This window comes from Streptomyces sp. NPDC007901 (genome assembly GCF_042959465.1).
In the GTDB taxonomy this organism is placed as follows: Bacteria; Actinomycetota; Actinomycetes; order Streptomycetales; family Streptomycetaceae; genus Streptomyces.
The window spans coordinates 1-57,108 of the sequence record NZ_JBIBKW010000017.1 but is presented as its reverse complement, the minus strand read 5'-3'; the positions used below and the strand labels follow the sequence as shown (position 1 = coordinate 57,108).

Here is a 57,108-nt window from a genome sequence, read left to right as displayed (position 1 = left end):
GACGCGCCCGGGTTTGTTCAAAGGATCTGCAACTCCGGGAGGGTTCTTGCCTTTTATTCAAACGGCGGCACCAGCAGCGAACTTGGGGAAAACAGTGAATGGCCGGGCTTCGACCTGGGGGTAACCGACGGTAAAAGCCCGGCTGCGGTGCGGTGGTCAGCCGAGCCCGAAGCGCTCGGTCCACTCGGCGATTTCCCGGTGTGTCACATTGCCCCCGCACACCACGAGCCCGATCCGCGCCCCGTCGCCGACCCGCTCCCGCACCTGCCGGGCGGCGGGCAGCAGACAGCCGGCGGCCGGTTCGGTCCACACCTTGGCGTGCTCGGCGAACTCCAGACTGCCCCGTACGGCCTCCCGGTCCGGGACCACCAGGACCTCCTCCACGAGGGCCGCCCCGAGGTCGTAGGTCAGCCGGGACACGGCCGGCGCACTGAGCGTCGTCACGATCGAGGACACCGCGACCGGCAGCGGCCCGCCCGCCGCGAGCGCCTCGGACATGGCCTGCGCGCCCTCCGTCTCCACGCCCCACACCCGCACCTCCGGGCGCTTCGCGCGCAGCGCCGCCGCGACGCCCGCGATCAGGCCCCCGCCGCCGATGCTGACGATCACGTCGGTGAGGTCGTCCGCGTCCTCGGCGAGCTCCAGGCCCACCGTGCCCTGACCGGCGATCACGATCGGGTCGTCGAACGGGTGGACCAGGGTGAGGCCCTCGTCGCGCAACACGGTGACCAGCTCGAACGCCGAACCCATGCCGTCGGTCAGCCGCACCGACGCCCCGGCCGCCTCCACCAGCGCGATCGACCGGGCTGGCGCGGTACGGGGCATGACCACGGTCGCCTTCACCTGGAGGGCCTCGGCCATCACCGCAAGGGCGATGCCGTGGTTGCCGCCGCTGACGGCCACCACGCCCGCCGCCCGCTCGGCCTCGCTCAGCGACAGCAGCTTGGCCGTGGCCCCGCGTGCCTTGAACGAGCCGGTGCGCTGGAGGAGTTCGAGCTTGGCGGTGACGGGGGCGCCGAGCAGCTCCGACAGACCGGGGCTGGGCACGGTGGGCGTGCGGACGACGTGCCCGGCGATCTGCTGTGCGGCGGCTTCGATGTCCGAGATGCCGATCAAGGTGGTTCACCCTTCCGGCGCGGAGGTCAAGGACCGCGCCTTTCGCACCCTGACCCGGCCGGACGCCCCAGGTCAACCCGGATTCACAGGTCCCGGAGCACCAGGAAGTCCAGCAGGTCGAGCAGGTCCGCAGAGGCGAGCGGGAGCCCGGCGAGCAGCGCCTCGGCGCGCTCGGTGTGCCGGTGCGCCTCGGCGAGCGCGGCCGTGCGCCCGCCCGCCTCCTCGATCAGCGCCGCCGCCTCCTCGGCGCGCCCGGGCGTGTCGAGGAGTCCGGCCAGCCGGGGCCCGGCGGGGGTGCCGAGCGCGGCCAGGACCGGATACGTCTTCTTCCGCTCCCGCAGATCGCCGTGCACGGGTTTGCCGGTGACGGCCGGGTCGCCCCAGATCCCCAGGACGTCGTCGACCAGCTGGAACGCCACGCCCAGCTGCCGGCCGGCCCGGTCCAGGTCGCCCACCACGGCCTCCGGCGCCCCGCCGAGCCGGGCCCCCAGCGCGACGGCACACCCGAGCAGCGCGCCCGTCTTGTGCTCGGCCATCACCCGGTACTCCCGCGCCGACACGCCGGTCCACGGCCGGGTCGCGAAGAGCAGGTCGTCCGCCTGCCCCCGCACCAGGTCCGCCAGCGCGCCCGACAGCAGCCGCACGGCGCCGGGCGAGTCGGCCAGCGTCCGCACGGCGAGCGCGAACAGGGCGTCGCCCGCCAGCACCGCCGGTCCGGTGCCGTAGGCGCGCCACACCGCCGGCCGGCGCCGGCGGGTGGTGTCGCCGTCCATGATGTCGTCGTGCAGCAGCGAGAAGGCGTGCACCAGTTCCACCGCCACCGCCGCCGGAACCCCGCTCGCCGCCGGTGCGCCGGCCGCCTCGGCGCCGAGCACCGCGAGCGCCTGCCGGACCCCCTTGCCGCCCGGGGCGTCGACGGGCGCCCCGCCGACCTCGCACCAGCCGAAGGAGTACGAGGCCATCTCGCCGACCCAGGGATGCAGCCCTCCCACCGCGGCCCGCAGCGCGGGCCGCACCAGGTCCCGGCAGCGGGCGAGGACCTGCGGGGGAGTGCTGACGGGCGCGGGCGCGGTCATCGGACGGTCTCCGCCGCGACGCCGAACTCCGCCTGGGCCCGGGTGACCATCTCCCGGGCGTGCCGCAGCCCGGCTCGCTCCAGCACCCCCGCCAGGTCGGCGAGTTCGGCCGCCGTCTCGGCCCGGTCCCGGCCCAGCCGGGCCAGCGCCTTGGCCAGCCCCAGCCGGGACAGCGCCTCGCCGCGCGGCTCGCCCATCGCCCGGAACTCCGCCAGCGCCGTCTCGTACATCGCCCTGGCCTCGGGGTAACGCCCCGCCCGGTACAGGACGTTGCCGCGCATCTTGTGGTTGTAGGCCAGCGCGCCGGACAGGTCCATCGCCCGGCACGACACCTCGGCCTCGGACAGCAGCGCCAGCGCCCGCCCGGTGTCGCCGTCGCGCACGGACACGATGTCGGCGAGCCCGCGCAGCGCCCAGGCGTGCCCGCGCCGGTCCTCCGCCCGCCCGGCTATCTCCGCCGCCTCCTCGAACAACGCGTACGCGGTGTCGTACGACCCGGTGTTGCGGTGCATCTGCGCGATGCCCTCCAGCGCCCACACCGTGTGCCGAGCCTCCCCGCGCCGCCGCGCCTCGGCCAGCAACTGCTCGTGCAGCCGTCCGACGGCCTCGTAGTCGCCCTGGATCCGGCCGGTCTCGGCGAGTCCGGCCAGCGAGTAGCCGCGTACGACGACGTCCCCGCCCCGCTCACCGAGTTCGGCCGCCAGCGCCAGCAGCCGGCGGGCCAGCGGGAACGCCCCGCGCTGCCGGGCCAGGGTGCCGCCGCTCCACAGCGCCCACGCCATCGCCGCCGTCTCCCCGGCCGCCCGGGCGGCGCGGTAGCTCGCCTTCCAGGCCCGGTCCGCGTCCGCCACCCGGCCCAGCCGCCGGTGTGCCTCCGCGACGGCCAGCCGGCAGCGTGCCTCCTCGTCGAGCCGTCCGGACCGCTCGGCCGCCCGCAGTTCCTCGATGCCCGCCGCCAGCACGTCGACCAGCGACGAGTTCACCGACAGGGAAGTCAACGCGCCCTGGTACTCCGGGGCGAATGCCTTGCCGTACATGCGTGCCTCTCTGCGCAAGGGCGTATACACGGCATCTATACATTGCATGTATACACACTGCGTATAGTGCGCCCGAATGATGCCCTGGCCGCGGGGGCCAGGGCTTCGCTGTTGTGCATCAGGACGTCGGCAGGGCCGCCGGGGTTGCCCGTGTGGCGGGGATCACCGCACGAGGTGTCAGTGCTGCTGTGCCTTCTGCGGGGTCAGCTCGCTCGGCCGGACCACCACATATCCCTCGCCCTGGAGCATCAGCTGCACGGCTTCGCCCGAACCGCCGCGCAGCATCGACCCGATGGACTGGGAGCGGTGCAGCGAGGTCTGCAGCTGCGCGGTCCAGCCCACCACGGCGTCGGTGTCGACGTACACCGGGGCCTGCGGCGAGACCGGTATCACCAGCGGGTTGCCGTCGCAGATCAGCCCCAGCTTGCCGTGCCCGGTGAACACGCTGTTGAACAGACCGCCGCCGGCGATCCCGGACCCCTTCACGGTCTTGATCTCGTACGACAGGGAGGCGTCGAAACAGAGGACGTTGCGGCCGTTGACCGTGAACTGGTCGCCGGGCTCGACCTCCACGATGAAACAGTTCTGTGCCTCGTGCGCGAACCAGGCCTCGCCCTGGCCCTGCACCGACATCAGCGGCAGCCCCTCGCCGGTGACCGCGCGCTTGAGCATGCCGCCCACGCCCTGGCCCTTGCGTTCGAACTTGAGACTGCCGCGGTGTGCGATCATCGCGCCCTGGCGGGCGTGCATCTCGCCGTTCACGGCGTACTTGAGGCACTTCGCGTTCTCGACCGACATGCCGGGCTCGACGGCCGGTGCCACCATGTGCTGACTGGAAAAGAGATCACCCTTCATGCCGGGCATGGTGGCCCGGAGGGACCCGTTCCGCCAAGATCACGGACGGTACCGGTTCAGGCACCCAACAGCTGGGTCCAGTAGGTGCCCGCCCGGCCGCCGCCGGCGAAGCCGATGCCGATGTGGGTGAACTCGGGTTTGAGGATGTTGGCCCGGTGGCCCGGGCTGTTCATCCAGCCGTCCACCACCTCGGCCGCCGAGCGCTGGCCGCAGGCGATGTTCTCGCCGATGGTGCGCCGCCGGGAGCCCGCGGCGGCGGCCCGGTCCCAGGGCTGGGTGCCCTCGGGGGAGGTGTGCGCATAGAAGTCCCGGGTCGCCATGTCCGTGCTGTACGCCTGCGCGGCCGTCGCCAGTTGCGGATCCACCGCGAGCGGCCGCAGCCCGGCCCGGGCGCGCTCCCGGTTGGTGAGGTCGACGACCTCGGCACGGGTGCGGGTCAGCTCGGCCCGGGTGAGCGGTCTGGCCCACAGGGCGGTCCAGTAGATGTCGCCGTCGCGCGGGTCGCGGACGTGGGCCAGCCCGGCGTGGGTGAAGGCGGGGTCGAGCAGGGTGCGCCGGGCGTCCTCGGTGCGCAGGCAGTAGTCGACGAACCCGGCCGGGGTGCGGGGGCCGGAGACGAGGTGTTCGCCGACCGTGACATACGCGAATCCGGTGTGGCTGATCCGCTGGTGGACGGAGACGCCGTCACGGCTCTCGGTGGCCAGCCGGCCGGCCTCGGCCATCGCGGTGGCGTGCGCGTGGGCGGCGGAGGCCAGCCGGGCGTCGGGGGCCACGGGCGGGCGGCCGGCCTCGGCGCGGGCGGAGTTGACCAGGCCCAGCAGGCCGTCCGGGTCGGGCAGCGAGGCTGTCGAGGGGCGGGCCGGGGCGGCCGCCGTGCGCTGCGCGGGGATGGTGGTGCGGAACGCGGGGGCGGCCGGAGCCGGTTGCCGGTCCTCGACGACGTCGACCCCGAAGTCCCGGGCCAGGCCCGCCAGCCCGTCCGCGTACCCCTGGCCGATCGCGCGCAGCTTCCAGCCGGTGCCCCGGCGGTATATCTCGGCGAGCAGCAACAGGGTCTCGGTCTGCGGGCGCGGCGGGGCGAAGCGGGCCAGGGTGCGGCCGAGCCGGTCGGTGACGTGCAGGGTGGACGCGGGCAGCCGGCCGAGCGCGGTCCCAAGCTCCTCGGCGGTGACGGCGAGGGTGACGCGCCGGGCGCCGGACCGCAGCCGGGCCGGCTCGACGGTCAGCGTGTCGCCGCGCAGCCGGACGCCGGGTGCGTCCGGCTGGTTGTAGAACACGAAGTCGACGTCACCGCCCACCTGGCCGCTCTCGCCGGTGATCAGGGCGGACACGTCGAACGGACCGGGTACCCGCAGCGTCAGCGCGCCGCCCGGAAGGGGCAGATTGCCCCCGGGGACCAGCTCGCTCATCGCGCCGCCTCTGTGCGGTCGGGGGCGGAACCTCGCGCCCGGTGGGGGGAGTCGCCGGTAGAACGTCCGGCCCGGGCGCGAGGTTCCCCCGGCGCGGCGCTAGAGCCGGCTCGGGTCGGCCGGTGCCACGTCCTCCTGCTCGACCGGCGTGGTCGCGCTCCGGGTGGCCGTCGCCTTCTTGCCGCAGAACGCCGACTCCAGCGTGCCCGCCAGCGCGTTGAGCACGGCCGAGTTGTTGGAGGCGTTGGCGACGGCGGTGAGGCTGCGCTTTCCGTCCTTGGTGGTGAAGGCGTACGTGTAGTAGCCCTGGACGGCGCCCGTGTGGCCGTACACCGAGACGCCGCACGACAGGTCGCGGCGGCGCAGGCCCAGGCCGTAGGAGGTGGTGGAGTTGACGCGGGTGAACCGCTCCATCTCCTTGAGCTGGGCGGCCGAGGTGAGCTTGCCCCGGACCAGCGCCGAGTAGAAGGTGTCGAGGTCCTGGGCGGTCGAGATGATCGCGCCCGCGCTCTGCGCCCAGGAGACCGTCTGGTTCGTGGCGTCGACGGGCTGGGCGCCCGCCTTGTCCGCGGTGAGGTAGCCGTTGGCGTGCTGTCCCGGGATCTTCGTGTCGGGGTGGACGTAGAAGGTGTCGCGCAGCTTCAGCGGCTTGAGGATGCGGTTCTGGTACTCGGTCTTCACGCTGTGCCCGGTGAGCTTCTCGATCAGCAGGCCGGCCACCACGAAGTTGGTGTTGGAGTACGAGTAGGCGGCGCCCGGCGCGTTGGTGCGCGGCTTCTTCAGGGAGAGGTTCACCAGCTGGCGGTAGGTGAAGACCTTGTTCCGGACCGCCTCGAAGCCGGAGACGCTGCTGGCGAACATGTCGTTGGTGTAGTCGTACAGACCGCTGCGGTGGCTCAGGACGTGCCGCACGGTGATGCGGTCGTCCGGCAGCAGCCCCGGCAGATAGCGGTTGACCGGGGCGTCCAGGGCGAGCTTGTGCTCGTCCACCAGCTGCAGCAGGACGACCGCCGAGAACGTCTTGGTGACACTGCCGACGCGGAAGCGGTCGCCGGTCGTGAGGGCGCGCCGGGTCGTCCGGTCGGCCACGCCCCGGGACGTCTTGTAGACCTTCGTGCCGTCGTCGATACGGGCCATCGCGCCGGGCGCGCCCTTGGACACCACCGAACCCAGTACCGCGGCCAGCCCCGCGGTGTCGGGCGCCGGCAGGGCGGCGGCGGCCGGCCGCGGCTCCGCTCCCGTCGTGCCGGTCGCCGCCTGGGCCGGGACCGCGACCAGTGACAGCGCCACCGCCCCGAGCACCGCGCTTCTGCTCACCTTTGCCGAGACCATCCGGACTCTGCTCCTCTCCGTGCTGTTTCTGATGCGAGATGGGTCACATGCGGTTCAGGGAACCTTCTCGCATCCCGTCACATCTCCACAGCAGACGCATAGTTGGTCACCCAGTGATCACCATGCGGTGCGGTTTCGCAAAGTATTGCCACGAAAAGCAAGAAAAGCGACGAACTGCGCTTTACATGGACATGACTCGTCCGGAAGGGTTGCGGGCCGGGGCCCGACCAGCCTCCTGGCGCCTGACGGCGCCATGCCGCACGGCGATCGACGACCTCGACCGCCGTCCGAACAAAGGAACCCTGATCAGTGCGTAGCGCGCACATACGCAGCGTGGCCGTAGCCGTCGCCGTGACGACCGCCGCCACGGGCCTGGCCGGTACGGCCTTCGCCGGTCCCACCACGGGGGTACAGCAGTCGGCGGCCTCCGCCGCGACATCCGCGCAGGTGGTGGAGGCGGCCCGGGCCGCCGCCTTCGCCCACGCCTCGTCGACCGGTGTCGGCGCGGGCGACGAACTCCGGGCGCAGGACGTGATGATCGACCCCGAAGGGGCACGCCATGTCCGCTTCGTCCGCACCCACCGGGGCATGCCGGTGCTCGGCGGCGACCTCGTCGTCCATCTTTCCCGTCGATTGGCCTACACCGGTGTCACCCGTGCGGCCGATCACGCCGTGAAACCCGCCGTCACCGAGGCGAAGCTGACGGCCCGCCAGGCAGAGGAGAAGGCCGCCTCGGCCGCCGACGGCGACGCCGGCACCGCCGAACTCGTGGTGGACGCCCGCGACGGTGCCTCGGCCCTCGCCTACCAGGTGTCGGTGGACGGCGCGAACGGCTCCAGTACGGTCGTCGTCGACGCCCTGACCGGCAAGGTGCGCAGCAACACGCCGGACAGCGACGAGTTCCTCTCGCCCAAGGTGCTGGAGACCCTCCGCAGGCGCGGTGAGACCGTCGACCCCGCCCTCGGCATCGGCACCCGGGCCCAGGCCCTCATCGGCTCGTCCGCCTCGGCCGCCGCCCACTACCCGGCGACCGCGCACGGCTCCGGCAGATCCCTCTTCGTGGGCAAGGTCCCGCTCACCACCACGCAGACCGCCCGCAAGAGCTTCCTGCTCAAGGACCCGACCCGCTACGGCACCGAGACCCGGGACGCCAAGGGCAGGGAGACCGAGAGCTTCGGCCAGGGCACCAAGTTCACCAGTACCACCGACAGCTGGGGCAACGGCACCACCAGCAGCCGGGGCAGCGCCGCCGCCGACGCCCAGTACGGCATCACCAAGACCCTGGACTTCTACAAGAAGGCCTTCGGCCGCAAGGGCATAGCCAACAACTCCAAGCCCGCCCGCGCCATGGTCCACTGGGGCAACAAGGTCGGCAACGCCTTCTGGGACCCGACCTGTGGCTGCATGCTGTACGGCGACGGCGACGGCCAGGAGATCAAGAAGCCGCTGGTCGTCCTCGACGTCACCGGGCACGAGCTGACCCACGGCGTGGTGGACGCGACCGCCAAGCTCGAACCGACCTACGTCGACAACGACGGCAACCAGTTCGGCGAGCCCGGCGCGCTCAACGAGTCGCTGGCGGACATCTTCGGCTCCAACGTCGAGTTCTCCGCCAACAACCCGAAGAACCCGCCGAACTACCTCCTCGGCGAGAAGCTGGGCCTCGCCCAGAAGTTCCTGCGCCGCCTCGACCACCCCTCGCTCGACCGCCTCGAAGGCACCGTCGACTACTGGTCGCCCGAGGTCGAGGACGCCGAGGTGCACGCCGGCTCCGGCGTCTCCTCGCACGCCTACTACCTGCTCGCCGAGGGCAGCGGCCGCAAGACGATCGGCGCCACCACCTACGACTCGCCGACCTACGACGGGTCCACGGTCACCGGCATCGGCCGGACCAAGGCCACGGCGATCTTCTACCGCGCCCTGACCCGGTACATGGTCTCCTCGACCGACTTCCACGACGCGCGGATCGCGACGCTGAAGGCGGCCAAGGACCTCTACGGCGCGAGCAGCACCGAGTACCGGACGGTCGACCGGGCCTGGGCCGCCGTCAACGTCACGGTCGCCGACACGCCGGCCGTCCGCCGCTGACGGGCGCGCCTTGCCGCTGATCCGGGTGCCCCGTCGGGGGGCCGGGCACCCGGATCGGTCCTCCTGGTGGAACACGGGTCAACGCCCCCGTCACACCCGCCATTTGAAGGCCACCGGAGCCTCACAGTCAACCTTCAGGTGATTCCTGTTTCTTTTATTGACAGCGGAAAATAAGCCACCTAAGTTCCCGGCCATGCGCTCCACCTCCCGTGCCGAGACGTTCCCGGCCCACACGCCGGCCGTCTCACAGATCTTCACCACGGTCCTGTCCCACGGCCCCCTCACCCGGCTGGAGGCGGCTCGCCGGGCCGGTCTGTCGCCGGCGGCCGTGACCAAGGCCGTCCGGCCGCTGCTGGCGGCCGGGTACCTGGCGGAGGACGCCGACGGCGAGGCCCGGCCCGCTCTGGGGCGCCCCGCCAACCTGGTGCGCGTGGACGGCGGGCGGGCGCTGTTCATCGGGGTCAAGGTGACCGGGGACGAGGTCATCGCCGTCCTCACCGACCTGTGCTGCCGGATCCGCCTGGCCCGCCGGCTGCCGGTCACCGACCGCGCCGCCAAGGCCGTCCTGACCTCCATCGCCGAGCTCACCCACGAACTGCGCACCGAGGCCGAGGACTTCGGCGCCCCCGTCCTGGGCCTCGGCATCGCCGTCTCCGGCGACGTGGACCGCGCCGAGGGCGTCGTGCGCTACTCGCCCTTCCTCGACTGGCGGGACGTGGCCCTCGCCGAACTCGCCGCCATGACAACCGGGTTGCCGGTCATCGTCGACAACGACGTGCGCGCCCTGACCGTCGCCGAGCAGTGGTTCGGCGCCGGGGTCGGGCTCTCCGACTTCGCCGTGGTCACCGTCGGCGCCGGCATCGGCTGCGGACTGGTGGTCCACGGACGGGTGGTGTCCGGCGCGCACGGCGTCGCGGGGGAGATCGGGCATGTGCCCATCGACCCGGCCGGACCGCTCTGCCACTGCGGCAACCGCGGCTGCGTGGAGGCGATCGCCGGGGACGCCGCGATCGTCGCCCGCATGCGCGAGGTGACGGGCTGTCAAGTTGCTGACTCCGCCGACGCCGTGGCCCTCGCCCACGAGGGCGTGCCCGGAGCCCGGGAGGTGTACGCGCACGCCGGTGCGGCCATCGGCCGCGGCATCGCCACCGTCGCCAACCTCTTCGGCCCCGAACGCGTGATCATCTCCGGCGAGGGACTCGCCGCCTACGACCTCTTCGCCGAGCAGATCCTCGACTCGTTCACCGCGGCCGCCTTCGGCTCCGCCGCGCAGTGCGACGTACAGACCCGCCCGCTCCCCTTCGAGGAGTGGGCGCGCGGGGCCGCGGCCGCCGCGATCCAGTCCTTCATCACCTCTTCTCCCACTCCGACGGGCCAGGGCTGAGCCGCCCGAGACCCCGAACCCTGGAGGGCCCATGCGGTCACCTTCGCATTCCGTCCTGCCCGTACGCGGGCTGAGAACCGTCCTGGTGCTGGCACTGACGGCCGCCTTCGCGTCCGCCGTGCCCGCGGCGCAGGCCGAGACACCCCCGCTGATAGCCGCCAAGCCCTACATGGGCTGGTCCAGTTGGAGCATGCAGTCGTCCAAGTACCCCGGTCTGAACGACCAGGGCGACTACAGCTACCTCACCGAGGCGAACGTCCTCAAGCAGACCGACGCCCTGGCGAGCAAGCTGAAGAAGTACGGCTACGAATACGTCAACATCGACGCCGGCTGGTGGATGGACTGGAACTGGAAGACCGGCTACGACCAGTACGGCCGTCAGAAGGCCGACCCCGAACGCTTCCCCAGCGGCATGAAGGCCGTCGCCGACCGCATCCACGCCAAGGGCCTCAAGGCCGGCATCTACCTCCCGGCCGGCCTGGAGAAGGGCGCCTACGGCGACGGGAAGACGCCGATCTGGAACGCCGACGGCTGCACCACCGCCGACATCGTCTACGACGACCTGCGCACCACCAACGGCTGGGACAGCTCGTACAAGATCGACTTCGACAAGCCGTGCGCGCAGAAGTACATCGACTCCCAGGCCCAGCTGATCGCCGGCTGGGGCTACGACTTCCTCAAGCTCGACGGTGTCGGCCCCGGCTCCGGCAAGAGCGGTGACCAGTACAACAACGTCGCCGACGTCGCCGCCTGGCACAAGGCGATCGCGGCCACCGGCCGCCCGATCCACCTGGAGGCCTCCTGGTCCCTGGACTTCGGGCACGCCGCCGACTGGCAGAAGTACACCAACGGCTGGCGCATCGACACCGATGTCGAGTGCTACTGCAACACCCTCGTCAGCTGGGAGAACTCCGTCGACGACCGCTGGGACGACACCCCGGCCTGGACCGACAAGGCGGGCCCCGGCGGCTGGAACGACCTCGACTCCCTCGACGTCGGCAACGGCGCCATGGACGGCCTCACCAAGGCCGAACGGCAGAGCTACGCCACGCTCTGGGCCATCGCCAAGTCGCCCCTGTTCACCGGTGACGACATCACCAAGCTGGACGACTACGGCGTCTCCCTGCTGACCAACCGCGAGGTCATCGGCATCGACCAGAGCAGCAACCCGCCGGCCCGCCCCGTCACCCCGTCCGACCCGCAGCAGGTCTGGGCCGCGAAGAACGCCGACGGCACGTACACGGTCGCCCTGTTCAACCTCGCGGACTCGCCCTCGGCGGTCACGGCCGACTGGACGGCGCTGGGCTTCAGCGGCAAGGCGTCGGTGCGGGACGTGTGGAACAAGGAGAACCTCGGCAGCTTCCAGAACAAGATCACCGAGGCGCTGCCGGCGCACGGCTCCCGGCTGTTCACCGTGACGCCGAAGGGCAGCGCGTCGGCCTCCACCGGCTACGAGGCCGAGGCGAGCGGCAACACGCTGAGCGGCAACGCGTCCGTCGCCGGGTGCGACGCGTGCTCCGGGCAGAAGAAGGTCGGAAACCTGTACCAGGGCGGCAAGCTGACCATCAACAACGTGGTGGTCGACAAGGCCGGCACGTACCTGGTGAAGGTCGCCTACATCAGCGGTGACTCCCGGTCCGCCACGATCTCGGCCAACGCCGGGGCCGGGGCCAGCCACAAGTTCCCGTCGACCGGGGACTGGGGGACCGTGGCGACGGTGAGCGTGCCGGTCACGCTGAAGGCCGGTGCCAACACGATCAGCGTCGACAGCGGGTCGGGGTACGCGCCGGACGTCGACCGGATCGACGTTCCCAAGTCGCCTCGGTAGTCGTCTCGGTCAAGTGCGTCGTTCGGGAACTGCCGGCCGGTGGGGGCCGGTCGCGCAGTTCCTCCCCCAGCCTTCCGCCGGGGGCGCCCCCAGCGCCCCTGAAGGGGCGCTCCCCTCACGGACGTCGGATTGGAACCCCATGGACAACCACCCCAGCAGACGCAGCTTTCTGGCGCTGGCCGCCGCCACCGGGGCCCTGGCCTCGCTTCCCTCGTTCACCGCCTCCGCCGCGCCGCTGCGGTCCTCCGAGCCGCTCGCCGCCTCCCGCCACCCGCTCTGGTGGCAGGCGCCCGCCGACGACGGGTCGATGATCACGCAGGGCCTGCCCGTCGGCAACGGCCGGCTCGGTGCCCTGGCGGGCAACGACTCCGGCCGTGAGCTCCTGCTCGTCACGGACGCCACCCTGTGGACCGGCGGGCTCAACGACACCCTCGACTCCGACGGCCAGTTCCCCTACGGCCGTGCCGACTTCGGCTCCCTCACCCTCCTCGCCCGGCTCACCGTCGAGATCCCCGACCACGACCTGGGGGCCGTCTCCGGCTACCGGCGCACCCTCGACCTCGACAACGGCGTGGTGTCGGCCTCGTACGTCCGCTCCGGAGTGACCTACCGGCGGCAGGTGTTCGCCAGCCGCCCCGACGACGTGATCGTGCTGCACCTCACCCAGGACGGCGGCGGGCGCTACACCGGCACCATCACCCTCGAGGGCACCCACGGCGAGACCGGCGGCACGGCCGAGTCGTTCGCCGGGTCCTTCGCCAACGGCCTGAAGTACGGGGCCGCCGTCAAGGCGTACAGCAGTGGCGGCAGCGTGCGGGTGAGCGGGTCGCACATCACCTTCGCCGACTGCCGGGAGCTGACCGTCGTACTGAGCGGCGGCACGAACTACGCCCCGGACGCCGCCGCCGGCTACCGCGCCCCCTCCGTGAACCCGGTGGCGCTGGCCCGCACCAAGGTGAAGGCGGCCGCCCAGCACTCGGCCGACTCGCTGCTGCGCACCCACGCGGCCGACCACCGGGCGCTGTTCGGGCAGTTCGATCTCACCCTCGGCACCTCGACGGCCGAGCAGCGCGAACTGGACACCTGGGCGCGCGTCCAGGCGCGCGCCGCCACCGGCGACCCCGACCCCGAACTGGAGGCCGCCTACGCCCAGTTCGGCCGGTACCTGATGGTCGCCGGATCGCGCGACAGCCTCCCGATGGGCCTGCAGGGCCTCTGGCTGGACGGCAATGACCCGGACTGGATGGGCGACTACCACACCGACATCAACGTCCAGATGAACTACTGGCTGTCCGACCGGCTGGGCCTCTCCCCGTGCTTCGACGCCTTCACCGACTACTGCGTCGACCAGCTCCCGTCCTGGCAGGACACCACCCGGCGGCTGTTCCAGGACTCCCGCAACCGCTACCGCAACTCCCGGGGCGAGGTGGCGGGCTGGACCGTCGCCATCTCCACCAACCCCTATGGCGGAGGCGGCTGGTGGTGGCACCCGGCCGGCAACGCCTGGCTCTGCCAGAGCCTGTGGGAGCACTACGAGTTCACCCAGTCCCGCGCCCACCTGGAGAAGATCTACCCGCTCCTCAAGGGCGCCGTCGAGTTCTGGGAGGCGCGGCTGCTCAGCACTACCCTGGACGACGGCAAGGAGGTGCTGATCGCCGACAGCGACTGGTCGCCGGAGCAGGGGCCGCTGGACGCCAAGGGCATCACCTATGCCCAGGAACTCATCTGGACCCTGTTCGGGAACTTCCGTACTGCGGCGGCCGAGCTCAAGAGGGATGCTGGATACGCGGGCACCATCGGCGGACTCCGCGAGCGCCTCTACCTGCCGGTGGTGAGCCCCAAGACCGGCTGGCTGGAGGAGTGGATGTCCCCGGACAACCTCGGCGAGACCACCCACCGCCACCTCTCGCCGCTCATCAACCTCTTCCCCGGCGACCGGATCCGCCCGGACGACTCCACGCCGAAGGACATCCTCGCCGGCGCGACGGCCCTGCTGACCGCCCGCGGCATGGACAGCTACGGCTGGTCCAACGCCTGGCGCAGCCTGTGCTGGGCCCGGTTGAAGAACGCGGAGAAGGCCTACCAGCTCGTCGTCAACAACCTGAAGCCGTCGGTGAACGGCAGCAACGGCAGCGCGGCGAACCTCTTCGACATCATGGACATGGGAGGGGGCCGGGGCATCTTCCAGATCGACGCCAACTTCGGCACCCCGGCCGCGATCGCGGAGATGCTGCTGTACTCCCGCCCCGGCCACCTGGAACTGCTGCCGGCCCTGCCCGACGCCTGGGCCGCCGCCGGTTCGGTCACCGGCGCCGGCGCGCGCGGCGGCTTCGTCGTCGACCTGCGCTGGCGCGACGGAAAGCCCACCGAGGCCCGGATCCGCAGCGTCGGCGGCCGCACCACCACGGTCGCGTTCGGCAGTACGACACGGACGGTCACGCTCAAACCCGGCCAGTCCGTCACCCTGAAGGACTTCACGCGGTGACCGGCCGGTTCGCGCGACTGCTGAGCCTCGCCGCCGTGTTACTGACGACGGTCGCCTGCCAGACCGGGCCCGCCCAGGCGGCACCCACCTGGGAGCCCTCCTCCGGAGCCGCCGCCTCCGCCCGGCACGACGTGGTCACCTGGGGCGCCAGCGCCGACCGGATGGGACAGGGCACCGCCGACCGCGGCTACCGGCTGGTCGTGCACACCAGCGAGGCCGGCAGCGGCCTGCGGGTACGCCTGTCCAACGCCTTCGGCGACCGGCCGCTGACCCTGGACAGCGTCTACGCCGGCCTGCAGAGCCAGGGCGCCGCCCTCAGGCCGGGCACCAACAAGCGGCTCACCTTCGACGGCGCCCGCACGGTCACCGTGCCGGCGGGCGCCACCGCCTGGAGCGACCCGCTGCCCGGCAGCCTGCCCGCCGGCAGCAACCTGGTCGTCAGCCTGCACAGCCCCGACGCGGCCGGCCCCGCGACCGGACACGGCATGGCGATGCAGACGTCGTACGTCACCCAGGGCGACCACACCGCCGAGGAGAGCGCCGCCAACTGGACCGACACCACCGGCTCCTGGTGGTACCTGGACTCGGTCTCGGTACGGCCGTCGGACCCGGCCACCGGGGCGGTGGTCGCGCTCGGCGACTCCATCACCGACGGCTGGGCGTCCACCACCGACCTCGACCGCCGCTGGCCCGACTACCTCGCCCGCCGTCTCCAGAAGGCGGACACCGAGGTGAAGGGCGTCGCCGACGAGGGGATCTCCGGCAACCAGGTCCTCGCCGACGGCGCCGGGCAGGCCGCTCTGAACCGGCTGGACCGCGACGTCCTGAGCCAGCCGGGTGTCCGTACCGTCTTCCTCTTCGAGGGGGTCAACGACATCAAGGCCCACACCGGGGTCACCGCGGCCGACCTGATCGGCGGGTACCGAGAGATCGCGCGGCGGGCGCACGCGGCCGGGAAGTGCGTGGTCGCCTCGACCGTCGGGCCGTTCGAGGGCTGGCCGGAGTGGGACCCGGCGGGCGAGGCCGTCCGGCAGGAGGTCAACCACTACATCCGCACCAGCGGGGAGTTCGACGGGACCGCCGACTTCGACCGGATCCTGCGCAGCCCCTACGACCAGGCCCGGATGCTGCCGTTCCTCGACGGCGGCGACCACATCCACCCCAACGACAAGGGGATGCAGGCCATGGCCGACTCCGTCGACCTGGCCGGTCTGGACTGCGAGCGCTGAACCCGCGTGACCGCCTGATCACCCCCGGGCCGACGGCTCCGGGGTGATCAGGCCTTCGCGATAGGCGATCGCCACCGCCTCCGTACGGCTCGCCGCGCCCAGCTTGGCGAGGATGTTGGAGACATGCACGCTCGCCGTCTTGCCGGTGATGAACAGCTCCTCGCCGATCTGCCGGTTGCTGCGGCCGAGCGCCAGCAGGCTCAGCACGTCCTGCTCACGGGCGGTGAGCGGCGCGACCCGGCCGGCTGCCGCGGGCGGCCGCACCAGTGCGTCGAGCCGTTCCAGCAGGGGCGCCGCGCCCAGGGCCACGGCCGTCTGCCGTACCGCTCCCGCCTGCTCCTCGGCCTCGGCACGCCGGCCGTCGGCCAGCAGGGCCTCCGCGTACCGCAGCCGGACCCGGGCCCGCTCGTACACATCGCCGTCCGCGAACGCGGCCACGGTCTTCTCCCAGGCCGCCACGTCCGGCCCCGACACGGCCAGGGTCCGCTCCGCCTCCGCGCGCGCCAGCCAGGCCCGCCCCTCCGGCCCCTGCCGCACGGCCGTCTCCCGGGCCAGCTCCACCAGCTCGTCGGCGACGTCCGTCCAACGGTCCTCGCCCTCGGTACCGCGCAGTTCCACGGCCCGGTCCGCGACCGCCGCCAGCGCGAGCGCCGCCAGCCGGACCGACACGTACGGTGCCCGCCCCAACTGGTCGGCCAACGACGCGACGGACTCCCGCACCAGCGCCACGGCCTCCTCCGCATCGCCCCGCAGGGCGGCGGCGTCGACGAGCACGATGCCCCCGACGAGCCGGCCCATCCAGTCGAAGGGCTCCCCGAGCAGCGCCCCGGCCCGCTCGGCCACATCCGAATCGCCCCGGGCCAGCGCGACGTACAGCGCGGGTCCCTGCGCATATCCCGGCACTCCGTCCCGGTCGGCCGCACGCACGCACTCGTCCCACCGCCCCAGCGTGTACAGCACCAGCAGCCGCAGGTACCGCAGCTCCGAGGCATAGGGAGAGGACAGCAGCCCCGAACGCCGGGCCCGGTCGAGTCCCTCGGTGATCCACGGCAGGCACTCCTCGAACTCACCGGACTCGAAGCAGCCGATGGCGAGGCTGTACAGCGCCCGCATCTCCACCGGAGCGTCCCCGGCCGACCGGGCCAACTCCAGTGCCTCCCGCAGCAGTTCGCGCCCCTTCCCGGTGCCGCGGGCGCCGTCCTCCAGCCGGGCCAGGGAGATCAGCAGCTCGGCCCGGGCCACGGTGGCGCCGATCCGGTCGGCGACCTCCAGAGCCTGCCGGGCGACCCGGAGCGCGGTGGCGTCGTCCCCGACCTGCCGGGCCGCCATGACATGGGTGGACGCGGCCCACACCCAGGTCCGCGACGGCGGATCGGCCGGGATCATCGCGAGCGCCTCGCTGCTGTAGGCGAACGCCGCCGCGAGGTTGTCGACGGTCATCAGGTTCCCGGCCAGGGTGTACCGGACCCGGGCGGCGAGTTCCGGATCCGCGTCCTGACCGGTGCCGGCCAGCGCGGAGCGGGTCAGGGACACCGCCCGGTGCACGTCACCGGCGTGCGCGGCCGCGGCCGAGGCCCGCAGCGTCAACGTCACCGGGTCGAGTCCCTCGCCCGAGGGCCGTGCGTCGGGCGCCACCGTCGGCCACAGGTCCAGGACCGTCTCCAGCCGCCGCAGCTCCTCGGCGGGCGCGCCCACCCGCCGCGCGTGATCGGCGGCCTCCAGCGACGCGGCCAGCGCCTCGGGCAGATCGTGGCTCTCCCGGTAGTGGTGCGCGCGCTCGGCCGCCGTCTCCGCCCCGCCGCCGCGCGCGGCCAGCAGCCGGGCGAACGTGCCGTGCAGCCGCGACCGCTGCCCGGGCAGCAGATCGGCGTAGACGGCCTCGCGCGCGAGGGCATGCCGGAAGGTGTACGTGTCCTCGTCGCCCGCGACCAGCAGCTGCCGCCCGACCGCCTCGCGCAGCGCCGACTCCAGCTCCTCCTCCGGTATCCCGACCGCGTCCCGCAGCAGCTCGTGCCCGACCCGGCGCCCGGCCACCGCGGCCGTCCGCAGTACCTGCTGGGCCGTCTCCGACAGCTGCTCGACCCGGATGAGCAGCAGGTCGGCCAGCCCGGTCGGCATGCCGTCCGCGTCGGCGGCGGCCACCAGCTCCTCCGTGTAGAAGGCGTTGCCCTCGGCCCGCTCCACGATGCCCCGCACCGTCGCGTCCGACAGCGGACGCTCCTCCAGCGCCCGCACCAGCCGCGCCACCTCGGCATCGGCCAACGGCCGCAGCTCCAGCCGGTCCACGGCGGGCAGCCGTACCAGCTCGGCGAGCAACGGCCGCAGCGGATGCCGACGGTGCAGGTCGTCGGCCCGGTAGGAGGCCAGCACGGCGAGCCGCCGGGGGAGCACACCCCGGCTCAGCAGGAACCGCAGCAGATCCCGGGAGGACTGGTCGGCCCAGTGCAGATCCTCCAGGATCAGCAGCAGCGGCGTGACGGCGGCCAGATCGGCGAACAGCCCGGCCACACCCTCGAAGAGCCGCAGCCGCGCATCCGCGTCCCGGGAGGAGTCCGAAGCGGCCCCCAGCAGCCGGTCGACGACCGGATGCGCGGCGACCACCCCGGAGAACCGTTCGTCGGCGGCCAGCACACCGAGGATCTCGGTGAACGGCAGGTACGGCAGCCCCACATCACCGAGATCGACACAGTGCCCGGTGACGACGACCGCCCCGCCCCCGGCCGCCCGCGCCGCCACCTCGTCCAGCAACCGCGTCTTCCCGACCCCCGCGTCCCCGGCGACCAGCACGGCCTGCCCACTGCCGTCCCGGGCACGCCGAAGCACCGCCGCGAGGCGGGCCAGCTCGTCGTCCCGACCGATCAGGGGGGTGTTAAACGATCTCTGCGACACGCCCACATCCTGACAAGGGACCACCCGAGAAACCAAGGGGCGCGGGGCTGTATCGACAGCGGCTCCGCCGCGTGGGCGCGACCAGCCACAACGAACCCGCAGCCGCCACCATCACAGAACCGCTCACCCCCCTCGGGCGCTCAGCCCCGCAGAACCCGCGCCCAGTCCTCCGGCACCCGCTCCGCAGGACCCGGCACCGACTGGTCCGCGGGATGACTCTCCGGCGGCGCCAACTCCGGCCCGGCCTCGAACAGTTCCTCCGTCTCGAAGTTCCAGAACCAGCCCTCGCCCGGTTCGTAACTACGGATCACCGGATGCCCGGAGTCATGGAAGTGCGCGGTCGCGTGCTTCGCCGGCGAGTCGTCACAGCACCCGATGTGCCCGCACTGCGCGCACCGCCGCAGATGGAACCACCAGCCCCCCGCCTTGTCGCACTCGACACACCCCGCACCGCTCGGCGGAACGTTCGGGTCGATCGAGGTGTCGCCACTCATATCGTCTCCTCAGATGACTCGGGTGACTCGGGTGCTTCGGCGATCAGCGGGAGCAGCACCTGGAACCGGGTGTCCCCGGGCACCGACTCCACCCGCATGCTGCCGTGATGCTTGTTCACGACGATCCGCCAGGAGATGTCCAGACCGAGGCCGGTGCCCTGCCCCACGGGCTTGGTCGTGAAGAAGGGGTCGAAGATCCGGTCCTTGATCTCCGGCGCGATCCCGCTCCCGGTGTCCCGGAACTCGACCAGCAGCTGCTCGTGGTCGAGGGCGGTCCGCACGGTCAGCGTGCCGCGTCCGCCGTCGCCGTCCTTCATCGCGCAGACCGCGTTGTCGATGAGGTTGGTCCACACCTGGTTGAGCTCGGCGGGGTAGGCCGGCACCGGCGGGACCGTACGGTCGTACTCCTTGACCACCTGGATGTCCTGCCCGATCTTTCCGGACAGCATCAGCAGCGTGCTGTCGAGGAGTTCGTGCACGTCCACCTCGCGGTAGGGCGCCCGGTCCAGCTGGCTGTACTGCTTGGCCGCGTCGACGAGGTGCGAGATCCGGGTGGTCGAGTCCTCGATCTCGTTCATCAACAGCTCGGTCTCGATGGTGTAGTTGAGCCAGCCGACCGAGTTCGGCAGGATCTCCTCGTCGACGGCCGCCGCGACCTGCTCCAGCCAGTCCACGTCGAGACCGGCCTGGACGAAGGTCGGCGCGAGCTGCCAGCCGTAGTCGATGCCGTGGTCCTCCAGCCAGTCCGTGAGCACGTCCTCGCGGTCCGAGGCCTCCAGCGGACTGAGCACCGGTGCCTTGGCGACCCGCTCGGCGGTGCGCTCCTGGATCTCGACCAGACCGGCCAACTGCTCGCGCGAGAAGGGACTCTCGGCGATGATCGCGAGCTTGTGCCGCATCTTCGCCACCCGCTCGCGCAGCGTGGACGTGGCCCGTACGGCCGCCGCGGCGGGGTTGTTGAGCTCGTGGGTGAGCCCGGCCGACAACGAGCCGAGCGCCAGCAGCCGTTCGCGCTGCCCGATCGCCGCCTGGGTGTTCTTCGAGCCGAAGAACAGGCCCTCCAGCAGGTGTACGGCCATCGGGAACCACTCGCGCATGATGTCCGCGAACGTGTCCGAGGGCAGCACGAAGAACCGCGTCGGCTCGGTCACCCGCATCGAGTTGTTGTAGGCCTGCCGCACCCGGTCCCCGAGGTACGCCTGCATGGCGCCCGCGTACACACCGGCCTGCGAGGTCCGGGTGACCTCGACGTCGTCCCCGCCGACCTGCCGGGAGAGCACCACCGTGCCCTCGATCATCACGTAGAAGCAGGTCGCCGGCTCACCCTCGGTGTAGACGGGACCGGGCTCGAACAGCTCCACCCGGCCCGCGGCGCACAGCCGCCCCAGCTGCTCCGGCTCCAGCTTCTCGAACAGGAACAGCGCGCCGACCTCCTGCGGGCTGCACGGCATCGGCTGCCCGCTCATGACTGCTCCAGGTACCGGTGGACGAGCATCACTGCCATGGCTCCCTCTCCGACGGCGGACGCGACACGCTTGGCGGACTCGGCGCGTGCGTCGCCCGCCACGAACACGCCGGGAATACTGGTCTCCAGGTGGTACGGAGGCCGGTCCAGCTCCCAGGCCGCCGGCGGCCGTCCGTCGACGGTCAGATCGGGCCCGGCCAGGATGAACCCGCGTCCGTCGCGCAGCACCGTGTCGCCGAGCCAGTCGGTCAGCGGTGCCGCCCCGATGAAGACGAACATCCACTGGGCCTCGACTTGTTCCCGGTCCCCGGTCTCCACATGGCGCAGGGTGAGCTGCTCCAGGCGCTCCACGCCGTGCGCGGCGTCGACCACCGTTTGACTGCGCACGGAGATGTTCGGGGCCTCGTTGATCTGCTGGATCAGGTAGTACGACATCGAGGCCGACAGGTCGGTGCCGCGGACCAGCAGGGTCACCGACTTGGCGAACCGGGACAGGTACATGGCGGCCTGGCCGGCCGAGTTGGCGCCGCCGACGATGTACACGTCCTGGCCCTGGCAGGAGGTCGCCTCGGTGAGCGCGGAGCCGTAGAAGACCCCGCAGCCGGTCAGATCGACGCAGCCCTCCGCCTCCAGCTGCCGGTACTGCACACCGGTCGCCAGGATCACGCTGTGCGCCGCGACCGCCGACCCGTCCGCGAACCGCACGACCCGGGCGCCCCCGGTGATCTCCAGGCCGGTCACCTCGCGCGCGGTCAGGATCTCCGCGCCGAACTTGGCGGCCTGCCGCCGCGCCCGGTCGGTGAGCTGGGCGCCCGACACGCCGTCCGGGAAGCCCAGGTAGTTCTCGATACGGGAGCTCTGCCCGGCCTGCCCGCCGGTCGCCGACCGCTCCACGAGCACGGTCCGCAGCCCCTCCGACGCCCCGTACACCGCGGCGCCGAGCCCGGCCGGGCCGCCGCCGATGACCACGAGGTCGTAGAAGTCCGCCGTCGGCGTCGTCGCCAGCCCCACGCGCGCGGCCAGCTCCGGGGCCTCCGGCTCGATCAGAGGCGTACCGTCCGGCGTGATCACCAGCGGCAGCCGGTCCCCGTCGGCCTCCGCCGCGGCCAGCAGCCGCTGCCCCTCGGGCTCCTCGACCGAGTACCAGCGGTAGGGCACCTGGTTGCGGGCGAGGAACTCCCGCACGTCCGAGGACCGGGCCGACCAGCGGTGCCCGACGACCTTGGTGGCCGGCACCGGCTTGTAGTCGCTGGCCCGCCAGGCGTCCAGCAGGTCGTCGAGGACCGGGTAGAGCTTCTCCTCCGGCGGGTCCCAGGGCTTGAGCAGATAGTGGTCGAGATCGACGACGTTGATCGCGTCGATCGCCGCGTTGGTGTCCGCGTACGCGGTCAGCAGCACGCGGCGGGCGCCCGGATACACGTCCAGGGCCTGTTCCAGGAACTCGATGCCGTTCATCTGCGGCATCCGGTAGTCGGCCAGGATCACCGCCACCAGGTCGCCGCGGAGCTTCAACTCGCGCAGCGCCTCCAGCGCCGAGTCCCCGGACTCCGCGCGCACGATCCGGTACGACGCCCCGTAGCGGCGCCGCAGGTCCCGGGCGACGGCACGGGAGACCCCCGGGTCGTCGTCCACGGTCATGATGACGGTCCGTGCTGCGTCGGCAGCCTGTGCCATACGTCTCCCACCCCGAGCCGTTGGTTCAACGGAACGGCGGGCCCTCCGGGAGGAGCGCGGCCACCGCACCGGTTCCCGCCCATCGTATGTTCGATCGCCCGCCTCCGCTCTTGTACACCGGTGCACACCTGGCAGCCCGCAGTGCGGAACACTGATCGCGCAGACGCGGAACCGACGAGGAGGCCGGTGCATGACACGCCCGATCACGGCAGGGGTCGACGGTACGGAGGAGAGCCATGCCGCTCTCGACTGGGCGGCCCGGGAGGCGGTGCGCCGGGGGCTGCCGCTCCGGGTGGTGCACGCCTGGCGGTTCGAGGCGCACGAGGCGCTCGGCGAGGACCGGGAGGCCCAGCGCGGCTGGGTGTCCGACGGGGTGGCGGAGTCGGTGCGGGCCGTGACGGGACGGTATCCGGACCTCTCGGTGAGCGTCGACGTCGTCGAGGGCGGGCCGGTCGAGGTGCTCGTGGAGGCATCTGCCCGGGCCGAGCTCCTTGCGCTGGGCTCGCGCGGGCACGGACGGGTCGTCGGGTTCCTGCTGGGCTCCGTCGGCCAGCAGGTGATCGCGGAGGCCGCCCGTCCGGTGGTGCTGGTGCGCGCCGGGGACCAGCCGGCGGCCGAGGCCGGCGGGCGCGAGGTCGTCGTCGGCCAGCAGGGCGGGCCCGAGGACAGCGCGGCCGTGCTGGAGTTCGCGTTCGGGACGGCGGCGGCCCGCGGGGCGACGGTCCGGGTCGTCCGGGCCTGGACGCTGCCGCCGGTCTTCGCCTACAGCCCCGGCTCGCTGAAGCTGCTGGACGAGGCCGGGGGCCTGGAACCGTTCGAAAAGAAGGCACTGGCCGAGGCGGTCCGGCCGCTGCGGGAGCGGTACCCGGACGTACCGGTCGCCGAGCACGTGGAGATGGGCAGCGCCGGGCAGGTGCTGCTGTCGATGGCCGGACGGGCCCAGCTGATGGTCGTCGGGCGGCGCGCCCACCGGACGGCGGTCGGCGCCCGCATCGGCTCGGTCGCGCACGGGGTGCTGCACCATGCCGACTGCCCGGTGGCCGTGGTGCCGCACGACTGACGCGCGCCCGCGCTCACTCGGGCGTGACCGGCTCCAGGGTCTCCCGCGCCTTCGGCAGCACGTTCTCGATGTAGTCCTCGACCGCGTTGTCCAGGCCTATGTCGTGCTGGGCCCGCTCGGACAGGTACCAGCGGTGCTCCAGCAGCTCGTGGTAGATCTCGGCCGGGTCCATGGAACCGCGCAGCTCCAGCGGCACGGCCCGCACGGTGGGGCGGAAGACGTCCCGCACCCACCGGTGGGCCAGCACCTCGGGGCGGGCGGCGAGGGGGTCGCCCGGGGCGTAGTCGTCCTGGGTGGCCATCCAGCTCTCCAGGTCGTTCAGCAGCCGCCGCGCCTGGTTCTCCTCGGCGTCCAGGCCGGTCAGCCGCAGCAGCTGGCGCTGGTGGTGGCCGGCGTCGACGACCTTCGGCACGAAGGTGACGGTGTCGCCGTTGGAGGAGTGCTCGATCTGCATCTCGGCCACGTCGAAACCGAGCTCGTTCAGGCGCCGGATCCGCCGCTCGATGTAGTGGTACTTGCCTGCCGGGTACACCGAGGTCCGGGTCAGCTCCTCCCACAGCTCGCCGTAGCGCGTGCAGATCTCGAACCCGAACTCGATCGGGTCCAGCGACGGGTGCAGTGCCCCCGACGCCTCCAGGTCGAGCAGCTCCCCGCTGATGTTCACCCGGGCCAGGTCGAGGTCGTACTCCCGCTGCCCGTTGCTCAGCTGCGGGTGCAGATCGCCGGTCTCGGCGTCCACCAGGTACGCCGCGTAGGCGCCCGCGTCCCGCCGGAACAGCGTGTTGGACAGCGAGCAGTCGCCCCAGGCGAACCCGGCCAGGTGCAGTCGTACGAGCAGCACGGCGAGGGCGTCCATGAGGCGGTGCATGGTGGCCGGGCGCATGGTCGTCTCGAACATCGAGCGGTACGGCATCGAGCCGCCCAGGTGCCGGGTGACCAGCACCGACTCCAGCGGCTCGCCCTCCGGGTCGACGCGCCCGGTGATCACCGCGAGCGGGTCGACCGCGGGGATCGCGAGCCGGTCCAGGTCGCGCAGCAGCTCGTACTCGCGCAGCGCCGGGCGCTCCGCCAGCTCCTTCACCGCGAGCACCTCGTCGCCCGCGCGGGCGTAGCGCACCACGTGCCGGGAGATACCGCGGGGGAGCGGCACGAGGTACTCCTCGGGCCACTCCTCCAGCGGGACGTCCCAGGGGAGTTCGAGCAGGAGCGCGGGGTGCTCCGGGTTGGTGGCGCTGATCTGCAATGCCATGGCCCGAACCTTAGACGGCGCGTGCGCGGGCCTGCTGGGCGGCCGCCTTCACGGACCCCCGGTGCAGGGGCCCGTGCCCGGGCAGCAGCGCGTCGGCGTCGAGTTCCGCGATGAGGTCGAGCGAGGCCACCGCGCGGGCGCGTTCGTGGTGGAACATGTCCGGCAGCAGCTGCGGCCCCTGGATCCGCGAGGTGCGGTGCCCGCTGACCAGGGCGTCGCCGGAGATCACGATCCCGGCCTCGGGCAGGTGGTAGACGGTGTGCCCGTCGGTGTGGCCGGGGGTGTGCACCGGGACCGGGCGGCCCGGCAGGTCCAGCGGGCCGTCGGCGACGGGGAACGCCTCGGGTGCGGTGACCGGGTGCTGCTCGGTGCCCCCGACCCGCAGCACATGCACCAGCCAGGGCACCACACCGGGCCGCCAGGCGTTCTTGAGTACGTCGCCCACGGCCACCTGCTGGAGGAAGTCCCGGCGCGCGTGCGGCACTTCCGCCTCGTGCAGATAGACCGGGGTGCCATGGGTGTGGCGCAGGTACTCCGCCGAGCCGAGGTGGTCGTTGTGCGCGTGGGTGATCAGGACGGCCGCGACGGCCTCCGGCGAGCTGCCCACCTCCGTGAGGGAGCCGAGCAGCCCCTCCCGGTCCCCGGGGTAGCCGGTGTCCACCAGCGTGACGGCGTCACCGTCCTTGAGGATCACCCAGTTGGTGTGGTGTCCGTGCACCAGGTAGGTGCCCTTGCCGACTTCGTGTACCTCAGCGTGCATGGACACAGCCAACCAGATGATGTGGGGCAGCCGTCAGGGAGGACCGGGGTCAGCGCACCCCGTGCGGCCGGAACTGGATGCTGATCCGCGGCCCGGCGGCCCGTGCCGTCTTCGGTACGCAGTGCTCCCAGGTCCGCTGGCAGGAGCCGCCCATCACGATCAGGTCGCCGTGTCCCAGCGGGCGCCGGACCGAGGGGCCGCCGCGCAGGGGGCGCAGCAGCAGGTCGCGGGGGGCGCCCACGGAGAGGATCGCGACCATGGTGTCCTCGCGGGCACCCCGGCCGATCCGGTCGCCGTGCCAGGCGACGCTGTCCCGGCCGTCGCGGTAGTGGCAGAGCCCGGCCGTGGCGAAGGGCTCGCCCAGCTCGTCGGCGTAGTGCCGGGTGAGCGCCTCGCGGGCCTCGGTGAGGACGGGGTGGGGGAGCGGGTCGCCCGCGCCGTAGAAGGCGAGCAGGCGCGGTACGTCCACGACGTTGTCGTACATCGTGCGGCGCTCGGCGTGCCAGGGGACGTCCGCAGCCAGGCGTTCGAACAGCACGTCGGCGCCGCTCAGCCAGCCGGGCAGCACGTCGATCCAGGCGCCGGAGCCCAGCACGGTCCGGCCGATGCCGTCGAGGGAACCGAGCCGCAGCTCGTCGGTCTGGTCGAACAGGGAGCCCTGGAGGTGCGTGGCCATGGAGTCAGCGTACTCCTTAATCGAAAATCTGTTCCCATCTGATCTTCGAGCCGTGGATCGAACCGCAGAACCTCTTTCGATACATTTATGTATCCGATACATTCGCGTATCGAACGGAGGTCGGGACATGACCGTGGACGGCGCGACCCAGCGGGTGACCCGGCGCCGGGTGCGCACCCGGGCCCGGCTGCTCGACGCGGCGTTCACCGTGTTCGCCGCCAAGGGCTTCGGGCGGGTCTCCATCGAGGAGGTCTGCGAGGCCGCCGGCTTCAGCCGGGGCGCCTTCTACTCCAACTTCGCCACCCTCGACGAACTGTTCTTCGCGCTCTACCGGGAGCGCGCCGAGCTGATCGCCGAGCAGGTCGCCGACGCGCTCGCCGGCGACGGCCCCGACCTGGACGTACCGGCCTCCGTGGACCGCGTCACCGACGTGCTGCTCCTGGACGTGGACTGGCTGCTGGTGAAGACGGACTTCCTGGTCCACGCCGCCCGGGACCCGGCCGTCGCCGAGGCCCTGCTCGACCACCGTGCCCGCCTGCGGCAGGCCATCGCCGACCGGCTCTTCCGGGCCCGCGGCCACGCCCCGCTCCCCGCCGTCCTCGGCGGCGTCGAGGGCGCCGCGCACGCCGTGGTCGCCGCGTACGACGGAGTCACCACCCAGCTGCTGCTCGACAAGGACGTGGACCGGGCCCGTGCCTGGCTCAAACAACTGCTCACCGCGCTGCTGACCGACGGCAGCACCCGATTCGGATAAGAAAGGCGTCGCCATGGACGCGGACGTCATCGTCGTCGGAGCCGGCCTGGCCGGCCTGGTCGCGGCGCACGAACTCACCAGCCGGGGCAGGCGGGTCGCCCTGGTCGACCAGGAGAACGCCGCCAACCTCGGCGGCCAGGCGTTCTGGTCCTTCGGCGGGCTCTTCCTCGTCGACTCGCCCGAACAGCGTCGCCTCGGCATCAAGGACTCCCTCGACCTGGCCTGGAGCGACTGGCGGGGCAGCGCCCAGTTCGACCGCGAGGACGACGAGGACTCCTGGGCGGTGCGCTGGGCGCGCGCCTACGTCGAGTTCGCGGCGGGGGAGAAGCGGCCCTGGCTGCAGGGCCACGGCATCAGCCTGCTGCCGACCGTCGGCTGGGCCGAACGCGGCGACCTGCGGGCCCACGGCCACGGCAACTCCGTCCCGCGCTTCCACGTCGCCTGGGGCAGCGGGACCGGTGTGGTCGAGCCCTTCGTGGGCTACGCCCGGCAGGCCGCCCGCGACGGGCTGCTCACCTTCTACCACCGCCACCAGGTCGACGAACTCGTCATCGAGGGCGGCGAGGCGCGCGGAGTGCGCGGCACGGTCCTGGCCGCCGACGACTCGGCCCGCGGGGTCGCCTCCAACCGCGACCGGATCGGCGACTTCGAGCTCACCGCCCAGGCCGTGGTCGTCACCTCCGGCGGCATCGGCGCCAACCACGACATCGTGCGCCGCTACTGGCCCGAGCGGCTCGGCACGCCCCCCGCCGAGATGGTCACCGGCGTCCCCGCCTACGTGGACGGCCGCATGCTCGACATCAGCGCCGAGGCGGGCGTCCGCCTGGTCAACCGCGACCGCATGTGGCACTACACCGAGGGCATCCAGAACTGGAACTCCGTCTGGCCCGGCCACGGCATCCGCATCCTGCCCGGCCCGTCCTCGATCTGGCTCGACGCCCTCGGCCGCCGGCTGCCCGACCCCTGCCTGCCGGGCTACGACACCCTCAACACGCTCAAGCACCTGCGCACCACCGAGGACATCGCCGGATACGACCACTCCTGGTTCGTCCTCACCCGCAAGATCGTCGAGAAGGAGTTCGCGCTCTCCGGCTCCGAGCAGAACCCCGACATCACCGCCAAGGACCGCAAGGCCGTGCTCCGCGACCGGCTGCTCGGCAAGGGCGCGCCCGGACCGGTGCAGGCCTTCCTCGACAAGGGCGCGGACTTCGTGACCGCCACCTCCCTGGAACAGCTCGTCGAGAAGATGAACGGGCTCACCGACAAGGCCCTGCTCGACGCGGCCGAGATCCGGCGCCAGATCGTCGCCCGCGACCTGCAGATCAACAACTCCTACAGCAAGGACTCCCAGGTCCAGGGCATCCACAACGCCCGCCGCTACATCGGCGACCGGCTGGGCCGGGTCGCCACCCCGCACCGCATCCTCGACCCCGCCGCCGGCCCGCTGATCGGTGTCAAGCTGCACGTCCTCACCCGCAAGACGCTCGGCGGCATCCAGACCGACCTGGACTCCCGCGCCCTCGGCGCCGACGGGCAGCCGATCGGCGGGCTCTACGCGGCCGGCGAGGTGGCCGGCTTCGGCGGCGGCGGTGTGCACGGCTACAACGCGCTGGAGGGCACCTTCCTCGGCGGCTGCCTCTTCTCCGGCCGGGCGGCCGGCCGGGCGGCGGCGAAGCAGACCGCGTGACCTACGCGGAGAGGAGCCGCGCCAGGACCGTGGCGTGGCTCTGCTCCGGTGTCTTCGACGCGGTGAGCAGGGTCACCGGCTCCTTCCGTGCCGACTCCCGCAGGCCGTCGAGGAGCCCGGCGGCCTCGGGGTCGGCCAGCTCCGCCTCGTAACGGCGGGTGAACTCCTCGTACGATCCGCCGTCGTGGAACCAGCGGCGCAGCTCGTTCGACGGCGTCAACCCCTTGGGCCACTCGTCCACGTGCGCGTCCTCCTTGGACATCCCGCGCGGCCACAGCCGGTCCACCAGGACCCGGACCCCGTCCTCGGGCTCGGGCGTTTCGTAGATCCTGCGGACGCGCACGCTCACGGTCGGGCACCTCTCGGCTCGGCGACGGTGCCGCGAGCGTACGCGGCGGGCCCGTGCCACCGGCTGCCGACGCGGCTCGCTTTGACCAGAATGAGGGGGAAGCACAGACGCCCGCGCGCCTAGTCTGTGGGCCACTGATCATCAGCCACCCCCCTTCGAAGGAGCGCATGTGCTGGGTGCAAGCAGAGGTACCGGTACCGCAGTCCTCCGCCGCGAGGCCGTCCTCGCCACCGTCCCGGTCGCCGTGGCGGCCCTGCTCGCCGCCGCCGGACCGGCCTCGGCGGGCACCATAGGCGCCTCCGGCGCGGGCGACCCGTACTTCCCGCTCAGCGGCAACGGCGGCTACCACGTCAGCCACTACGACCTGACGCTCCGCTACGACACCTCCTCCCGTCACCTCGACGGCAAGGCCGTCCTCACCGCCCGCGCCACCCAGAAGCTCACCCGCTTCGACCTCGACCTGAAGGGCCTCAAGGTCACCCGGGTCACGGTCGACGGCCGGACGGCCCGCTTCAGCCGCAGCGGACAGGAACTCGCCGTCACGCCGTCGCGGGCGCTCGCCAAGGGCCGGGACTTCAAGGTCACCGTGGCCTACAACGGCACGCCCAAGTCGGTCACCGACCCGGACGGTTCGGACGACGGCTGGATCCGCACCGACGACGGCGCCTTCGTCGCGGGCGAGCCGCAGGGCGCCATGACCTGGTTCCCGTCCAACAGCCACCCCAAGGACAAGTCGTCGTACGACTTCACCATCACCGTCCCCAAGGGCCGCACCGCCATCGCCAACGGCGTCCTCCTCGGACAGCACACGTCCGACGGCCGCACGACCTTCCGCTGGCGGCAGAGCGAGCCGATGGCCGCCTACCTCGCCACCGCGACCGTCGGCAAGTTCAAGGTCGAGCAGTACACCACCCGGGACGGAATCAAGGTGTACAACGCGGTCGACCCGCGGGAGGCGAGCGGCTCGGCGGCCGTGCTGAAGAAGCTGCCGTCGGTGCTGGAGTGGGAGAGCAAGCTGTTCGGGCCGTACCCGTTCCGCTCCGCCGGGTCCATCGTCGACCACGCGCCGAACGTCGGCTACGCCCTGGAGACGCAGGGCCGGCCGATCTACGACTCGGCGCCGGACCTGGACACGCTCGTGCACGAGAACGCCCACCAGTGGTTCGGCGACTCCGTCTCCGTCACCGCCTGGAAGGACATCTGGCTCAACGAGGGCTTCGCGTCGTACACCGAGTGGCTGTACAACGAGCAGCACGGGGGCGACAGCGCGCAGAAGACCTTCGACGCGCTGTACGCGAAGCCGGCGAGCAACGAGCTGTGGGCGTACCCGCCCGGTGACCCGGGCAGTGGCGCGAACATCTTCGGCACGCCGGTGTACGAGCGGGGCGCGATGGCCCTGCACGAGCTGCGCAAGGCCGTGGGGGACACGGACTTCTTCCGGATCCTGCGGGCCTGGGCCACTCAGCACCGGTACGGGCACGGGACGACCGCGGAGTTCGTGAAGCTGGCGGAGGGGAAGTCGGGTAAGGACCTGGGTCCGCTGTTCCAGACCTGGTTGTACCAGCAGGGCAAGCCGAACCAGGCCTGAATCCTGACCAGTTCCTTACAAATCTGCGTCACCCTCGTTCCATGATCCATCGCAGAACCGCCGTCGCCCTCGTCGCCTCCCCCCTGCTGCTCTCCGGCTGCGGGGGCGGCGCCGAGGCCGCGCCGAGCCGGCCGGACGACAACCGCCCGGACGACAGCCTGGCGGCCGGGGCGACGGCCACCCCCACACCCGAGAGCAGCACCTCGCAGGCGCCCGGCATACCCGGGCTCGGACCGAGGACCACGGCCGCGATACCCGAGCGGGCCGAACAGGTCGTCGTCGCCAGCGGCCGGGGCAAGGACTCGCCCCTGTCCACCGTCGTCCTCTACGAGCGCGACGACACCGCCTGGCAGCCCGGCGCCAGTTGGCCCGCGCACAACGGCAGGGACGGCTGGAGCACCCACCACATGGCCGGAGACCTGCGCTCGCCCGTCGGGGTGTACGGACTCACCGACGCCGGAGGGCTGCTGCGGGACCCCGGGAGCAGGCTGCCCTACCACCAGTCCTCCGGTTTCTACTCGCCCGGCACCGGATTCGAGGGCGAGCCGCTGCAGGGGTCGTTCGACTACGTCGTCGCCATCAACTACAACCGCGAGCCGGGCACCTCACCCCTCGACTGGACCCGCCCGCTGGGCGCGAAGCGCGGCGGCGGTGTCTGGCTGCACGTCGACCACGGCGGCCCGACCCACGCCTGTGTCAGTGTCGCGAAGGCCCATATGAAGGAGCTGCTGCGCACCCTCGATCCGGACCGGCATCCGGTCGTCGCCATGGGGTACGCCGACTGGCTCGCCCGGTAGACCGCCGGTACTCCGCTTAGGATCCGAACTCGTGTGCGCACATGTGCTGGTCGCCGAGGACGACGAGATGCAGGCCGAGCTGATCCGGCGCTCCCTGCTGGCCGAGGGCCATACCGCGACCGTGGTCCACGACGGGGCCGCGGCGCTGGACGCGGCGCGCCGGCTCGGGCCCGACCTGGTCGTGCTCGACCTGATGCTCCCGGTGATCGACGGCTTCGGCGTCTGCCGGGTGCTGCGCGGCGGCGACCCGGAGATTCCCGTACTGATGCTCACGGCCCGCTCCGAGGAGGAGGACGTGCTGCTCGGCCTGGAACTCGGCGCCGACGACTACATGACCAAGCCGTACAGCCCACGGGAGCTGATGGCCCGGATCCGGACGATCCTGCGGCGCAGCGGGCGGGCCTCCGCCGTACGGGAGGAGCCCGCCGTGGTCGCCGCCGGCCTCAGCGTCGATCCCGTACGGCACGAGGTCCGCTGCGACGGGGCGCCGGTGGAGGTGACCCCGGCCGAGTTCCAGATCCTGCTCGCCATGGCCGGGGAACCCGATCGGGTGTTCACCCGGCGGCAACTGCTGCAGTGCACCCGCGGCTTCGACCGGTCCTCCACCGAACGGGCCGTCGACGTGCACGTGATGAACCTGCGCCGGAAGATCGAGGCCGATCCCCGGCGGCCGGTGCGGCTGCTGACCGTGTTCGGCGTCGGCTACAAGCTGAGCGGCGGCCGCCCGTGAAGCCGCGCATACCCTGGCGCAAACGGCTGCTGGTCCGGCTGCTGTTCACCTCGGTGCTGATCGCCGTGTGCTCCGTCGCCGCCACCGCCTGGCTCGCCGTGACGACCACCACCAGCGCGCTGGAGGAGGAGCAGGGGCAGGACCTCGCCGCCGACAACAAGATCCTCGCGCAGCTCAGCGGGTACGCGGCGGACCACCCCGACTGGACCGGCGTCCAGCACACCGTGCGGGCACTGGCCGCCAAGACCGGCCGCCGGATCGCCCTGACCACCGCCGACCGCACCCTGATCGCCGACTCGGCGCCCCACGACACCCCGCTGCCGCCCCGGCCGGCCGCCGCCGTGGACCCGCTGCACACCGACACCTACACCGAGTTCGGCGCCCAGCTCAGCGGCATCGACCCGCGCGCGGTGGGACCGTTCCTGCTGACCGCGGCGGAGCGGGAGAAGCTGGAAGCGGTCGCGCAGAAGGAGCAGGCCTGCTTCGACCGCTTCGGCGTCCACACCACCGTCCAGCACACCCCGAGCGGGCGGCCCCACGTCATCGTCGACGACGCCCGGGACGCGCCCCTCGAACTCAAGGTCGGCTGCGGCAACGTCTACGGCGAGTCGACCGCCGACACGAGCGACGCGCTCGACTTCCCGATGCCCACCGAGACCAACGCCCTCACCGCGCTGACGGACCTGGCCCGCCCCTGCCTGCGGGCCCGGGACCTGGACCTCGGCGCCAAGCTCTCCCTCACCTACGACGCGACCGGCCGCAACCCCGTCTCCGGAGCCTTCCTGGTCACCAAGAAGGGCATCGACAAGAAGGGCATCGAGCGGACGACGGACCAGACCGCGAAGAACTGCGTCACCAACGCCCGCCGCACCCAGCTCGAACCGTACGTCGCCCCCGCCGCCGAACTCTTCCTCGGCATCGGCGACCAGACCGCACCCCGCTTCGACATGTCCCCGGCCAACAAGGCCAGGATCGTCGGCGCGGCCGGCCTGGTCCTCGCCGTCACGGTCGCCGTCACCGCCGTGGTCGCCACCCGTCTGGTACGACCGCTGCGCGCGCTCACGGTCGCCGCGCGGCAGCCCCCCGAACTGCACGTCCGGGCACCGGTGCGGACCCGGGACGAGACCGGGCTGCTCGCCGAGGCGTTCAACGACCTCACCGAGCGCCGGGAACGCCTGGAGGAGCAGCGCAAGGCCATGGTCAGCGACATCGCCCACGAACTGCGCAGCCCGCTCACCAACATCCGGGGCTGGCTCGAGGTCACCCGGGACGGCGTGGTCGACCCCGACCCGGCGCTGCTGTCCTCGCTGCACGAGGAGGCCCTGGTCCTCCAGCGGATCATCGACGACCTCCAGGACCTGGCCGCCGCCGACGCCGGCACCCTGCGCGTGCACCGTGAGCAGGTCCGGGCCACGGACCTGCTCGACCAGGTCGCCGCCGCCCACCGGGTCGCCGCCGACGCGGCCGGGGTCACCCTGCTGACCGACGCCCAGGACACGGCCTGGCTGGACGCCGACCCGGTGCGGATGCGCCAGGCGCTGGGCAACCTGGTCTCCAACGCGATCCGGCACACCCCCGCCGACGGCACGGTCACGCTGACCGCCCGCAGGGACGGCGACGACGTGGTCCTCACCGTGACCGACACCGGCAAGGGCATCGCCCCCGACGATCTCCTGCACGTCTTCGAGCGGTTCTGGCGGGCGGAGAAGTCCCGCAGCCGCCGCACCGGGGGCAGCGGGCTCGGCCTGCCGATCGTGCGGCACCTGGTCGCCGCCCACGACGGGACCGCCGAGGCGCGCAGCGAGCCGGGCAAGGGCGCCGAGTTCACCCTGCGGCTGCCGGCGGCCGAGGCCCCGGCCGACGTCAGCTGAACCGGCGCGCCGCCGCCTGCCTGCGCCGGGCCAGCAGCCGGCGCTCCGACTCCGTCGTCCCGCCCCAGACACCGACGGTCTGCCCGGTCTCCATCGCCCAGCGCAGACACGGGTCCTGGACCGGACAGCGCTCACAGACGGCCTTCGCGCGCCGCGTCTGCTGCAGCGACGGGCCGGTGGTGCCGATCGGGAAGAAAAGGTCGGGGTCCTCGTCGCGGCACTCGGCGTGCTTTCGCCAGTCGTCCATCGAAGTCACCTGCGATCCAAGTCGACTCTGCCGTTTCGGGTGCGCGTTGCTCGGCTCCGGGTCACCACCGCGGACGCGGTCGAAACGGCCAAGTCCCTTGGAAATCGCGGGCGGTCACTGCTCGCGCAGGCCCCAGGGCGAGCCGTACTCGGTCAGCAGGTCGAGGAACGGGCGGGCCGGGAACGCCTCCGGGCCGAGGACGCCCGAGCCCGACCACGCGCCGGTGGCCAGGAGTTCGAGGGCGACGACCGGGTTGAGGGCCGTCTGCCACACCACGGCCTGACTACCGTACTCCGCCATGGACCACTCGTTGTCGACAACGTGGTAGAGATACATCTCGCGCGGCCGCCCGTCCTTCGTCCCGCGCACCCAGGTCCCCGCGCAGGTCTTGCCGCGCATCCGGTCGCCGAGCGTCGCGGGATCGGGCAGCGAGGCCGCGACCACGTCCCGGGGCGACACCGCGACCGGGCCGTCCGGCCCCGGCACGGTCACCGGCGCGGTGGCGTCCAGGCCCAGCAGGTGCAGCGTCTTCAGCGTGTCGATGAACTCCTGCCCGAGCCCGTACTTGAAGGTGACCCGCCGGGCGTCCACCCAGCGCGGCACCAGCAGCACCTCCTCGTGCTCCACGTTCACGCACTCCACCGGTCCTATGCCGTCCGGGAAGTCGAACACCTCGGGCTCGCTGAACGGGGCCGTGGTGAACCAGCCGCGCTCCTTCTCGTACACGACGGGCGGGTTGAGGCACTCCTCGATCGTGGTCCAGATACTGAAGGAGGGCGCGAAGTCGTAGCCGTCCACCGTCAGGTTCGCGCCGTCGCGGATGCCGATCTCCTCGATCTCGTCGAAGAGCTCGTCGGCCGCGTACCGGGCGAACACGTCGGACATCCCGGGCTCCACCCCCATCCCGACCAGCGCCAGCGCGCCCGCCCGCTCCCACTCCCCGGCCAGCGCGAACTGCTCGTCGCCCAGCTTCACCCCGCACGCCTCGTAGGGTCGCTCGGCATGCGGCCGGGACAGCGACATCGCCATGTCGACATAGGTGGCGCCGGCGGTGCGGGCGGCCCGGAACAGGGGCATGACGAAGCGCGGGTCGGTGGCGTTGAGCAGCACGTCGCAGCCCTGCCGGGCCAGCAGCGCGGCCACGGCCGCCTCGTCACCGGCGTCCACGCGCTCGGCCCGGAACCGGTCGTCGCCGACGGCCGCCACGGCCGCCTCGGCGCGGGCCGGGTCGTAGTCGGCGACGACCATCGCCTCGAAGAACGGACGGCGGGCCGCGATCCGGGTGACGGCGGTGCCCACACCACCGGCTCCCACGAGCAGTACACGCATGCAGGAATCTCCTTCTCGAATTCTCGAAACGCTCGGACAGAGAGCGAGGTCGGGTACGGGGCGCGCCTTGGCCGGAATCAAACGCCCGGCTCTCACATAAGGTCAATGGCGTTGGCATAAGACTGGACGCCAGGAGAGTGTGCGATGCCCAAACCGGTCGTCCCGGAGGAGAAGCGCCGCCGGCGCCGCCCCACCCGCGCCGGGACCGTGCTGTCGGAGGACCTGATCGTGGCGGCCGCGCTGCGGCTGCTGCGCGAGCACGGCAGCGCGGGCCTCACCGCCCGCCGGCTGGGCCTGGCCCTCGACTGCGACCCCAGCACCCTGTACCGCTACTTCCGGGGCATGGACGACCTCACCCTGGCGATCGGCGACGCCCTCATCGGTCAGGCGCTGGCCGGCTGGGCGCCGACGGGGGAGTGGCGGACCGACCTGCGCACCATCGGCCTGCGCATCCACGCCCAGTACGTGGCCCACCCGCAGGCCGCCCTGCTCACCACGAACCGCGTGACGGGACGCGCCCACGAACTAGCCGCCGACGAGGCCATCCTCGACGTCCTGCGCACAGCCGGCTTCCCCCTGCCCGAAGCCGTACGCATCTACCACGCCTTCATCGACCAGACCCTCGCCTTCGCCGCCCTGGACGCGGCATCCCTGGCCCTGCCGAAGGACTCCCAGCGGGCCGACGAGGAGAAGTGGCAGTCCACCTACGCCCGCCTCCCACCCACGACCCACCCACGCATCGCGGAAGCGGCTCCCCTGTTGGCGAAGCGCATGGTGACGAGTGCCTATCCGACGGCACTGGAGATGCTCCTGGACAGTGCAGCGCCCCGTAAGAGGCGAGGGGCTGTGTAAATATGCGGCTCCGCCGCGTGGGCGCGACCAGCCCCCACCCCCGCACCCGCTCCACCGCAGGCTGACCCCCTACGGCTGGCGCAACGCACCCCCCGCCGTACCCACCACCGCCTCCGCAACCGCCCCCAGAGCCGGCGAATCCAGCTTCCACTGCTGCCAGTACAACGGCACGTCCACCCACAGCTCCCGCGACCCGAGCCGCACCAACCGCCCCTCCCGCACCCGCGGTTCCGCCTGCGGCTCCGGCACCATCCCCCACCCCAGCCCGGCCGTCACCGCGTCCACGAACCCCTCCGACGTCGGCACGTAGTGCCGCAGCGCACTCGCGCCCGCACCCCCCAACCGCCGTACGAACCCGTCCTGGAAGTCGTCCACCCGGTCGAACACGATCACCGGCGCCTGCGCGAGCGCCTCCACCAGCTCCCCCGTCACCCACGCCGCCGCGAACTCCGGCGCCGCCACCGGCAGGTACCGCATCCGCCCCAGCGCGCGCACGGAGCAGCCCGGCACCGGATCCGGCGACGAGGTCACCGCCGCCATCACCAGCCCCTCCCGCAGCAGCGCGGCCGTGTGGTCCTCGTCCTCCCGCCGCAGCTCGACGAAGACGTGCGGCAGCCCGGTCAGCGCCGCCAGGAACCACGTCGCCAGCGAGTCCGCGTTGACCGCGACCGACACCCGGGTCGGCTCCCCGGCACCGCTCATGCCCAGCTCACCGCGCGCGTCCCGCTCCAGCCGCGCCAGCTGCCGGGCGAACCGCACCAGCACCTCGCCCGACTCGGTCGGCCGTACCGGCTTGGTCCGCTGCAGCAGCACCCGGCCGGTCCGCTGCTCCAGCGCCTTCACCCGCTGGCTCACCGCCGACGGCGTCACATGCAGGGCCGCGGCCGCCGCGTCGAACGTGCCCTCGTCCACCACCGCCAGCAGGGTCCGCACCTGGTCGAGGGGAAGCTCCACCGTCCCACTCCCGTCTTCAGTTGCGCTAAGGGTACGTAAAAATCTTTAGCTGTACGTCCAGAGATCGCTTCCCTACCGTCGAGGGCATGTCCAGCTCCCTCACCGCCGCTGCCGCCGGCTTCGGCAGCGGCCTCTCGCTCATCGTCGCCATCGGCGCCCAGAACGCCTTCGTCCTGCGCCAGGGCGTGCGCCGGGACGCGGTCCTCGCCGTCGTCGGCATCTGCGCCCTCTCCGACGCCGTGCTCATCGCCCTCGGGGTCGGCGGGGTGGGCGCGATCGTCGTGGCCTGGCCGGAGGCGGTGCGGGCGGTCGGGCTGATCGGCGGTGTCTTCCTGCTCTGCTACGGCGTACTGGCCGCCCGCCGGGTGCTCAGGCCCGGCACCGGCGCGCTGGTCGCCGAGGGCGAGGCGGCCGGCTCCCGGCGGCGCGCGGTGCTCACCTGCCTCGCCATGACCTGGCTCAACCCGCACGTCTACCTGGACACCGTGTTCCTGCTCGGCTCGCTCGCCGCCGACCGGGGCGACCTGCGCTGGACCTTCGGCCTCGGTGCCGCGCTGGCCAGCCTCTGCTGGTTCGCGGCCCTCGGCTTCGGCGCCCGGCTGCTCGGCCGGTACCTCGCCCGGCCGGCCGCCTGGCGGGTGCTGGACGGGCTGGTGGCGCTGACCATGATCGGTCTCGGTCTGATGTTGGTAACCGGATCCTGAGACAACCGGTTCGGCCGTCACGGAAGTTGCTGGGATAGTGAACCCGAACAGGAAAGATGTAGCGGGCACCAAGAGGACCAGGACACCAGGAACTCCGTGGACACCAGCGAGAGCGGCACCCAGTCCGGCATAGAGAACCCCGACGACACCGCGGCGGCCCTGCCCCGGCGCGGCTGGCGCCGCTGGGCGATGGACACCCGCCCGCTGGCCGTGCCCGCCTACCGGCGGCTGTGGTCCTCGACGATCGTCACCTCGGTCGGCAGCCAGCTCACCGCGGTGGCCGTGCCCAAGCAGATCTACGACATCACCGGCTCCTCGGCCTGGGTCGGCGCCGCCAGCCTCGCCGGGCTGCTGCCGCTGATCGTGTTCGCGCTGTGGGGCGGCGCGGTCGCCGACGCCATGGACCGCCGCAAGCTGCTGCTGATCACCAACATCGGCATCGCCGGCACCTCGCTGCTGTTCTGGCTGCAGGCCGTCACGGGCCTGGAGTCCGTGGCCGCGCTGATGGTGCTGCTCGCCCTGCAGCAGGCGTTCTGGGGGCTGAACGCCCCGGCCCGTACCGCCTCCATCGCCCGGCTGGTGCCCGAGGCGCAGCTGCCCGCCGCCAACGCCCTGGGGTCCACGGTGATGCAGACCGGCCAGGTGGTCGGGCCGCTGCTCGCCGGTGCCCTGATCCCCGTCATCGGCCTGCCCGAGCTGTACCTGATCGACGCGCTGGCGCTGTGCGTGACGGTGTGGGCGGTCTACCGGCTGCCCGCGCTGCCGCCGCTGGCGGGCACGGCGACCCGGCGGGCGGGGGTGCGGGAGATCGCGGAGGGGTTCCGCTACATCTCCCTGCACAAGGTGCTGCTGCTGTCGTTCCTCGCCGACATCATCGCGATGGTCCTCGGCATGCCCCGCGCCCTGTTCCCTCAGCTGGCCGCCCAGACCTACGGCTCCTACGGCGAAGGGCTCGCGCTCGGCCTGCTGTTCGCGGCGATCCCGATCGGCGCGGTGCTCGGCGGGCTCTTCTCCGGCACCTTCTCCCGGGCGCGCCGGCACGGCTGGATGGTGATCGGCGCGGTGGTCGGCTGGGGAGCCGCGATCGCCGGGTTCGGGCTGAGCCGCAACCTCTGGATCGCCGTGGCCTTCCTTGCCGCCGCCGGGGTCGCCGACATGGTCTCGATGGTCTTCCGGGGCGCGATCCTGCTGTCCGCCGCGACGGACGAGATGCGCGGCCGGATGCAGGGCGTGTTCACCGTGGTCGTCGCGGGCGGTCCGCGACTCGCCGACGTCCTGCACGGCACCATGGGGTCCGTTTTCGGCCCGCGCGCCGCCGTCGCGGGCGGCGGACTACTGGTCGTGGCCGTGATGCTGGCCCTGGCCGCCGCGGTCCCCGCCCTGCGCCGCTACCGCGTCTGAGTCCCTAGACGGGCCGCCGTCCGACGTAGGCGTCCAGCAGCTTGCCCCGGGTGATCTCCAGGCGGCTGGCGAGGATCTCGGCGACGGTCCGCACCAGCGAGAGTCCGAGCAGCGGGTCCTCCACGGACAGCGCGAGCACGGCCGCGGCGTCGTACTCGTAGGCCCGTACCCGGCTGAAGGCCACCGCGCCGAAGTCCCAGGTGTACGGCGGGAACAGCCACGACCAGCCGAGCAGGTCGCCGGCGCCGAGGCTGGCGACGGTGACCCGCTTGCGGGAGGTCACCTCCTGGTCCAGGTTGACCGCTCCCGAGCGGATCACCCAGAAGCGGTCGGCCGTGCCGCCCGCCTCGAAGATCCTGGTGTCCTCGGGGAAGGAGACCTCGTGAGCCAGTTCCATGAGGCGCTCGCGCTGCGCCTGGGGCAGGGCGGTCAGCAGTTTGATGGCTTTGGTCATGGCGCGGGGCTCCTCGCCGGCGAGGGTACGGGGGTTTCCCTACGCCCATTTCAGCCGCTGCCGCCGCGCCGGGCACCTCGAAGGACCGGGGCGGGCCGCCCGGGAGCCGGGAGGGCAGTAAAAAGCCCTGGCTGGACGGGGGAGGCCAGCCAGGGCCGTCAAAGATGGTCCGGGAGGACCTTACGTCTACTCCTCGACCACTTATGGGTGAACGCTAAACCATCCGGGGCGATTTCGCGCAACCGGGAACAGGGTAAGTGACCCGTTTCACTTTGGGGAAGCCCTTGCGGCCCCCGGATGCGTTTGGACGCGCCCCGAGCGGTCAGCCGAACCAGGAGAGACCGTGCGGAGGGGGGCACGGCAGCCCAACCGGTCCACCACCCAAGGAGCGAAGGGATGCGCGAGACGTATCGGACCGAACCTGCCCTGGCACCACACGAATTCCGTCGGCCGTCGTCGTCGCTGCGGCCGGCCGACGCCCGCAGAGCGGTCCGCGGCGCGGTCGCCTCACGGGCCGTGCCGTGCGCCGCCGACGCGCTCGCCGACGCCCTGCTGGTCACCTCGGAACTGACCACCAACGCGATCCTGCACGGCGGCGGGGTCACGGGCTTCCAGGTCGACGTCGACGGCTGCGCGGTGCGTGTCTCGGTCAGCGACCGCAGCGACGAGGTGCCGGTGGCCGCCCCGGCCGCCGACGACCGGGACCGCTGGCGGCCCGGCGGCCGGGGCTGGCCCATCGTCTGCCGGCTGGCCCGGGACGTGGAGATCGCCGGACTGCCCCGCGGGGGCAAGCGGATCACCGCCGTCGTGCCGCTGACCTGAGCCGGCGAACCGAACGCCCGGCGCCGGTGTTTGCGCCCGGTGCGAAGGGGCACGCGGACTGTTGTGCTTCGGACCGGAGGCGCGCGCCGACGGGAGCAGTCGCCTCACGGCGCCCAGGCTCGCAGAGCGGTCCTGGCGGTGCTCCCGCGGCGACCCCGACACCGCAGTTCGGGTCGAGTCCCGGAACCACGTTCCGGTGATGCCCTGAAATCCACAGTTCAGGAGCGATTCCGCATGCCCACCGACTTGTCGACCAGCCGTCCCCGCACGCCCGACCGCACCACCCGGGACACGCCGGCGCGTGTCCACGACGACGCACCCGACACCGCGGCCCGCTTCGCCCGCCTCGCCGCCCTCGACGACGGCCCCGAACGGGACGCACTGCGCGACGACCTGGTGGCCGCCTGGCTGCCGATGGCCCACCGCATCGCCGGCCGCTTCCGCGACCGCGGCGAAGCCGTCGAGGACCTGCGCCAGGTCGCCGCCCTCGGCCTGGTCAAGGCCGTCGACCGCTACGACCCCGCCCGCGGCGCCTTCGAGAGCTACGCGGTACCCACCATCACCGGCGAGGTCAAACGCCACTTCCGCGACCGGATGTGGGCACTGCGCGTACCCCGCCGGGTCCAGGAACTGCGCAACCGGGTCCGGGTGGCCCGCCGCGAACTCACCCAGCTCCCCGGCACCCCCGAACCCACCACCGCCGACCTCGCCGCCCACACCGGTCTGACCGAGGGCGAGGTCACCGCCGGCCTGGAGGCCCTGGACAGCTACAGCACCCTCTCCCTGGACGCCGAACTCGCCACCGGCGACGAGGGGTACAGCCTCGCCGAGACCCTCGGCCAGGCCGAAGGGTCCTACGACGTCGTCGTCGACCGGGAAGCGGCCAAGGAAGGCCTGCGCCGCCTGCCTGAACGCGAACGCGCCATCCTCTACATGCGCTTCTTCGAGGACATGACGCAGAGCCGCATAGCCGACCAGCTGGGCATCTCCCAGATGCACGTCTCCCGCCTCATCAGCCGCAGCTGCGCCCGGGTACGCGCCGAGGCTCTGGGCCGGCCTTCCTGACCCCTGCCGCCGTGCGGCTGCCCGCGAGACCGAGGAGCGACCGTCATGCTGATGCCCGACCCCGTCATCCCGGGCACACTCGTGGACGAGTACGAACGTCTCCTCGCCGGCCGGCCCTTGACCGCGCTCCTGTCACCGGATCCGCGCCTGCGTGACCTGGCGTACCCGCTGTGCGTGATCACCGGGACCCGGGACGTGCGGATCGCTCTGCAGGCGGCCCCGTGTCATCTCCCCGCCACGACCGCCCTCGTCCCGCCGGCGGCGACGGAGTGACTCCCGTGACCCCCGCCTCGCCCGCCCCCACCGTGGCCCGCCCCCGTCCCGCTGCCCGCGGGACGGCGTGGGCCGCCAGGGCCGGCCTGGTGGCCTGGGGCGTGATCTACCTGCTGGTGGGTCTGCTGGCGCTGCGCGTCGCCCTCGGTGACCGGCGGCAGCAGGCCGACCGCAACGGCGCCCTCGCCGAACTCGCGAACCGGCCGTTCGGTGCCGCCCTGCTCTGGGCGCTGGGCCTCGGGCTGGTCGGCATGGCCGTATGGCGGCTGTCCGAGGCCGTGTTCGGCGTGGTCGGCCCCGACGGCCGCACCGCGCACATGCGCCTGCTGGCCCTCGCACGTTGCCTCTTCTACACGGTCGTGGCCTGGTCGGTGCTGGAGTTCGCGGCCGGCGTGGGCGGCGGCTCCGGGGACGCGGCGTCCCGGGACCTCACGGCCAGGGCGCTGGGCCTGCCCGCCGGTCAGTGGCTGGTGGCCGCCGTCGGCGCCGGCATCGTGGTGACCGGGGTGTGGACCGGCGTCCAGGCCGTACGCCGGGACTACTACCGTGAGCTCAAGGCCGGCGCGATGGCCGCGCCGGTGCGGCGCGCCGTGGACGTGACGGGCGTCGTCGGAGGTCTGGCCCGTGCGGCGGTGTTCGTGGCCGCGGGCGCCTTCGCGGTGCGGGCGGCGGTCGACTACCGCCCCGACCAGGCGAAGGGCGTGGACGACACCCTCCGCTCCTTCGCCGCCACTCCGGCGGGCCCCTGGCTGCTCGCGGCCGTCGCCGTCGGCCTCATCCTGTTCGGGCTGTTCGCCTTCGCCCTGGCCCGCTGGCGCCGGGTGTGACACGCCGTCACACCGCGCGCGCCCGGACCGGTACCTGCAACGGACGGGCCAGGCCGGCCACCGCCTCGTCGAGGCGCTGCAGATGCCGGAGCACCCGGTCGGTCACCCGGCCGTAGCGCGGGGCGCCCAGCGTGCCCGGCTGCAGCATCGCCGCGATGCTGGGGCCGGTCTCGATCTCGGCGACGGGCTGCTGGCCGGCCACCTGGGCGCTGATCGCCTCGATGTTGTGCACGATCCGCCGGCCCGCCCCGCGCAGCCGGGGATCCGCCGCGATCGCCGGATGGGTGGGCAGCAGCTCCGCCGTCGCCGCGAGGGACCGCGCGTGGTAGGCACAGGTCTCCAGGAGCGCCACCACATAGCGCGCGGTGTCCCGGCGGGAGCGCAGCGGGGTGATGGGATGCGTCAGCGGCTGCACGGCCGCCCGCAGATCGGCCAGCGCCTGGTCCAGGTCCCGGGCCTTCTCCACCAGGTCGACCGGCGGCGCCCCGCTCAACTGGTCGGCGGCGGCCCGGGTGACGTCGGCCAGCCGGTCCAGCGTCTTGACGAGCAGTTCGTCGGTACGGCGGTCGGTGTGCACCGGCAGCACCAGCGCCGCCGCGATCACCCCGCACACCGCGCCGAGCGCCGTCTCCGCGATCCGCAGCACCAGGACGTCCAGGCTGTAGGTGTTCAGCAGTGTGTACAGCAGGCCCAGCATCGCCGTCACGAAGAACGACATCAGGGTGTACGACAGCGGCGCCGAGTAGAACATCGCGAAGATGAAGAGCAGCACCAGCCCGAACGCCGTCCAGGTGTGGTGTCCGACCAGCCCGGCGAGCCCGATGCCGGCCACCACGCCGAGGACCGTGCCGAGCAGCCGCCGGTAGCCCTTCACCAGGATCTCGCCGGTGGACGCGGTGTTGATGAACACGATCCAGCAGGTCAGCACCGCCCAGTACCAGCGCTGGGCGGACAGGAACTCGCCGCCGACGATGGCCAGCGACGAGCCGACCGCCACCTGCACCGCCGCCCTGGTGGTGGGCCGGTGCAGCCCGGTCTCCTCCTCGGACTCCTGGTCCTGCTCCTCGGTGCCCTCGATCGCCGCGTCCTCGGCGTCCAGTTCCTCGCGGGACCGGGAGGTCGCCGGAGTGTCGTCGGACTCGTCCTGCGGCCCGTCCAGCGCGATCCGCAGCCCCAGCACCGCCCGCGCCGCCTCGCCGATGCCCCGGAAGACGTCCTGGACGGCCGGGGAGCCGGGCGGCAGGTTCTCCTCCTCCCGGTAGCCGAGGAGCCGGTTGCGCAGCCCGGACAGCGCGGTCCCCGCCTCCGGACCGGCCGGCCGCAGCACCAGCAGCCGCAGCGCCTCCAGATCCAGCCGCAGCCGCTCCATCGCCTCGTCCCGCACCGGCTCCCGGGCCGCTGACGGCAGCGGGGCGCCCGGCAGATGCAGGGTGAGGGTGTCCGCCCGCCGCGCGCTGCGCGCGGTGAGCAGCAGCAGCCCGAGCCGCTCGGCGGCGATCTCGGCGTCCGCGATCCGGCGCTGCACCAGCCGGGCCACCGCCTCGTCGGAGGTGCCGTCCGTGAGCCGCCCCTGGATCAGCAGCGCCGTCTCGTGCAGCCGGGCGGTCCTGACCCGGACCTCCTCCACCGTCTTGTCCAGGTCGTGCGGGCCGGCGTCGAGCAACTCGGCCTGCGCGGAGACCAGGTGCGCGAACCGGGCCCGGAAGGCCCGCCGCAGCCTGTCCAGGATGCCCGTGGGCGTCTGCCGTACGAGGACGAAACGCGCCACCGCCGCGCTGCCGAAGGCCACCGCGATGGTCACGTACAGACCCGGCAGCGCGGACAGGGTCGCGTGCACGAACAGCGAGGCGAAGTAGATCTGGAAGCCGATCAGGCCCAGAGCCGTGCCCCGGTCGCCGAAGCGACGGCCATAGACCGCGCAGAAGATGAGCGCCACGAAGAACAGGTCGCCGATCACGACCCGGGAGTTGAGCAGCGCGCCCAGCGACATGGAGGCCAGCGCCACCGGCAGGCCGAGGGCGAGCGTGACGGCCTGGGCGCGGCCCTGCTTCTCACGGATCGCGAAGGTGGCGACCATCGCCGTGATCGCCCCGGCCACCAGGTGCGACACATCGGCCCGCAGCGCCGCGAGGACGCCCAGGGTGAGCGCGATCGAGGTGACCGTGCGCAGCCCGGCGGTGAAGCGGAGCAGCCCGGGGTCGGCCGCGGCGAGCCGCCCCCTGACCTCCGCCCACGCCGGCCGGCCCGCCGCTCTCACTCCGCCGCGCTCTGCGTCACGCGGTCGGGCCGCCGGGGGCCTCGGCGCGCGCCCGGACCTGCTCCGGGGTCAGATAGGTGTCCGTGTACTCGAAGTCCTTGAGCCGGGCGGGCTTGCGGGACTGGAAGCCCGTACGGACGAAGTCGTCACCCGCGAACGCGTTCAGCAGCCAGTTGGTCGCGACCCGGGTCTTGGCCACGTTGGTGCGCAGCGCCGACCAGTGGTAGCCGCGGGCCACCGCCTGGGCCAGCAGCCCGCGCAGTTCGATGCCGAGCGGCTTGGACACCGCGTCCTTGCCGCCGAGGTCCACCACCAGCCCCAGGTCCTTGTGCGCGTACGGGTGGAGCGGCCCGCCCCGCAGGGTCGCGATGACGTTGTCGGCGACCGCCTTGCCCTGCCGCATGGCGTGCTGCGCGGTCGGCGGGCAGACCGCGCCCGCCTCGTCCTTCGCCTTGTCCGGTACAGCGGCCGCGTCGCCGAGCGCGAACACCCCGTCGTGGCCCGGCAGGGTCATGTCGGCGTCGACCGCGAGGCGCCCGCGGACCGTCTCCGCGCCCAGGGTGGCGATCAGCGGGCTGGCGACCACCCCGGCCGTCCAGATCAGCGTGTGGGTGGGCACCACCCGCCCGTCGGTGAAGGTGACTTCCTCGGGTCCCGCCTTCTCGATCGACACGCCCAGGGAGACGTCGATGCCGCGCCGGGCCAGGATCTCCTGGGCGCTGCGGCCGAGTTTGTCACCGAGTTCCGGCATCAGCTTCGGGGCGATGTCGATCAGGTGCCACTTGATCAGCTTCGGGTCCAGGTTCGGATAGCGGTGCAGGGCGGCATGGGTGAGCTTCTGCAGGCAGGCCGCGGTCTCGGTGCCCGCGTAGCCGCCGCCGACCACCACGAACTGCAGCCGCGCGGCCCGTTCCGCCGGATCGTCGCTGGCGTCGGCCAGGTCGAGCTGGGAGATCACGTGGTCGCGGATGTAGGCGGCCTCGGCCAGGGTCTTCATCCCGAAGGCGTGCTCGGTCAGACCCGGGATGTCGAAGGTGCGGGTGACACTGCCCGGCGCCAGCACGATGTAGTCGTACCGCTCGTTGACGAGCTGCTCGGTTATGGTGCGGATCACGCACACCTTGGACTTCAGGTCCACGCCGATCGCGCCGCCCGGGATGATGCGGGTGCGGTACCGCTTGCTGCGGCGCAGCGAGACCGCGATCGACTGCGGCGTCAGCACACCCGAGGCGACCTGCGGAAGCAAGGGCAGATAGAGCTGGTAGGAGGTCGGCGACACCAGGGTGAGGTCGGCCTCGTCGGGGGCGAGTTTGCGCTCCAGTCGGCGCACGCATCCCACTCCGGCGAAGCCTGCGCCCACCACCAGGATCCTGGGTCGTGTCACGGTGTCATCCCTTCCGCTGCTCCGGGCCGTCCGGCTCGACGCCGTTCGCATGCCCCGGAACGCTTGCCTCGCACCACATCGATCCCACCGTGCCCGAAGCCGTTCCGCCAGCCGGGCGGAGCAGGCAGACGAACGCGTGGGCTCCAGCATGCCCCTGGATCGTCCTCGGAAACCGGCTGTCGCACAGATAAACGGGGGACCGGCGTCCGGTTCGAGGCCGCCCCACGGCGATCACGTACGCCAGTAGAGTGCGCGCCATGGCGCAGACCCAGCCCGGAACGGGCTTCCAGAAGCGGCACATCGACCCCGACCGCGTGGCCCCGCTGGTGGGTGCCCTGGACACCCAGGACGCCAATCCGGGCGTACGACGGCTGCGCGCCTGGGCCGAGGAGGCGCTGGTGGTCCGGCCCGGCGAGCGGGTCCTCGACATCGGCTCCGGAACCGGCTCGCAGACCCGGGTGCTGGCCGCCGCCGTCGGCCCGGACGGGGTCGCGATCGGCATCGAGCCCAACCCGGGGCTGCGCGCGGTCGCCGAGGAGCGCTCCGCGGACAGCCGGGTCCGCTACACGGAGGGCGACGCGCTCGCCCTGCCGCTGCCCGACGGCTCGGTGGACGTCGTCTGGTGCGAGCGGGTCCTCCAGCACCTCCCCGAGCCCGACAAGGCGGTCGCCGAGATGGCCCGGGTGCTGCGCCCCGGCGGCCGGGTGGCGCTGCTGGACACCGACTGGGCGACCACGATCCTGCACCCCGGCGACCCGGAGGTGGTGCGCGCCCTCACCTCGGCCGTCCTGAACGGCGCCAACCCCTGCTCGGGCCGCCGGCTCGTGGGGCAGGTCAGCGCGGCCGGGTTCGTGGTCGACGACCGCGGCTCGCAGGCCCTGCTCCAGGACCACCGCTCGGTCGCCTGGCCGGTGATCCGCATGCTCGGCGAGTCCGCGGTCCGCACCGGAGCCCTCACCGAGGAGCGCCGGGACGCCCTGTACACCGAACTCGCCGAGGCCGCCGAGCAGGGCGCGCTGCACATGTCGGTGACCATGTTCGGGGTGGTCGCGCACCGGCCCGCGTGAGCGTGCCCGGCTCTCACCAGGGCAGGAAGGCGTGGACGTCCTTGCCGTCGTCGGTGAGGACCACGCTGACCTGGTCGCACAGTGTGTGCAGCAGGTGCCAGCCGACACCGCCCCCGCCCCGCTGCGGTTGGAAGGGCCGTGGCTCGGGCCGGACCTGGCTGCTGTCGTGCATGGTGACATGCACACCGTCGTACGTGCGGCGCATCCGCAGCGCGAAGGGCCCCGGCGCGTACTGGACCACGTTGGCGGCCAGCTCCGTCACGACCAGCAGGATGTCGTCCCAGCTCTCGGGGGCGGTGGGCGGCGTGGCCCGGGCGAGGTCGGCGAGGTAGCCGTCGGCGGCGAGCCGGGCGCCGGTCACATTGCGCAGCTCGCCCGGGAAGGCGACCATACGCTCGAAGGTCTCCTCCACCGGTGGTCTGCCCCGTCGTGGCCCGGTCGCCATCTCGTCTTCCCCGGTCCGGGTGCGTGGGCGCTGGTCGTCCGCGCGCTGTGGGCTGTCGTCGTCGTTCATCGGCTCTCACCGCGACGAGTTCCCAGCGAACGGCCGGATACCCCTGATCCGCTCAGCGGAACACGTTGTCCGAGTCGTCCCAGTCGGCCGGCTCCGGCGGGCCCGGCCGCCGTACCGCGTGCGAGCGGGCCTGGTACATGGCGTCGATCTCGGCGGCATAGTGCCGCGCTATCGCGTCCCGGCGCAGCTTCATCGACGGCGTCAGCATCCCGTTGCCCGGGGCGAACGGTTCCTGGAGCACCCGGTAGACACGGATCGACTCGGAGCGTGACACCACGCTGTTGGCGGAGGCGATGGCCCGGGCGATCTCCTCGCGCAGCGCGTTCTCCTCCCGGGCCTCGCGCCCGGGTGAGTCGCCCGAGACCGCCAGGCCGCCCCGCCAGTGGGCCAGGAAGTCCGGGTCCAGGGTGATCAGCGCGCCCACACAGGGCCGGTCGTCGCCGACGACCACCGCCTGGTGCACGAGCGGATGCATCCGCAGCCGCTGCTCCAGCGGGGCCGGGGCCACGCTCTTGCCGCTGCTGGTGATGATGATGTCCTTCTTGCGGCCCGTGATGGTCAGATAGCCCTCGGAGTCGAGCCGCCCGATGTCCCCGGTGGCCAGCCAGCCGCCGCGCAGCGCGGCCCGGGTCGCGTAGTCGTCACCGACGTATCCCTGGAACACGGACGGCCCGCGCACCAGGATCTCGCCGTCGTCGGCCACCTGGATCTGGGTGCCCGGCAGGGCCTGGCCCACCGTCCCCGACTTCTCCCGGCCCAGCGGCTGCATGGTGATCCCGCCGCTGGACTCGGTCAGGCCGTAGCCGTCGTGGACGTACATCCCGATGCCCTCGTAGAACAGGGTCAGTTCACGGCTGAGCGAGGAGCCGCCCGAGGTGGCCCGCAGCACCCGGCCGCCGAGCGCCCCGCGCAGCTTGCGGTACACCGTCCGCTCGTACAGGGCGTGTTGCAGCCTGAGGTCGAAGCCCGGGCCCGCGCCGGTGCCCAGCCGCTGCCGCTCCTGGGCGGCGGCGAAGTCCCGCGCGGTCTCCGCGGCCCGCTCGAACAGGACCCCCCGGCCGTGCTGCTGCGCGGTGCGCAGGAACGTCTTGTACAGCTTCTCCAGCACCGACGGCACGGCGTACAGATAGGTCGGCCGGAAGGTGCCCAGCGCCGCGGCCAGCGCGGTCTCCGACATCTCCGGCTCGTGGGCCATCAGGATCCCGCCGCGCAGACACAGCACCATCACCATCAGGCCGTACACGTGCGAGAACGGCAGGTAGGCCAGCACGGAGGCCTGTTCGCCCGGGCGCGCGGCGGTGTGCCCCCAGCCCGCGAGCAGGGTGTCGCACGGGTACGCCAGCCCGCGGTGGCTCAGCGCGCAGCCCAGCGGACGGCCCGAGGTGCCGGAGGTGTAGGTGATGGCCGCGGTCGAGTCCGGCATCACGATCCGGCGCAGCGACTCCACCGTGGTCAGCGGGACGTACAGGCCCTTCTCCACCAGCTCGGGCAGGGCCCCCGCGTCCAGCTGCCACACGTGTCGGAGCCCGGGCAGGCTCTCGCAGACGGTGCCGACGGTCATGACCGCCTTGTCGTCCTCGACCACCACGGCCACACAGCGGGCGTCCCGCAGGATCCACTCGACCTGGTCCCGGGAGGACGTCGGGTGGATCGGGACCACCTCGGCCCCCACCGACCAGAGCGCGAGGCACAGGACCGTCCACTCGTAGCGGGTCCGCGCCATCACGGCCACCCGGTGCCCCGGCGAGATCCCCGACGCGATCAGACCCTTGGCCAGATCGACCACTTCGTCCCGCAGTTCGACCGCGGTGATCTCCTCCCAGCCCGCGAGGGCGCCCTCGGGCCGGCGCGCCAGCACCGGCAGGGTGGGGTTCCGGTCCGCCGTCTCGAAGACGCTGTCGGCGAGACCGCCGGTCAGGGTCGAAGCGGTCGTCGGAGCGAGGGCGTAGTCGCGCATGCACTGCTCCTGGAAGTACGGAGGGTGACCCTCCCGATCGGTACTGTTGTCGACGCGGGTCGAATCTAGCCCAGGTGAGCACGGCCCGTGTCGGGAACGGTCAACTCGTTTCCACCCGATGACAAGAGGTCAGCCCTGGGTACGGCGCACACACGCGACGACGACGTCCCGCAGGCTGCCGGTGCGCTCCAGGAACCCCCGCTGTTCACGGGCGCCGGTACCCCTGTGCAGCAGCTGTGCGACGGCCTCCTCGACGAGGCGCGCGTCACCGCTGTCGGCGAGCGCCTCCGCCGTGTGCGCCACCAGCGCACGCACCACGTCGACCGCGGGCCGCGGCCGCATGGTCGCCGGATCGAGCAGTTCCTGGTCCAGTCCGGAGCGGGCGGCCTGCCAGGACGCCAGCCGGAGCATGCTCACACTGTGGTCGAGCGGCGGCCGGCCCGCCCGCCAGTCCCGGGCGGCCGTCTCCACCAGGGCACGGGCCAGCGTGGCCACGAGGACGGTGGTGTCGGCCCGCAGGCACACGTCGGCCACCCTGATCTCCACCGTCGGGTAGCGCACGGCCAGCCGCGCGTCGAAGTACACCATCCCCGCGTCGAGGATGACCTCGCTGGCCACCATGTCCGCGACCCGCCGCCGGTACCCCTCGGCCGAGCCGAACAGCTCGGTCGGCCCCGCCGACGGGCCGCGCGCCCACAGCCGGCTGCGGTAGCTGGCGTAGCCGGAGTCCCGGCCCTGCCAGAACGGCGAGTTGGCGCTGAGCGCCCGCAGCACCGCGAGCCACGGCCGCAGCCGGTCCAGGACGGCGACGCCCTCCTCGGCGGACTCCACCGACACGTGCACATGGCAGCCGCACACGAACTGGTCCAGCGTGGCGGTCCCGAACCGCCCGGCCATCCACCGGTAGCGCTCGTGCGCGCTGAGCGCGGGGGTGACCGGCAACGGGCAGGTGGCGAGCGCCGCGACCGCGCAGCCGATCTCACCGGCGAGCCGCGCCGCCTCCTTGCGGCAGCGCAGGATCTCGGCACCGAGGTCCGCCATGTCCCGCTGCGGAGTGGTGGCGAGCTCCAGCATCTGCCCGAACAGCTCCTTCTGGAACACCACCTGTCCGGGATCGTCCCGGGCCGCACGGTCGACGACGGCCGCCGACCCGGGCATCGGCTCCCCGGTGTCCGGGTGGACCAGCAGGACCTCTTCCTCCACTCCGACGGTACGCAGCACTGGGGACCGCCCTCCGGCCGGGCCGCGACCGGGCGCGGCGGGGTCTTTCCACCCGGACTGCCCGGACCCGGCCGCGGAAACACGTCCTGGCTCCGTCGACGGGCTAGGGGACGACAGGCTCCAGCCACACCGTGGCGAGCGGCGGCAGCGTCAGCCGGAGAGCGCCGTCGTCGGCCAGCAGCGGCCCCCGGCCGACGACGTCCCCGCCGCCGTAGCGCGCGCTGTCCGTGTTGAGGATCTCCTGCCAGACGGGCGCCGCCTTGGGCACGCCGAGCCGGTAGCCGGGACGGACCACGGGGGACAGGTTGGAGACCGCCAGCAGGGGCCGGGCCTCGGCATCGAACCTCAGAAAGGCGAAGACGTTGTCCTCGGCCGCGTCCCCGAGGACCCACTGGAAGCCCGCCGGATCGGTGTCGCGCTGCCACAGGGCGGGGCGGGTGCGGTAGACGGAGTTGAGATCGCGGACCAGATCCCGGACACCCCGGTGGTCGGCCTCCGCCCCGTACCCGGGGTCGAGCAGCCACCAGTCCGGGCCGTCGGCCTCCGACCACTCACCGCCCTGGGCGAACTCCTGACCCATGAAGAGCAGTTGTTTGCCGGGATGGGCCCACATGAAGCCCAGATAGGCGCGGTGATTGGCGCGTTGCTGCCACCAGTCGCCGGGCATCTTCGACACCAGCGAGCGCTTGCCGTGCACCACTTCGTCGTGGGAGATGGGCAGGACGTAGTTCTCGCTGTACGCGTAGACCATCGAGAACGTCATCTCGTCGTGGTGGTACTTGCGGTGCACCGGCTCGTGCCGGATGTACTCCAGCGAGTCGTGCATCCATCCCATGTTCCACTTCAGCCCGAACCCCAGACCGCCGCTGTCCGTCGGCCGGGTCACCCCGCCCCACGCCGTGGACTCCTCGGCGATGGTCACCACACCCGGCGCGCGCCGGTACACGGTCGCGTTCATCTCCTGCAGGAACGCCACCGCGTCCAGGTCCTCGCGCCCACCGAAGACGTTCGGCGTCCACTGCCCGGAGTCCCGCGAGTAGTCGAGGTAGAGCATCGAGGCGACCGCGTCCACCCGCAGCCCGTCGACGTGGAACTCCTCGCACCAGTACACCGCGTTGGCGACCAGGAAGTTGCGCACCTCCACCCGGCCCAGGTCGAACTCGTAGGTCCCCCAGTCCGGATGCTCGGCCCGCCGCTCGTCCCCGGGCTCGTACAGCGGATCCCCGTCGAAGCGGGCCAGCGCCCAGTCGTCCTTGGGGAAGTGGGCGGGTACCCAGTCCATGATCACGCCGATGCCGGCCCGGTGCAGGGCGTCGATCAGGTACTTGAGGTCGTCCGGGGTGCCGAGCCGGGAGGTCGGCGCGTAGAAGCCGGTGACCTGGTAGCCCCAGGAGGCGCCGAAGGGATGCTCGGCGACCGGCATGAACTCGACGTGCGTGAAACCGAGGTCGCTGACGTACGCGGGCAGTTGCTCCGCCAGTTCGCGGTAGGTCAGGCCCGGGCGCCAGGACGGCAGATGCACCTCGTACACCGAGAACGGCGCCTCGTGCACCGGGGTGTCACCCCGGTGCGCCATCCACTCCGCGTCGCTCCACTCGTACCGGGACACCGCCACGATCGACGCGGTCGCCGGCGGCACCTCCGTGCGCCGCGCCATCGGGTCGGCCTTGAGGAACCGGCCGCCGTACCGGGACGTGATCTCGAACTTGTAGCGGGCCCCCTCGCCCACCCCCGGCAGGAACAGCTCCCACACCCCGGCGGCGCCCAGCGAGCGCATCGGGTACTGCGTGCCGTCCCAGCAGGTGAAGTCCCCGGCCACCCGCACCCCCTGGGCGTTCGGCGCCCACACCGTGAACCGGGTCCCGGCCACCCCGTCCAGGATCATCGGCTCCGCACCCAGCGCCTTCCACAGCTGCTCGTGCCGCCCCTCCCGGATCAGATGCAGGTCGAGCTCACTCAGCGCGGGCAGGAAGCGGTACGGGTCGTGCACCTCCTGCTCGCCGTCCCCGTACTCGACGAGGAAGGTGTACGACGGGACCTCGGCGTACGGCAGCACGGCCGCGAACAGCCCGTCCTCCTCCGGCGCCAAGGGGCTGCGGACCCCGTCGGCCAGCACGCTCACGGCACGGGCCTGCGGGCGCAGCGCGCGGAAGAGGATGCCGCCGTCCACCCGGTGGGCGCCGAGCAGGGCGTGCGGATCGTGGTGGGCGCCCGCCAGCAGCCGCCCGCGGTCGCCGAGGTCAAGGGGCGGAGCCGTGGGAAGGGAGGGACCCGAGGGTTCGGGGAGCGAAGAGTCACGCAGGGCCATCAGGTCAGCCTCCCCAGCGGGCGAGCCGCTCGATCGCGGCCATCGGAACCGGAAGCCAGGCCGGCCGGTGCCGGGCCTCGTACACCACCTCGTACACCGCGCGGTCCGTCTCATAGGCACGCAGCAGCGCGTGTTTTTTGCGCGGATCCCAGCCGGTCCGCGCAGCGTAACCCGCGCAGTACGCCTCCCGGCAGCGGCGGGCCCACTCCGGGCGCCAGGGACGGCGCTGCCGGGCCGCGTAGTCGAAGGACCGCAGCATGCCGGCCACGTCCCGCACCGGGGACTGGTTGCCGCGCCGCTCGGCGAGCGGCCGGGACGGCTCGCCCTCGAAGTCGATCACGAACCACTCGCGGTCCGCCCGCAGCACCTGACCGAGATGCAGATCGCCGTGGACGCGCTGGGCGAGCGGCCCCGCGTCGCAGGTGGCGAGCGCGTCGAACGCGCCCCGCAGCCCCGGCACGAACGGCCGCAGCGCCGGTACCGCGTGCGCGGCCGCGTCCAGCCGTGCCGACATCGCCTCCGCGGTCCGGCCGTGTTCGTCGTGGACGGCGGACGGGAACGCCGCGGCGAGCGCGAGATGCACCTCGGCGGTGGCCCGGCCCAGCTCGTGCGCCTCGGTGGCGAAGTCGTCCCCCTGCGCGAGTGCGCGCAGGGCGAGGGTCCAGCCGTCGGCCGCGTCCGGCAGGAAGGGCTGCAGCACCCCGAGGGTCGCCGGGCTGGGCTCGGTGGTGCGGAACCAGGCCACCGGCGCGGGCACCCGGGCACAGCCCTGCGCGGCCAGCGCCCCCGACACCTCCAGGTCCGGGTTGATGCCGGGCTGTATGCGCCGGAACACCTTGAGGATGTAGGAGTCGCCGTACACCAGCGAGGAGTTGGACTGTTCGGCGTCCAGCAACCGGGGCGCGAGTCCGCCGGGTAGCCGGGCGTCCGGGGCGGACTCGAAGCGCAGCGGCCCCGCGGTGCCGGGCATCCGCAGCCGCTCCAGGAGCATCCGGGCCGCGTCCGGGTCGTGCAGGGCGTCGTAGACCGCGAGCCCGGCCAGTGGACCCTCCTCGGCCCGGCCTATGTACGCCCGCTCCAGCCGGGGCGTGCGCTGTTCGCGTACCGAGAGCAGGAGTTGGTAGCAGTCACCCGACGGGGAGGAGCCGCCGCCGTCGGAGTGGTCGGCGTGGACGAGCAGATGCAGACAGCCGGGGAAGAGCTCGGTCAGGGACAGCACGGACAGCTCCGTGACGGGCCGGTCCTTGCCCGCGAACCAGCGCTGCCGGGGCAGCCAGTCGCGCAGCATTCCGCCCAGCGAGGCCAGCGGCCGGTCGAGGCCCGCCGCCGTGCTCCGCCCCGGCCGTCGGGGGAGGTCAACGGTCTTCGTCATGGTGAGGCGTCCTTTCCTCGGCTCGGCACGCTGGGTTCCGCAATCCGCACGCTCGCTTCCGCACCCTCAGTTCCGACTGCCGATGCGGGAGGCGGCCCGGGAGAGCCGGAACCAGTAGAAGCCGTGCCCCGCGAGGGTGAGCAGATACGGCAGTTCACCGATCGCGGGGAAGCGCACGCCGCCGATCAGCTCGACCGGATGCCGGCCGTCGTACATCCGCAGATCGAGCTCGGTGGGCTGCGCGAACCGGGAGAAGTTGTGCACGCACAGGACCAGGTCGTCCTCGTACTCCCGCAGGAACGCGATCACCGCCGGATTGGAGGACTGCAGCTCCGTGAACGTCCCCAGTCCGAAGGCAGGATTCTGCTTGCGGATCTCGATCATGCGGCGGGTCCAGTGCAGCAGCGAGGAGGGCGACGACATGGACGCCTCGACGTTGGTGACCTGGTAGCCGTAGACCGGGTCCATGATGGTCGGCAGGTACAGCCGCCCCGGGTCGGAGGAGGAGAAGCCGGCGTTGCGGTCGGGGGTCCACTGCATGGGGGTGCGGACGGCGTCGCGGTCGCCGAGCCAGATGTTGTCGCCCATGCCGATCTCGTCGCCGTAGTAGAGGATCGGTGAGCCGGGGAGCGAGAGGAGGAGCGCGGTGAAGAGTTCGATCTGGTTGCGGTCGTTGTCGAGGAGGGGGGCGAGGCGGCGGCGGATGCCGATGTTGGCGCGCATCCGTGGGTCCTTGGCGTATTCCGCCCACATGTAGTCGCGTTCCTCGTCGGTGACCATCTCCAGGGTCAGCTCGTCGTGGTTGCGCAGGAAGATGCCCCACTGGCAGCCGGACGGGATGGCCGGGGTCTTGGCGAGGATTTCCGAGACCGGGTAGCGGGACTCCCGGCGCACGGCCATGAAGATCCGTGGCATGACCGGGAAGTGGAACGCCATGTGGCACTCGTCCCCGCCCTTGGCGTAGTCGCCGAAGTAGTCGACGACGTCCTCCGGCCACTGGTTCGCCTCCGCCAGCAGCACGGTGTCCGGGTACATCGCGTCGATCTCCTTGCGGACCCGCCTCAGGAACTCATGGGTGGGCGGCAGGTTCTCGCAGTTGGTGCCCTCTTCCGCGTACAGGTACGGCACCGCGTCCAGCCGGAACCCGTCGATCCCCAGGTCCAGCCAGAAGCGCAGAGCCGCCAGGACCTCCTCCTGCACCGCCGGGTTCTCGTAGTTGAGGTCCGGCTGGTGGGAGAAGAAGCGGTGGAAGTAGTACTGCCCGCGTACGGGATCGAAGGTCCAGTTGGAGACCTCGGTGTCGACGAAGATGATCCGCGCGTCCTGGTACTGCTTGTCGTCGTCGGCCCACATGTAGTAGTCGCCGTACTGCCCGTCGGGGTTCTTGCGGGACTCCTGGAACCAGGGGTGCTGGTCGCTGGTGTGGTTGACGACGAAGTCGATGATGACGCGCATGCCGCGCTGGTGGGCGGCGTCGACGAACTCCACGAAGTCGGCGAGGTCACCGAACTCGGGCAGCACGGACGTGTAGTCCGCGACGTCGTAACCACCGTCCCGCAGCGGCGACTTGAAGAACGGGGGCAGCCATAGGCAGTCGACGCCGAGCCACTGCAGGTAGTCGAGCTTGGCGGTCAGGCCCTTGAGGTCGCCGATGCCGTCGCCGTCGCTGTCGTGGAAGGAGCGGACCAGGACCTCGTAGAAGACGGCGCGTTTGAACCAGTCGGGGTCCCGGTCCTTGGCAGGCGTGTCCTCGAAGGTGTCCGGGACGGGGTCGTTGACAGTCATGACGCGCAGGGCCCTCCGTTCGCTGGTGTCGGTCGCTCTACCTGGAGCACATGCGCCGGAGTCTGTCCGGGGGTGAGGCGCACATAGTTGGTCCTGCCCCATGCGTAGGCCCCACCCGTCAGTTCGTCCCGCACGGACAGGACGGAGTTCCAGTCCAGGCCGAGTTGCGGCATGTCCAACGAGACCGTGGCCTCCTGGGTGTGGTGGGGGTCGAGGTTGACGACCACCAGGACCGCGTCCGACCCGCTGCGCTTGCTGTAGGCGATGACGGAGTCGTTGTCCGTGTGATGGAAGGTCAGATTGCGCAGCTGCTGGAGCGCGGGGTGGCGGCGGCGGACGGTGTTGAGCCGGGTGACGAGCGGGGCGATTCCCTCGGTGTCGGCCCGGGCCCAGTCGCGGGGCTTGAGCTGGTACTTCTCGGAGTCGAGGTACT

47 protein-coding genes are annotated in these 57,108 nt (G+C 72.3%); 20 read left to right on the top strand and 27 right to left on the bottom strand.

What is annotated here, in order from left to right:
- Positions 1–156 precede the first annotated feature (156 nt).
- The 6 genes from ACFZDK_RS39875 to ACFZDK_RS39850 form a co-directional block, all read right to left on the bottom strand.
- Positions 157–1,116, bottom strand: coding sequence for a pyridoxal-phosphate dependent enzyme (locus ACFZDK_RS39875; protein ID WP_390980038.1), 960 nt, complete (start codon positions 1,114–1,116; stop codon positions 157–159).
- Positions 1,117–1,199: 83 nt separating this feature from the next.
- Entirely contained in the window at positions 1,200–2,192 is a 993-nt protein-coding gene (locus ACFZDK_RS39870; RefSeq protein WP_390980036.1) for a polyprenyl synthetase family protein, read from the bottom strand.
- Positions 2,189–3,229, bottom strand: a complete 1,041-nt coding sequence (locus ACFZDK_RS39865; protein ID WP_390980032.1) for a tetratricopeptide repeat protein — start codon at positions 3,227–3,229, stop codon at positions 2,189–2,191. Before ACFZDK_RS39865 ends, ACFZDK_RS39870 begins: the two co-directional genes overlap by 4 nt.
- A 177-nt stretch (positions 3,230–3,406) precedes the next feature.
- Positions 3,407–4,084 carry an AIM24 family protein gene (locus tag ACFZDK_RS39860; RefSeq protein ID WP_390980030.1) on the bottom strand — a complete coding sequence of 226 codons (678 nt, stop codon included), beginning with the start codon at positions 4,082–4,084 and terminating at the stop codon, positions 3,407–3,409.
- A gap of 56 nt (positions 4,085–4,140) precedes the next feature.
- On the bottom strand, positions 4,141–5,493 hold the full coding sequence (locus ACFZDK_RS39855) for a CAP domain-containing protein (protein ID WP_390980028.1): 1,353 nt from the start codon (positions 5,491–5,493) through the stop codon (positions 4,141–4,143).
- Positions 5,494–5,592: 99 nt separating this feature from the next.
- Positions 5,593–6,825, bottom strand: a complete 1,233-nt coding sequence (locus tag ACFZDK_RS39850; protein ID WP_390980026.1) for a serine hydrolase — start codon at positions 6,823–6,825, stop codon at positions 5,593–5,595.
- Positions 6,826–7,134: 309 nt separating this feature from the next.
- On the opposite strand from ACFZDK_RS39850, the gene ACFZDK_RS39845 reads away from it, so the two are divergent.
- From ACFZDK_RS39845 to ACFZDK_RS39825, 5 genes are all read left to right on the top strand, one after another.
- The gene (locus ACFZDK_RS39845; protein WP_390980024.1) at positions 7,135–8,913 is read left to right on the top strand and encodes a M4 family metallopeptidase; all 1,779 of its coding nucleotides are present in this window, start codon (positions 7,135–7,137) and stop codon (positions 8,911–8,913) included.
- A gap of 193 nt (positions 8,914–9,106) precedes the next feature.
- Entirely contained in the window at positions 9,107–10,297 is a 1,191-nt protein-coding gene (locus tag ACFZDK_RS39840) for an ROK family protein (protein WP_390980022.1), read from the top strand.
- A 31-nt stretch (positions 10,298–10,328) separates the two neighbouring features.
- Complete coding sequence (locus ACFZDK_RS39835; RefSeq protein ID WP_390980020.1) at positions 10,329–12,125, top strand: CBM35 domain-containing protein; 1,797 nt, start codon at positions 10,329–10,331, stop codon at positions 12,123–12,125.
- A 139-nt stretch (positions 12,126–12,264) separates the two neighbouring features.
- A complete protein-coding gene (locus tag ACFZDK_RS39830) occupies positions 12,265–14,610 on the top strand; it encodes a glycoside hydrolase N-terminal domain-containing protein (RefSeq protein WP_390980018.1) in 2,346 nt (781 codons plus the stop codon).
- The gene (locus tag ACFZDK_RS39825; protein WP_390980016.1) at positions 14,607–15,839 is read left to right on the top strand and encodes a GDSL-type esterase/lipase family protein; all 1,233 of its coding nucleotides are present in this window, start codon (positions 14,607–14,609) and stop codon (positions 15,837–15,839) included. The genes ACFZDK_RS39830 and ACFZDK_RS39825 overlap by 4 nt, the downstream gene beginning before the upstream one ends.
- Positions 15,840–15,857: 18 nt before the next feature.
- On the opposite strand, the gene ACFZDK_RS39820 is transcribed toward ACFZDK_RS39825, so the two are convergent.
- From ACFZDK_RS39820 to ACFZDK_RS39805, 4 genes are all read right to left on the bottom strand, one after another.
- The gene (locus ACFZDK_RS39820) at positions 15,858–18,728 is read right to left on the bottom strand and encodes an AAA family ATPase (protein WP_390980014.1); all 2,871 of its coding nucleotides are present in this window, start codon (positions 18,726–18,728) and stop codon (positions 15,858–15,860) included.
- A gap of 140 nt (positions 18,729–18,868) precedes the next feature.
- The gene (locus ACFZDK_RS39815) at positions 18,869–19,222 is read right to left on the bottom strand and encodes a UBP-type zinc finger domain-containing protein (RefSeq protein WP_390980012.1); all 354 of its coding nucleotides are present in this window, start codon (positions 19,220–19,222) and stop codon (positions 18,869–18,871) included.
- Complete coding sequence (locus ACFZDK_RS39810) at positions 19,219–20,688, bottom strand: ATP-binding protein (protein ID WP_390980010.1); 1,470 nt, start codon at positions 20,686–20,688, stop codon at positions 19,219–19,221. The genes ACFZDK_RS39815 and ACFZDK_RS39810 overlap by 4 nt, the downstream gene beginning before the upstream one ends.
- Positions 20,685–22,361, bottom strand: a complete 1,677-nt coding sequence (locus ACFZDK_RS39805; RefSeq protein ID WP_390980008.1) for an FAD-dependent oxidoreductase — start codon at positions 22,359–22,361, stop codon at positions 20,685–20,687. Before ACFZDK_RS39805 ends, ACFZDK_RS39810 begins: the two co-directional genes overlap by 4 nt.
- Positions 22,362–22,551: 190 nt before the next feature.
- Here ACFZDK_RS39805 and ACFZDK_RS39800 point away from each other — a divergent pair, with 190 nt between their 5' ends.
- Positions 22,552–23,421 (top strand): universal stress protein, encoded by an 870-nt coding sequence (locus tag ACFZDK_RS39800; protein ID WP_390980006.1) that lies wholly within the window; start codon positions 22,552–22,554, stop codon positions 23,419–23,421.
- Between the two features lie 13 nt (positions 23,422–23,434).
- Here the strand turns inward: ACFZDK_RS39800 and ACFZDK_RS39795 are convergent, their stop codons facing one another.
- From ACFZDK_RS39795 to ACFZDK_RS39785, 3 genes are read right to left on the bottom strand one after another with little or no spacing between them, the layout of a single operon-like run.
- Complete coding sequence (locus ACFZDK_RS39795) at positions 23,435–24,670, bottom strand: DUF4032 domain-containing protein (RefSeq protein ID WP_390980004.1); 1,236 nt, start codon at positions 24,668–24,670, stop codon at positions 23,435–23,437.
- Positions 24,671–24,680: 10 nt separating this feature from the next.
- Complete coding sequence (locus ACFZDK_RS39790; RefSeq protein ID WP_390980002.1) at positions 24,681–25,430, bottom strand: MBL fold metallo-hydrolase; 750 nt, start codon at positions 25,428–25,430, stop codon at positions 24,681–24,683.
- Positions 25,431–25,479: 49 nt separating this feature from the next.
- Positions 25,480–26,106 (bottom strand): alpha-ketoglutarate-dependent dioxygenase AlkB, encoded by a 627-nt coding sequence (locus ACFZDK_RS39785; RefSeq protein WP_390980000.1) that lies wholly within the window; start codon positions 26,104–26,106, stop codon positions 25,480–25,482.
- Positions 26,107–26,233: 127 nt separating this feature from the next.
- Here ACFZDK_RS39785 and ACFZDK_RS39780 point away from each other — a divergent pair, with 127 nt between their 5' ends.
- Both ACFZDK_RS39780 and ACFZDK_RS39775 read left to right on the top strand, forming a co-directional pair.
- Positions 26,234–26,860 (top strand): TetR family transcriptional regulator, encoded by a 627-nt coding sequence (locus ACFZDK_RS39780; protein WP_390979998.1) that lies wholly within the window; start codon positions 26,234–26,236, stop codon positions 26,858–26,860.
- 13 nt (positions 26,861–26,873) lie between these two features.
- Entirely contained in the window at positions 26,874–28,547 is a 1,674-nt protein-coding gene (locus tag ACFZDK_RS39775) for an FAD-binding dehydrogenase (protein WP_390979996.1), read from the top strand.
- 1 nt (position 28,548) lies between these two features.
- On the opposite strand, the gene ACFZDK_RS39770 is transcribed toward ACFZDK_RS39775, so the two are convergent.
- Entirely contained in the window at positions 28,549–28,896 is a 348-nt protein-coding gene (locus tag ACFZDK_RS39770; RefSeq protein ID WP_390979994.1) for a DUF488 family protein, read from the bottom strand.
- Positions 28,897–29,065: 169 nt separating this feature from the next.
- Between ACFZDK_RS39770 and ACFZDK_RS39765 the strand changes: the two genes are divergently transcribed.
- Genes ACFZDK_RS39765 through ACFZDK_RS39750 form a run of 4 tightly spaced genes read left to right on the top strand, consistent with a single transcriptional unit; the run spans position 29,066 to position 33,882 of the window.
- Positions 29,066–30,484, top strand: a complete 1,419-nt coding sequence (locus ACFZDK_RS39765) for a M1 family aminopeptidase (protein ID WP_390979992.1) — start codon at positions 29,066–29,068, stop codon at positions 30,482–30,484.
- A 41-nt stretch (positions 30,485–30,525) separates the two neighbouring features.
- On the top strand, positions 30,526–31,281 hold the full coding sequence (locus tag ACFZDK_RS39760) for a hypothetical protein (RefSeq protein WP_390979990.1): 756 nt from the start codon (positions 30,526–30,528) through the stop codon (positions 31,279–31,281).
- A 31-nt stretch (positions 31,282–31,312) separates the two neighbouring features.
- Positions 31,313–32,011 carry a response regulator gene (locus ACFZDK_RS39755; RefSeq protein WP_390979988.1) on the top strand — a complete coding sequence of 233 codons (699 nt, stop codon included), beginning with the start codon at positions 31,313–31,315 and terminating at the stop codon, positions 32,009–32,011.
- Positions 32,008–33,882 (top strand): ATP-binding protein, encoded by a 1,875-nt coding sequence (locus ACFZDK_RS39750; RefSeq protein WP_390979986.1) that lies wholly within the window; start codon positions 32,008–32,010, stop codon positions 33,880–33,882. The genes ACFZDK_RS39755 and ACFZDK_RS39750 overlap by 4 nt, the downstream gene beginning before the upstream one ends.
- On the opposite strand, the gene ACFZDK_RS39745 is transcribed toward ACFZDK_RS39750, so the two are convergent.
- Together ACFZDK_RS39745 and ACFZDK_RS39740 are read right to left on the bottom strand one after the other, a co-directional pair.
- On the bottom strand, positions 33,875–34,129 hold the full coding sequence (locus ACFZDK_RS39745; protein WP_390979984.1) for a WhiB family transcriptional regulator: 255 nt from the start codon (positions 34,127–34,129) through the stop codon (positions 33,875–33,877). The two genes, ACFZDK_RS39750 and ACFZDK_RS39745, sit on opposite strands and share 8 nt — an antisense overlap.
- Before the next feature lie 114 nt (positions 34,130–34,243).
- On the bottom strand, positions 34,244–35,458 hold the full coding sequence (locus ACFZDK_RS39740) for a saccharopine dehydrogenase C-terminal domain-containing protein (protein WP_390979982.1): 1,215 nt from the start codon (positions 35,456–35,458) through the stop codon (positions 34,244–34,246).
- A 144-nt stretch (positions 35,459–35,602) separates the two neighbouring features.
- Here ACFZDK_RS39740 and ACFZDK_RS39735 point away from each other — a divergent pair, with 144 nt between their 5' ends.
- Positions 35,603–36,310, top strand: coding sequence for a TetR/AcrR family transcriptional regulator C-terminal domain-containing protein (locus ACFZDK_RS39735; protein ID WP_390979980.1), 708 nt, complete (start codon positions 35,603–35,605; stop codon positions 36,308–36,310).
- 69 nt (positions 36,311–36,379) lie between these two features.
- On the opposite strand, the gene ACFZDK_RS39730 is transcribed toward ACFZDK_RS39735, so the two are convergent.
- Positions 36,380–37,264: an ArgP/LysG family DNA-binding transcriptional regulator gene (locus ACFZDK_RS39730; protein ID WP_390979978.1), complete on the bottom strand. Its 885-nt coding sequence runs from the start codon at positions 37,262–37,264 to the stop codon at positions 36,380–36,382.
- An 86-nt stretch (positions 37,265–37,350) separates the two neighbouring features.
- On the opposite strand from ACFZDK_RS39730, the gene ACFZDK_RS39725 reads away from it, so the two are divergent.
- On the top strand, positions 37,351–37,968 hold the full coding sequence (locus ACFZDK_RS39725; protein ID WP_390979976.1) for a LysE family transporter: 618 nt from the start codon (positions 37,351–37,353) through the stop codon (positions 37,966–37,968).
- Positions 37,969–38,064: 96 nt separating this feature from the next.
- Positions 38,065–39,369 carry an MFS transporter gene (locus ACFZDK_RS39720; RefSeq protein ID WP_390979974.1) on the top strand — a complete coding sequence of 435 codons (1,305 nt, stop codon included), beginning with the start codon at positions 38,065–38,067 and terminating at the stop codon, positions 39,367–39,369.
- A 4-nt stretch (positions 39,370–39,373) separates the two neighbouring features.
- Here ACFZDK_RS39720 and ACFZDK_RS39715 read toward each other — a convergent pair whose 3' ends face one another.
- Positions 39,374–39,823: a cyclic nucleotide-binding domain-containing protein gene (locus tag ACFZDK_RS39715; protein WP_390979972.1), complete on the bottom strand. Its 450-nt coding sequence runs from the start codon at positions 39,821–39,823 to the stop codon at positions 39,374–39,376.
- Positions 39,824–40,219: 396 nt separating this feature from the next.
- Here ACFZDK_RS39715 and ACFZDK_RS39710 point away from each other — a divergent pair, with 396 nt between their 5' ends.
- The 4 genes from ACFZDK_RS39710 to ACFZDK_RS39695 all read left to right on the top strand — a co-directional run bounded on the left by ACFZDK_RS39710 (position 40,220) and on the right by ACFZDK_RS39695 (position 42,810).
- Entirely contained in the window at positions 40,220–40,645 is a 426-nt protein-coding gene (locus ACFZDK_RS39710; protein ID WP_390979970.1) for an ATP-binding protein, read from the top strand.
- A gap of 234 nt (positions 40,646–40,879) precedes the next feature.
- The gene (locus ACFZDK_RS39705; protein ID WP_390979968.1) at positions 40,880–41,710 is read left to right on the top strand and encodes a SigB/SigF/SigG family RNA polymerase sigma factor; all 831 of its coding nucleotides are present in this window, start codon (positions 40,880–40,882) and stop codon (positions 41,708–41,710) included.
- Between the two features lie 45 nt (positions 41,711–41,755).
- Complete coding sequence (locus ACFZDK_RS39700; protein WP_390979966.1) at positions 41,756–41,983, top strand: DUF5133 domain-containing protein; 228 nt, start codon at positions 41,756–41,758, stop codon at positions 41,981–41,983.
- 5 nt (positions 41,984–41,988) lie between these two features.
- A complete protein-coding gene (locus tag ACFZDK_RS39695) occupies positions 41,989–42,810 on the top strand; it encodes a DUF1206 domain-containing protein (protein WP_390979964.1) in 822 nt (273 codons plus the stop codon).
- Positions 42,811–42,817: 7 nt separating this feature from the next.
- Here ACFZDK_RS39695 and ACFZDK_RS39690 read toward each other — a convergent pair whose 3' ends face one another.
- Together ACFZDK_RS39690 and ACFZDK_RS39685 are read right to left on the bottom strand one after the other, a co-directional pair.
- Positions 42,818–45,067, bottom strand: a complete 2,250-nt coding sequence (locus ACFZDK_RS39690; RefSeq protein WP_390979962.1) for an FUSC family protein — start codon at positions 45,065–45,067, stop codon at positions 42,818–42,820.
- 16 nt (positions 45,068–45,083) lie between these two features.
- Complete coding sequence (locus ACFZDK_RS39685; protein ID WP_390979960.1) at positions 45,084–46,502, bottom strand: FAD-dependent oxidoreductase; 1,419 nt, start codon at positions 46,500–46,502, stop codon at positions 45,084–45,086.
- 206 nt (positions 46,503–46,708) lie between these two features.
- On the opposite strand from ACFZDK_RS39685, the gene ACFZDK_RS39680 reads away from it, so the two are divergent.
- Entirely contained in the window at positions 46,709–47,518 is an 810-nt protein-coding gene (locus tag ACFZDK_RS39680; RefSeq protein WP_390979958.1) for a methyltransferase domain-containing protein, read from the top strand.
- Between the two features lie 13 nt (positions 47,519–47,531).
- On the opposite strand, the gene ACFZDK_RS39675 is transcribed toward ACFZDK_RS39680, so the two are convergent.
- The 7 genes from ACFZDK_RS39675 to ACFZDK_RS39645 form a co-directional block, all read right to left on the bottom strand.
- Positions 47,532–47,963 (bottom strand): ATP-binding protein, encoded by a 432-nt coding sequence (locus ACFZDK_RS39675; protein WP_390980330.1) that lies wholly within the window; start codon positions 47,961–47,963, stop codon positions 47,532–47,534.
- A gap of 121 nt (positions 47,964–48,084) precedes the next feature.
- Positions 48,085–49,989: an AMP-binding protein gene (locus tag ACFZDK_RS39670; RefSeq protein ID WP_390979956.1), complete on the bottom strand. Its 1,905-nt coding sequence runs from the start codon at positions 49,987–49,989 to the stop codon at positions 48,085–48,087.
- Between the two features lie 129 nt (positions 49,990–50,118).
- Complete coding sequence (locus ACFZDK_RS39665; RefSeq protein ID WP_390980328.1) at positions 50,119–51,207, bottom strand: glutamate--cysteine ligase; 1,089 nt, start codon at positions 51,205–51,207, stop codon at positions 50,119–50,121.
- Positions 51,208–51,313: 106 nt separating this feature from the next.
- A complete protein-coding gene (glgB, locus tag ACFZDK_RS39660; protein ID WP_390979954.1) occupies positions 51,314–53,518 on the bottom strand; it encodes a 1,4-alpha-glucan branching enzyme in 2,205 nt (734 codons plus the stop codon).
- A gap of 4 nt (positions 53,519–53,522) precedes the next feature.
- Positions 53,523–54,890 (bottom strand): maltokinase, encoded by a 1,368-nt coding sequence (locus ACFZDK_RS39655; protein ID WP_390979952.1) that lies wholly within the window; start codon positions 54,888–54,890, stop codon positions 53,523–53,525.
- Between the two features lie 66 nt (positions 54,891–54,956).
- Positions 54,957–56,675: a maltose alpha-D-glucosyltransferase gene (treS, locus tag ACFZDK_RS39650; protein ID WP_390979950.1), complete on the bottom strand. Its 1,719-nt coding sequence runs from the start codon at positions 56,673–56,675 to the stop codon at positions 54,957–54,959.
- Positions 56,672–57,108, bottom strand: a 437-nt coding sequence (locus ACFZDK_RS39645; RefSeq protein ID WP_390979948.1) for an alpha amylase C-terminal domain-containing protein, incomplete at its 5' end; no start/stop codon positions are given. The genes ACFZDK_RS39645 and treS, both read right to left, overlap by 4 nt.

Excerpts from the sequence above, each read along its gene's own strand:
- ACFZDK_RS39700 (WP_390979966.1), top strand. The coding sequence starts at position 41,756 with ATGCTGATGCCCGACCCCGTCATCCCGGGCACACTCGTGGACGAGTAC.
- ACFZDK_RS39655 (WP_390979952.1), bottom strand. The coding sequence starts at position 54,890 with ATGACGAAGACCGTTGACCTCCCCCGACGGCCGGGGCGGAGCACGGCG.
- ACFZDK_RS39670 (WP_390979956.1), bottom strand. The coding sequence starts at position 49,989 with ATGCGCGACTACGCCCTCGCTCCGACGACCGCTTCGACCCTGACCGGC.
- ACFZDK_RS39685 (WP_390979960.1), bottom strand. The coding sequence starts at position 46,502 with ATGCGAACGGCGTCGAGCCGGACGGCCCGGAGCAGCGGAAGGGATGAC.
- ACFZDK_RS39865 (WP_390980032.1), bottom strand. The coding sequence starts at position 3,229 with ATGTACGGCAAGGCATTCGCCCCGGAGTACCAGGGCGCGTTGACTTCC.
- ACFZDK_RS39725 (WP_390979976.1), top strand. The coding sequence starts at position 37,351 with ATGTCCAGCTCCCTCACCGCCGCTGCCGCCGGCTTCGGCAGCGGCCTC.
- ACFZDK_RS39735 (WP_390979980.1), top strand. The coding sequence starts at position 35,603 with ATGCCCAAACCGGTCGTCCCGGAGGAGAAGCGCCGCCGGCGCCGCCCC.
- glgB (WP_390979954.1), bottom strand. The coding sequence starts at position 53,518 with ATGGCCCTGCGTGACTCTTCGCTCCCCGAACCCTCGGGTCCCTCCCTT.
- ACFZDK_RS39760 (WP_390979990.1), top strand. The coding sequence starts at position 30,526 with ATGATCCATCGCAGAACCGCCGTCGCCCTCGTCGCCTCCCCCCTGCTG.
- ACFZDK_RS39860 (WP_390980030.1), bottom strand. The coding sequence starts at position 4,084 with ATGAAGGGTGATCTCTTTTCCAGTCAGCACATGGTGGCACCGGCCGTC.
- ACFZDK_RS39740 (WP_390979982.1), bottom strand. The coding sequence starts at position 35,458 with ATGCGTGTACTGCTCGTGGGAGCCGGTGGTGTGGGCACCGCCGTCACC.
- ACFZDK_RS39715 (WP_390979972.1), bottom strand. The coding sequence starts at position 39,823 with ATGACCAAAGCCATCAAACTGCTGACCGCCCTGCCCCAGGCGCAGCGC.
- ACFZDK_RS39870 (WP_390980036.1), bottom strand. The coding sequence starts at position 2,192 with ATGACCGCGCCCGCGCCCGTCAGCACTCCCCCGCAGGTCCTCGCCCGC.
- ACFZDK_RS39710 (WP_390979970.1), top strand. The coding sequence starts at position 40,220 with ATGCGCGAGACGTATCGGACCGAACCTGCCCTGGCACCACACGAATTC.
- ACFZDK_RS39840 (WP_390980022.1), top strand. The coding sequence starts at position 9,107 with ATGCGCTCCACCTCCCGTGCCGAGACGTTCCCGGCCCACACGCCGGCC.
- ACFZDK_RS39815 (WP_390980012.1), bottom strand. The coding sequence starts at position 19,222 with ATGAGTGGCGACACCTCGATCGACCCGAACGTTCCGCCGAGCGGTGCG.
- ACFZDK_RS39855 (WP_390980028.1), bottom strand. The coding sequence starts at position 5,493 with ATGAGCGAGCTGGTCCCCGGGGGCAATCTGCCCCTTCCGGGCGGCGCG.
- treS (WP_390979950.1), bottom strand. The coding sequence starts at position 56,675 with ATGACTGTCAACGACCCCGTCCCGGACACCTTCGAGGACACGCCTGCC.
- ACFZDK_RS39795 (WP_390980004.1), bottom strand. The coding sequence starts at position 24,670 with ATGGCATTGCAGATCAGCGCCACCAACCCGGAGCACCCCGCGCTCCTG.
- ACFZDK_RS39805 (WP_390980008.1), bottom strand. The coding sequence starts at position 22,361 with ATGGCACAGGCTGCCGACGCAGCACGGACCGTCATCATGACCGTGGAC.
- ACFZDK_RS39785 (WP_390980000.1), bottom strand. The coding sequence starts at position 26,106 with ATGGCCACGCACCTCCAGGGCTCCCTGTTCGACCAGACCGACGAGCTG.
- ACFZDK_RS39680 (WP_390979958.1), top strand. The coding sequence starts at position 46,709 with ATGGCGCAGACCCAGCCCGGAACGGGCTTCCAGAAGCGGCACATCGAC.
- ACFZDK_RS39675 (WP_390980330.1), bottom strand. The coding sequence starts at position 47,963 with ATGGCGACCGGGCCACGACGGGGCAGACCACCGGTGGAGGAGACCTTC.
- ACFZDK_RS39830 (WP_390980018.1), top strand. The coding sequence starts at position 12,265 with ATGGACAACCACCCCAGCAGACGCAGCTTTCTGGCGCTGGCCGCCGCC.
- ACFZDK_RS39810 (WP_390980010.1), bottom strand. The coding sequence starts at position 20,688 with ATGAGCGGGCAGCCGATGCCGTGCAGCCCGCAGGAGGTCGGCGCGCTG.
- ACFZDK_RS39775 (WP_390979996.1), top strand. The coding sequence starts at position 26,874 with ATGGACGCGGACGTCATCGTCGTCGGAGCCGGCCTGGCCGGCCTGGTC.
- ACFZDK_RS39850 (WP_390980026.1), bottom strand. The coding sequence starts at position 6,825 with ATGGTCTCGGCAAAGGTGAGCAGAAGCGCGGTGCTCGGGGCGGTGGCG.
- ACFZDK_RS39835 (WP_390980020.1), top strand. The coding sequence starts at position 10,329 with ATGCGGTCACCTTCGCATTCCGTCCTGCCCGTACGCGGGCTGAGAACC.
- ACFZDK_RS39790 (WP_390980002.1), bottom strand. The coding sequence starts at position 25,430 with ATGCACGCTGAGGTACACGAAGTCGGCAAGGGCACCTACCTGGTGCAC.
- ACFZDK_RS39705 (WP_390979968.1), top strand. The coding sequence starts at position 40,880 with ATGCCCACCGACTTGTCGACCAGCCGTCCCCGCACGCCCGACCGCACC.
- ACFZDK_RS39780 (WP_390979998.1), top strand. The coding sequence starts at position 26,234 with ATGACCGTGGACGGCGCGACCCAGCGGGTGACCCGGCGCCGGGTGCGC.
- ACFZDK_RS39745 (WP_390979984.1), bottom strand. The coding sequence starts at position 34,129 with ATGGACGACTGGCGAAAGCACGCCGAGTGCCGCGACGAGGACCCCGAC.
- ACFZDK_RS39800 (WP_390980006.1), top strand. The coding sequence starts at position 22,552 with ATGACACGCCCGATCACGGCAGGGGTCGACGGTACGGAGGAGAGCCAT.